This is a genomic window from Marinobacter sp. F4218 (assembly GCF_019443085.1).
In the GTDB taxonomy this organism is placed as follows: domain Bacteria; phylum Pseudomonadota; class Gammaproteobacteria; order Pseudomonadales; family Oleiphilaceae; genus Marinobacter; species Marinobacter albus.
In genome coordinates this window covers 681,416-735,917 of the sequence record NZ_JAHZIL010000003.1, presented here as the reverse complement: position 1 = coordinate 735,917, position 54,502 = coordinate 681,416, and the positions used below count along the sequence as shown (strand labels likewise).

Below are 54,502 nucleotides of genomic sequence, written 5' to 3'. Positions count from 1 at the left end.
GTCTTGGGCTGTTCCAATCACTTACTATTTCGAAGGCCGAACAACGAGGATTTTTTCCAACGTTGGTGATCAGGATCCGCTCGCTCCCCTGGTCAGGGATGACGGAGTCGTGATCACGAATGGCGATGCGACGATGACCGGTCAAATTGTCTTTGATCCGGCGGCAATTCGAAGTGGTGCGGGTGGCACCGGACAAGGAGAGGTGCTGTCCTGGTCATTTTCAACCCTGGGGCTTTCTTATCAGGGCGCTGGTGGCGCCTTCCATTTCCTGACCTTTCTCGACAACGCCTTCCGATATGCCGACGAGGTTCCAACAGGTGGATACGGTCCGGATGTTGTCAGTATGGGGTTTGACTTCAACGGGACCCCCTTCTTATCCGGTCCGGACGATTTTCCGGTCAACCGGTTCACCGGGGGAATGTTCTCGACCGCGATTGATCTGGCCGTGGTGAATGATGTTGTCACCATGTATGGCCTTGGCGGAGAAATCACGACACTTCGAGCCCTGTCAGTTCCCGGGCCCTCGTCGCTAATGACGATGGCTGCCGGGATGTTCCTGATCTGGTGGAGGCGCAGATTCAAGAACAGGACTCGGCTGCGCTGATCAGGGAGTGGTCAGCGCAAAGCTCAGCAGCCAGCGATTCCCGCGTTCAATCCTGGAAACCCGATGCTGATAGAGATCCGGGCGAAAGAGGATCACCCTACCGAAAACGTTGAAAATGTTCTTCTCGCACAGGAACTCGCCTCCGGCCTTGGGCTTGGCAAGCACACAATTGAGCTTGTACAGGCGTCCGTCGCCGATCATGTCCAGGTGAGGGCCTACTTTGTGTCCTTGCGGGTAACGCACCAGATAGATGTTCAGGCGCTTCGACCGAAAGAGAATTCGGGTTTTTACGTTCGCTGGCATGGTGTCGATATCTGAACCTTCCGGATCTTTGAAAGTCTGATTACAAGTTAGCAGGTGGCTCGGATGTCACTCAAGAAAGGGAGGACCGGAGATGACTTTAACACGACATGGCCTGTCCATCGGAATCGACCGGGTCGGAGACGATGTATTCCTGGCCTTGAAGGCGCAGGGCAGGCTGACTCACGAAGATTTCAAGGTCATCAGCCCCATGATTGATGGTGCCTTGGCGGGTATAGAAAAACGAAAGGTGAAAGTGTTGTTTGATGTGAGAGACCTCGAAGGTTGGGAAATCCGCGCGGCCTGGGATGATTTTAACCTGTCACTGAAACACGGTCTGCAGATCGACAAAATTGCGGTGTTCGGTCACAAGGTCTGGCAGGACAACATAGCGAAGGTTGCCAACTGGTTCATGGCGGGTGACCTGAAATTTTTCGAGCATGAGGCCGATGCGCTCAGGTGGCTGAAGGGATGAGCGATCGGGGGCGCTTCCCTGACGCAAATTTTGGCTACATACTCCATGGATGGCGCCGGTGCCATTGTGACTGCAATCACCATTGCTCCCGACGGGGAAATTACCGGTACCGATGGAACTGCGCGCCAGTTCCTCGGGCAACTGACGATTCCTGACGTCGCCTTCAATGTCTACGAGGTAGCTTACACAGCTAGCAACTGCGGAGAGTCCAGCGGTCACTCCCGTGACGGGCAGTTCACCGATCTAGGCACTTACGATCCGGTCGCGGGGGAACTCTTGTTCGCAGCTTCGAATGGTGAAGTTACTGCTTTCTCCCGGGGAGCAAGGTAATGGCTCAACACCTGGCGACGCCAGCACCGCTGTAGCAGCGTCAGAAATAAAACGCCCCATAAAGCCGGGCCCCCCGGTACAGATCATCGAGGCTGCCATTGAAGTCGTCGTCATCCACGTCGACATCAATGGCCAGTCGCGACAGTGAGCCACCTACTGAGAAATTGCGGAACACGCGGTATTCCGCGCCGAACTGAAGCTCCAGCAAAGAGCCCCGGATCTTGTCCTCGAAATCGAAATAGAAGGTGTCGGTCCGGAAGCGGACCGTCAGCCGCGGCGTTGCCGCATAGTCCATTCGAAATCCGAAGACCGGCATGGGGGCTGTCGTTGCTGCAGTTTCTGCGAACCCACCGGCGGAGGATGCCAGCTCCGCCTCGTAGTCCAGGACATTGAGTCCTGCCGAAAACGCCAGTTCGACCTGGTCGATGTGAAAGAAACTGTAGGCATACGCCACCTTGTACACGTCGTTATTGATGGTGCTGTCGACCTGGGTACTTGTGGTAAAGGTACGATCCCTGAAGGTAATGGTCCGTGTTATTGCCCGGCTGCCATCCCGTTCGAGTTGAAACGCCGCCAATTCCAGCCTGTGGCGAGAGTTGAAGCGGTAGTAGAATTCAAAGCTCGGTGTTGTGATTGTCGTGTCGCCGTCCAGATCCCGTTCAAAGTCAATGGTGGTGCCGAGCCCGGTCTGTACACCGCTTGCCGTGAGGCTGGTGTTTGAGTCGAGGACGAAAAGTGCGCCTAGCTGGATCATGGTGCGGTCAGGGAATGCCTCGGACTCAGTCTCAGCAAGGGAAGTTCGTGCCGAAATGATGGCCAGGCAAAAAACGATGGCCAGGATAGAAAAAGAGGGACGGTTCTCGGGTTTCATTTGTCAGGCCCCCGGCAATGTTGATTGCTGACAGAACGGCCTGATCTGTCAATTGAAACTCCTTCAATATTGTTTAGCACAGCCTCGGGAATGCGCAACCAAATGCGGCGAAGAGAAGCCCTTCGCCTCATCTGATTATTTTGAACGGTGTGACTCCAGGTATTTTAATGCATCGCTGCGCAGCGGCAGGTGCATGGCACTGAGTATTTCGCGCCGCTCATAACCAAGATCCAGGAGGATCTCGTCTCTCTCCGCGAGTAGCGTCTTTGCTATACGCCGAAACTGTTGACGACGGGAATAGTGCTCCATCCAGTGCGAAAGAGGCCCTAGCACGGTTGTTTGATGATGGTTTCTCATTTCGGGCATCGCCGTCACCTGTCTGATGGTCGTGTGAATTTAATCGCGGGCAGTTGCTGCTGAAGGCAAACTCAAGTGCTTGCCACGACACAGGATGGGGTTTCATTTGCTTTCAATCAAACGAAAAGATTTTAACTCTGCCTTCAGTTATGCTTATGTCATTAATCATATGTTTCTGGTGGAGGAGGTGGTACCCCGTGAACATGCCGTTGCTTGATAATGACGTGCTTCGAACCTTCGTGGCGATCTCGGAGTGTGGAACCTTTACCGGAGCGGCCAAGGTTGTTCACCGAACGCCATCGGCGTTGAGTATGCAGATCAAACAGCTGGAGCGGAGCCTTGGAAAGAGCCTGTTTGTGCGGGAGCCCCGGCAGGTCAGGCTCACAACGGAAGGCGAAATTCTGCTGGATTACAGCAGACGGTTGTTGCGCCTGAACGAAGAGGCTGTCCAGCATTTCATTGCGCCCACACTGGAAGGCAAGGTGGGCATTGGAACCTCGGACGATGTCGGCACCCGGATACTGCCGGAAGTGCTCGCTCAGTTTGCTCGTTCCTACCCGGCGATACTCGTGGATGTGGTGGTTGGCTCCAGCAAACAGAATCTGGCCCGTGTGGATGCTGGTGAGCTTGATCTCGCGCTGGTTACGGTGGCGGACGAAGCCCGGAGTATCCGCGGCGAGGTTGTGCACGAGGAGCCGTTGGTTTGGGCCGGTCGGGAAGGAGGGGCGGCATTTCAGCGAACGCCATTGCCGATTGCCATGGCCCACGAAGGATGCGCCTGGCGCCGCATGACTTTACGGGCACTGGACCGGGCTGGTATCGCCTATCGAATTGCCTATACCTGTGAGCACTGCTCCGGCCAGGAGGCGGCGATGGTAGCGGATCTTGCTGTGGCGCCTTTTCCCCAGAGCCTGGTTCGTCCGCCGCTGAAGCAGTTTTCCAGCGATGATTTGCCGGAAATCGGCTCCTATCAGCTGGCGCTCGTGCGCGGACGATCCACGCCGGTCAACGACGCCCTGGCGACCCACGTGAAGGAAGCCTTCCAGAGCGTGTTACGAGCCAGCGCGTGACGGTACCGCGTTACATGGGATGGCCGAGCAATCCGAGGACGCCCAGGACAATCAGGTAGCCCGCGACGATGTAATTGAGCAATTTGGGAAACACCAGAATGCCGATACCGGCACCGAGGCTGATCAGAGGGGCGAGTTCCAGGTGAAGGGTCATGAGGGCGGTCTCCTTAAGGGGCTATTTCTTGAACAAGGTGAGGAAAGCGCCGGCTGCCGCGGCCGCGGCACCGCCGATCAGGTACCACATGGTTTCATCGGTGAAGCGCCCGGTGACTGTCTCCGTCAGTTGGTTACCGACGGACTGCGTGGACTGGTAGCCAAAATAGAGCAGAGCAATACCGACCACGAGCAGGACGATACCGACGAGTTTTGAGCTTCCCATTCAAGGTTTCCTTATTGCGTTCAGTGAGTCATCTGGTTGAAAGTACGGCGAAGCTTGACACCACACAGGGTGGTCGGCAAGGGCGTCTTGGGGGATTTGTGAAAACGGGCCGGGTTGGCCTCGTCTCACCCAGCCTATATCATCGCGCATTCACGTCACCAACCCGGATGTCCTGCCATGAAGTTTCCCACCGTTACCGTCGTTCTGGTTTCAGCGGCCCTGATCTTTGTGGTCTGGGACAAGACCCGGGAGCCGCCGGAACCGGTTGAAGCGAGCCGCTTTACCAATCTGGCGGCTAACCCGGTAGAGCGCGGCACCGCAGTGGATTGGGTGACCGGGCAGGTTCCCGGGCTCTGCGAGGAGGCAACCGGGGCTGCGCCCGGGACGGCGGCTCACGCCAATTGTCTCGAAGACAGTGAGGCCCGCGAACCCGCCTGTCGCCGGGCGGCGGCGGACAGGTTTCCGGGCATTGTTGCGTCCGAGGCCGTATTTCGGGACCTCTCCATCACACTCATGAATTGCCTTGTGCCGCAATCGAGGCCGATCGACTGACGCAGGCGAGCCACGGCAAAACACCCTGCGTCTGCGCCTTCCGGTTAGTTGTTCATTACCGGCATTGCCAGCGACTTGCGCAACTGAACCTGTTCGCCGAACTTGCTGGCGAACTCGTTTTTAGCCTGCTGGTAGTTGTCGATCACTTCCACTTTCTCGGTACCGAAGAACGTATCGCGGTGGTAGCGAATGGTGCCGATGTAGATCGCGCGATCGTCCGGCTGCACATCGATGCCAAACATTCCAAGCAGGGGGGCATTGCCGGGAACGTGCACATAGTTGGGTGAAACCACCTTGATTTCGGCGTTCATGACCAACCACGACCTCAGAATGAAAAACGGCTGCGCTTCATGGCTGACAAAGAAATTGTCGCCTAGAGGCGCATTGATTCGACGTGTGAGTGCGCCAATACCCAGTTGATCCGCCGGTTGCCGAAGTTCGGTGTCGGTGATGACCAGGGCGAGGTTGCGATACTCCTCATATGAAGAGCCCAGGACCTGTTCGTCCGGCTCCAGTTCCGGTGTCAGTTCGATCTTGCCGACTACGATGACCTTGCCGTTATCGATCTGGCTCAGGTTGTCGACCGGTTTAATCGCGGACGGAGGCACGCAACCGGCCATAAGGGCGGCTGCCACAATTGCACCCAGGCTGAACAGGCGATTGGTCGAATGCTTCATTACTGCAGCTCCGCCAGTCGATTCTTGATTCGTGATTCCCACTGGGTTCCTTCCACCCAATCCATGGTCAGGAGGGTGTTCAGTAATTCTTTTTCAGAGGGGTTCTCAGTTGGCTCAATGGAAAACTTGTCCGCCTCGAAGAAGCCAGTGTCCACTTCCTGATAGGCATACGCGCCGATGAAATAGATGCCGGGTACTTCGATGGTTACCGCCGTGGCGTTACGTCCGTAGGTGGGAAAGCTGTAACGGTGCTCGCCCATAAGAAACGAGCTGCCGCCAAAATGCGCGACTTTAAAAGAGCCTGGCGGAACGTACTGGTTATACATGATGCCGTCGTCAGTACCCATGTCCCAGTAACCCGCCTCGGATCGGGGAGCCACCTGCTGCAATTTCACGTAATCCATGCTGGTAGGGGCTTCTTCCATGTCCATGTAGCCAAACACCAGTGAGCTGGTCGGGTCATCAATGCTTCTGCCGCCGCCAGAGAACGCGCATCCGGCCAGCAGCGCTACGGCCAGCAGTGTAAGTCCATTAAAACAGTGTGTTTTTTTCACCCAGCCTTTCAAATCGTATCCCTCCAGGATTGTTATGTTCTTATGTGTGAGCCGATTATAGGCAACTCCTTGAGCGATGGCGGTCAGGCTCGAAAAACGTTACAAAACAACATCAAATGGTTACGGCGCCGGTTCGGGCACGGGTAAATTGTACGGGACGCATTCGGTTTTGGTGGCCCAGTCCGCTAGACTTTCACGACTGATCATCGAGTCAAATTCAACATCACGCAGGCGACACCGAATGTCTGAAGATCCCCTGAAAGCCTTGTCCGACATGGCCAGCGAAGCGCATACCCGAATCCAGGCAGCCCATGAACACATCAATCCGGTTGTGGAGGTTCGTCGAGGCATGCGCGACGCTGGCATTCCCGCTGACGTAATGACCATCGACTGCCTGCGCACCCGCCGGCGGGTCAACCTGATCCTTCATGACGAGCAGCCGGGCAACCTGCTTTACCAGTTCGTGACCATGGAAGACGAAGTCGGGGACAACTTCCAGACCGTGGCAATGGCCGATGTCACGGTTCAGACCCTGGTTGACTGGATGCAGGACTACTTTGGCTGACTAGATAAAGCCCGGAGGCTGCTTTGTCATGGTAACCGCGGATGCTTCCCTACTCTGGGGGCTGGGCCTGGGGACGGTTGCCGTAGCGCTGGCAACCTTGCTGCCGTTATTGCCGCACCGGCATTGGACCGTCCGGGGGCTGGATTTTCCGCGTCTGCAGATAGCGGTGGTCGCGTTGGCGCTGGCCGTCTTTGAGTTCGTCCTGCTCGACTCAAACAGTGCCATGACGTGGTTTTTGATTCTGGTGACCGCGCTTTGTCTTGTTGCTCAGCTGTGGTGGATAGTCCCTTACACCCCGCTCTGGCCGAAAGAGGTCAGGAAGGCCCGCCAGGACGACCCCGAACACACCCTCACTATCCTGACGTCCAATGTGCTGACCCCGAACCGGAACGCCGCAGCCCTGATTCGCCTGGTGCGACAGCACCGACCTGATGTGCTGGTTACACTCGAATCGGACCAGTGGTGGCAGAATCAACTGGCCGTGCTTGAAGATGAGATGCCTTTCAGCATCAAGTGCCCGCTGGACAACCTCTATGGCATGCACGTGTTCTCACGATTGCCGCTGATCGAATCGGAGTGTCGGTATCTGATTGAGGACAAGGTGCCTTCCATGCATGCGTTGGTGGAGTTGCGGTCCGGGGATCGGGTACGGATTCATTTTCTCCACCCTGCGCCTCCGAGCCCGACGGAAAATCCCGAATCCGCGGAGCGGGATGCAGAACTGGTGATTGTTGGCCGGAGCGTCGCGGATTGCAATGAGCCGATCATTGTCACAGGAGATCTCAACGATGTGGCCTGGTCGCCAACCACCCGCCTGTTTCGAAAGGTCAGTGGGCTGTTGGATCCGAGGGTGGGGCGTGGCCTGTACAGTACCTTTCACGCCGATCATCCGTTTATGCGTTGGCCCCTGGATCATCTTTTTCACAGTGATCATTTCACGCTGGCCCTGATTGCCCGATTGCCGTCGATCGGTTCCGACCATTTCCCGTTGCTGACGAGCGTTGTCTATGCCCCGGGACAGGGTGGCGATCAGGAGCCGCTGGAAGCAGAAGAGGGGGATCAGGAGTATGCTCGCAGCCTCGCCAGGGAGAAGGGGGCGAGCAAAGACGATGTGCCTGAACCGGGCAGGTAAGACGGTGCGATGTGTTCTATGGTTTGGATGTCCGTGTGGGTTTTCAGTATTTAAAAGATAGGGGCCGGCGAACCCTTCAGGGCACGGAAACGTCGTGTGCTACGCTTAGGAAGAATGCTTCGGTGGGCATCAACTCCCCGGTCCTGGGGGCGCCCTGGTCTTCGGAGAGGGTTTATCAGCGGTAAATCTATCGATTGAGGAGACACGCAGATGGAAGCCAAATCCAGTCAAGACGAATACAACCAGGTCAAACAGGATCTGCAACAGCTCCGTGATGACCTGGCCAAGCTGACCAAGGTTGTTTCAGAAGATCAGAAGGGCAACATAAGCAGCCTGCGGGACGAGATTCGTCGGGAGAGTCGGGAAGTCTTTAATCAAGCGAAGCAAAAGGGCACTGAGACGCTGAACCGCGCGAAAGATGCCGGCGACAAGGCCGTTCAGGACGTTGAGCACAAGATCGAGGAACGTCCGTTTCTGAGTATTATCATCATGTTTCTGGTCGGTGTGCTGGTTGGCAAACTGCTTGATCGCGAGAAATGATTGATTCGGCTCAGATCAGGGGCGTGGTCCGCAAGGCCGTTGCAGCACTTGCAGGCCTTATGCTCGCGGTGGTTCTGCTGACCGCGCTTTTGATTACCGGATTCTACCTCCTGGTTCAGGCCGCCCTTCTGGCTCTGGCGCCTGTGCTCGGACAGCCTGCAGCCATGACGGTGGTCGGGGCCAGTTGTGTGCTCCTGCTGCTCGTATTTTTCTGGCGAATGGCCAGTCCCCCCTCCGCGTCAAAAAGAAAGCGGGGGAGCAGCCGCGGAACGTCATTCTCCCTCGACAGCTTGCGTGAACTGATTCGGGAAAATCCGCTGGAAGCGGCTTTGGCGGCCTTCGCTGCCGGTGTGGCCCAGCAGGGGGATCCTCGGCTCAGATCCCTGCTCATGCAGGGAGGCATGGAGCTGATGAAGCGAGGGGAGCCCGGAGAAGGAAGCGCACCCGGGAATGAGACTCCACAGGACGGCGGGGCGACCCGGCGATAGATGGCTTCCAGCAGGCTGTAAATGCCAAACGCTACGAGGCCAATGGCGACGGAGCCAATGAGCCAGGTGCCGAATTGCTGGCTTCGGAGGGTGTCGAATACCTCGGCTATGTCGCCCGCCTCGTTGGTCAATCTTTCCATTTGCCACTCCGTGGCAGGCTCATTTTCCCAGTAACTCGCCAACAGGGCGCAGGTTCACCACATGGTCGCAGACCGACTTGGTGATCATCAGTATCGGCGTGGCGACAATCAATCCGATGGGTCCCCAGAGCCACCCCCAGAACAGCAGCCCGATAAAGATTGCGACCGCATTGAGACTGGAGATATAGCTGGTTAACCAGGGCGTCAGCAGGTTGCCCTGGATGCTGGTAATGATCAGTGAGACGCCTGCCACAATGATGGCCATTTGCAGCTCACCAAACTGGATGAACGCGGCGACACCGGTGCCAATAAGAACAAGAAAGGGGCCCAGATAGGGGACGCCACTGGCGACCCCGGCCACAACGCCCCACAGGGCTGCCTGTTCCATACCGAGTGCCATAAACGCGAGCCACGTAACCACGCCCACAAACAGGGCGCTGATCACCGTAACGAACAGGAATCGGCGGACCTGCTGGTGCAGCTCGTTCATGATTCTGGCCGCCTTTCGCATGCGGCCGAACGAGGGCCCTGAGATTTTCACCACCTTACGCCTGTAGAGCGAACCGACCGCCAGAAGGAAATACACGAGTAAGAGCACGGAAAAGCACTGGGAGATGAGAACCAGTGCCGCTGGCGAGCCCTTGATCACATATTCCTGAAGGTTCATTGGCTTATCCACCACCTGAACCGGTGTGACCCCCGGCTGGGTGACCGAGGAATCTTCCTGGCCCTCGGTGGCCGTGGCTTCGATCTCCTTGGCTGCCGTTTGCGCCTTTTCCATGATGCTCTCTTCGTCTTTGGACGAGCGGGCTTCCTTGCGCTGAAACTCATTGATGGCCACCGGGATTTTGTCGAGCATGGCCATGGCTTCCTGTTTCAGCGGGACGCTTGCCGCAGCGATAACGCCAATTAGCGCAAGCAGAATGATGGCGGCGCCAAGCGGACGCGGAATCCGCAGTCGGTTGAGCGTCGAAACCAGTGGGTCGAGGGTGTAGCTGATGAGTACCGCCACCACCAGAGGCAACAGGACAGGCTGGGCCCAGTCGATAAAGTAGAGCGTGGCAATGCCCGTCAACACGATCAACGCCATGCTTCGAATGTTGATCGCTTCAATCAGCGCCGTGGTGGAAGGTGTGTCATCTCCCTCCTGTGGGCTCTCCGGATTCTGTCTGGTGGTTGCCATGACTGCGGTTATCCAATCGGTCGGCAGGGTGCGAATATTCAGTTTAGTCCGCAATGCCCAGTCGGACATTCGTCAAAACGGTCGGAATCTCGTTGTCGAACGGGGTTTGGATGCGGATTCGGCTGTTTTAATTTGTAAACCGGGATTCCATCAGGCCCTTGGCCCGAATCCCGACTGACAGTGTCTCTTTATGCTTTTTTCCCTTCAAGACAGTCAGTTACTGCTGAACTTGTCGCTGTTTTTGACGTTACATTCCATGACATCGTGTTTTCGACTGTAAGTGACATTTTTCTGACGAAAATTGCCGTCAAAACAGGAGTCAGATCTCAAAAGAATGCCGAGCGTGCGCTACAATTTGTGTCAGATGTCAATATTCTGGTGCAAAATTATGTCAAAGCTCGGCAAAAAACTGTTTAAGCAAGGTGCGCTGCTGGTACCGATGGCGGCTTTTCTCTCGGGGTGTGGTCTCGATGCTTCGGACAATAACAGTGTCACCGAGGCACAATCTTCGGGCACTAACGAGCCCGCCGCGCAGGTTGCAGGTGCCGCGATAAAGGGGGTCATACAGCAGGGGGTAGTAACGGCGAACCGTTTGCTGGAAGACAAATCGGGCTATTACCTGCCTGACCGTCTGGCAGCCAAACCCGTTCGGACCGCCGACGATGGCAGTTACGAGCTGCACTTGCGAGGCAAGGCGGATGGCTGGGCCCTGGTAGAGCTGCGGGCAGATGGCAATACCCGGATGGTATGCGATGTCGTCCCGGGTTGTGATCGAGTAAGTGGCGGCCAGGTTCCATTCGGCGAGACGCTGGAACTGAACAGTGAGTTTGTTCTGCGCGGCGCGGGGGACCTTGTCACGGAAACAGTACACCTGACCCCGCTGACCCATCTGGCAGTGGCGTTGGCTGAACGCAGTGATCAGGGCTTGTCGCCCGCGGCGCTGGCAGAGGCCTACCAGAACGTGGAGGCCTGGTTCGGGCTGTCGGCGGGTGCGCTGAGTCTGGTACCACCCGATCTGACACGGCTTGATGAGCTGGGTGAGGTATCGGCGGATGCGCTCCAGGTGGCGATCACCAATGCGGCGTTCCTGGCGCTGGTTAACGACAACGCCCAGTGGCAGAGCATCTCCGATGTCCTGAACAACATGTCGTCGCAAATCGTTGCCAGTGGCCGGCTCGATATTACCGGTGATGGCAGCAGCCTGGCGCTGGCGGATATCGTTGCTGCGTCTGCTGCCCAGGCATCGGAGCTTCAGTTGACCACCGAGTCGAGTATTATCAGTCAGAAGCTGGTGATCGTGGAGTACCGCAATGTCCAGCGGTTTAAAACCATAGCGGATGTTTACGAGGGGTCTGATACCAGCGTTGCTGACACAACTGAGCCTCCGACCACCGAGCCCGCGCCGGAGCCGTCCATACCTGCTGACGCTGCTTTGCTCAGCTGGACAGCGCCGTTGATCCGGGAAAACGGAGAGAGCCTCAGCATGGGTGAAATCGCCGGCTTCGAAGTCGTCTACGGTAAGGCGGCCGACGCGCTGGACCACTCGATTGCCATTGGTGATGCCTCAGTCGATCAACTGCTGGTCGACAACCTGACCGAGGGCACCTGGTATTTCGCCATGCGAACCCTCGATACCGACGGCAATCGAAGCACCCTGTCCGAGATGGTCAGCAAACAGATCTGACGACTATTGAACTCGCTCGATCCGCACGCGGGCGATAGGATTGTGCCAGCGCTGAATGCCTTCCAGCGTGGACGTATCGAGCCCATCGTCCAGGGTGACCACGCCAGGGTGAATATAGACGGCATCGCGGATATCGTCCCGGGCCGCGTTGAAGCCTTCGGCTAGCCCGCTGGCGGCCGGGCCGGGCACGGTATCGGCGGATTCGCTGTTGGCCTCGGTACCCGCATCGTAGGTGATGGCAAGGTAGGTTCTGGTGTCCCCGGTCGACAACTCACTGAGGTCGATACCGCGAATCCCCACCAGGCCGTCATTGGTGTTCACAGGCATGGACATCCAGGTCAATAAAAAGCCGCTGTCGGAGCTGCCCGAGGCCGACGCCGGGATTTCAGCCGTAGCGCCGGGAAGAATCAACCCCATACCGGTTTCAGTAGCCAGAACACTGGCATCTGCCCCCGCCTCCGCAAGAAACGCTTCGTTGTCGCCGCTTTCGGCCAGTCGTTCCAGCTCCACCGAGGCGCCGTTGCCCAGGGTAAAGGCCTGCCATTGGGAGCGATGGATAACCACGGCCGCAGGCGAAAACGGTTGTCCCGCGGACAGATTGGTGATGGTCACCTGATAACGAAAACTGCGCGCACCGGTGAGCGGATCATTGTCGTCATTGTCCGAGCCGCACCCGGCCACCAGCGCAGCCAATGGCAGTACCAAAAGCATGTACCTGGGAAATACCATGACGCACCTCCGGGTTATTTTACGGTCACGGTGACGAGAGCCACCGGGTTCAACCACCGGTGCAGCGTACTGACAATATCGCTGGGGCCGCCGCTGAGGTTGGTATCGCCCAGATTGCCACGATGAATGTGGACGTAGCCCTCGACGGTGCTCGCCGCTCCGGTACCGTTGGTTCCCAGTTCGGAATCCAGCTCGGCCGGCACGGGCATACCTGGCTGACCGACGGATTCGCTGCCACGCAGCTCATTGTTGGCCTCGGTTCCGGCATCGTAGGCATCAAGGGTGTAGGTATAGGTGCCCGGTTCCGTTGGAACTGTCAGGCTATTGAGCGCCAGGAAACCATCGTTGGTCGGCAGCAGCATGGCGACCACCGATAGCTGGGTGTTTGCCACTGCGCTTCCGGTATTGATCGTGGTGACGGTACTTTCGCCCGGTGCCAGCAGCCCACTGGCCGGATTCTCGGCAATGTTGGCACCGGCGGCATTGAGGAAGTTGGTCAGTCCGGAGAGATCACCGACTTCGGCCATCGCCCGCAGGTTACTGGACGCGGCCTCACCAGACTCAAACAGGGTAACGGACTCTGCATGGGCGGCCACAAGAAGGGGCGTGAAATACAGACCCCGGGTCGGGTTGTGGATTTCCACATCGAATTCTGCGGCCAGTGCCGGAAAAGGGAACGCAGCGAACGCCAGAGAGAGGATTAAACGTTTCATGGTTTGACTCCTTTCACCATTGATCAACTCATTTCAGTATCGCTTGAAGACGCAAGACAGTCATCACGGAATTGTAACGCTGTCGCCGTTTGTCCGGCTGTCACCGAAGTCGTTTTGACGCCCTCGGGTGGAGTGCTATCGTGATCTATGGGGGACAAACGCATGGAGGGGACTGGCATGAGCAAAGACAGCGAAGACCCGCTGGCCCAGAAACGGCTTTATGTTCTGGTGGCGGATAATGCACAGGCTAGGTTGTTCGAGGCGACGACGCCTGTTAAGGCTCTCGAGGAAGTGATGACCAGAGAGCACCCGGCAGGCCGCCTCAGGGATTCGGAACGCTATTCCGACCGGCCCGGGAGCGACCATGGTGGTGTCGGCGCGTCTCAGAGTTATGATCGTGAAAAGTCGGACGATCCGGAGGAGGAGCGATTTGCCCGCGACCTCAGCGAGCAATTGGAGAAGGCCCGGCAGGAGGGACGTTTCGAGAAGCTGGTACTCATGGCCCCACCCAATTTTCTCGGGGCGTTGCGGCACCATTTAAGCAAGGACTGCCTTGCGGCGGTGGTCAAGTCAGTTGACAAAGACCTGGTGCGCCACGATCCCGAGGCGATTATCCAGCACCTCGGGCTGTAACGGGAACGGATGTTTCGGAGCAATTCGTGCTAGTCTCCTGGCCGAGAGACTTAGACAGTTATGCAGGGGAGTAGTCGAGAGAAATGAGCAGTGATCCGTTAAATGAAGTACTCGAACTGACCGGTGAAGAACGGTATGACTACTTTCTGAGTGAAGTGCTCGAAGAGCGCGAGATCTGGATTCTGGTCAACGCCGAGAACCGTTTTCTGAAGATTGTCTCGGAAGACGAGGGCGTGTCGCACTTGCCGGTCTGGCCGAGCTCCGCCTTTGCGGCCCATTATGCAACCGGCTCGGACGAGCTCTCGCCGAAAAGCATTTCCCTGCCGGATTTCTTCAAGAAGTGGGTGCCAGGCCTGACTCGTGATGGCCTGGACATCGGCGTGTTCCCGGGCGCTGACGGTACCCTTTGGATAACCGAGCCGGAAGAACTGAAGCGCGACCTGCAAGAAGAACTGTCGGGTTTCTGAAGCGGCCTGGTTGTCAGAGGGAGAGTGGGGCTTGGAAGTCGTATTAATCCTGTTAACGGTTGGTGTTCTGATTCTGGTCCCCGTCGGCTCCCTTCTTGGTGTCCTGGCATTTCGTCAGCGCCGTGAACAGGCCTCTCGCCTGGATTCACTGGCAAAAGAGCTGTTTGAGCTTCGTCAGGAGGTCGCCCGCCTCAGGGATCAGGCCGGTGAACAACCCGGGCAGGCGCCGGCGTTGAGCCTGGATGAGCCGGAAACCTCCGAAGCCGCACCACAAGCACCTGCTTTCGAACCTGCTGCCCCCGGACGTGACGCCGAGCAATGGTCGGAACCCCGGACACCCTCACCCCTGGTGCAGGCCCTCAAGGATAACTGGATGGTCTGGCTGGGCGGTCTCAGTGTCGCGCTTGCCGGTATTTTCATGGTCAGCCATTCCATCAATGCCGGCCTGATCGGTCCGCTGCAGCAGCTGGTGCTCGCCCTGATCAGTGGCCTTGCCCTGCACCTTGGCGCGGAAGTCCTCAGGCGTCGGCACATGGGTACGGACCAGGTGTTCGCCGCGCTGGCCGGCGGCGGCAGTATCACCCTCTACGCGGCCTTACTCGCAGGCGTGCATCATTTCGGATTTATCAGTGCCATGACCGGCCTGGTCGGGCTGGCGTTCGTGTCCCTGGTGACCATGGCGCTGGCTCTGGTGCATGGCCCGTTGCTGGCAATTATGGGATTGAGTGGTGCTTATCTGGTGCCGCTGCTGATCGGTGGTGATGAGGGCAGTGTCGCCTTTGTGCTGTCGTACAGTTTCCTGATCACCCTGAGCTCGCTGTTATTGATGCGGTACGTATTTCGCGACTGGCTGTGGTACGCCACCCTGGCCGGGGCGATGTTGTGGTGGTTGCTCGGAGGCTCCGCGGAGCCCGTCGGGGCCTCGATACCCTGGTATCTGGCGGGGTTGGTTGTGGCCTTCGCGAGCTTGCGGGCCAATCATCAGGTCGAGGAACACAGGCTATGGCAGGCCTTCCTGCCGTTGTTGCTTGCCTGGGGATTTTCGATTGCTGTTCAGTCTGAAGCCAGCCCCGTGTTCTGGAGCTGGTTGCTGATCCTGCCGGCAACGGCGTTGATCCCTCAGAGCCGTGGCGCGTTCTGGTATTTGCCCTGGGCCAGTGTGGTGATCAGTGCGGTCGGCTGGCTTGTGTACAGGGGCAGCGCGGGCCCGGACACGGTGTATCTGATGCCGGTGCCAGAGCTTCAACAGGGAGGCTTTCTCGCGTACCTCGTGGCTGCGGCGATACTCACGGTTGGCGCCGGGCTATGGCAGTGGGTGCGCCATAATGACCAGCGGCGCTGGGCCTCGTTGACCCTGTTGTCGCCGCTGGTGTGGCTGGTGCTGGGCTGGCTGTTGCTGCACGGGTACGAGACGTCGGCAGTCTGGGCCGTAATGACGCTGTCGGTTGGCGCCATTTACGGTGTGCTGGCGTGGCAGATGGAAAGCCGCGAATCGTTCCGCAGTGGCGTTGTCTGGGCTGTTCTGGCGGCACACATCAGTTATTCCCTGGCGGCGGTAATGATCGTCCGTGAGGCTTCCTTGACACTGGCACTTTCGGTTCAGTTCGTCAGTCTTACCTGGCTGGCCCGCCGTTTCCAGATGCCCGAACTCTATCTGCTTTTGAAAGTGGCGCTGGCCCTGGTGGTCGCGCGGCTGACGTTCAACCCTTGGCTGCAGAGCTATGCGGCCGATGTCCACTGGTCTCTCTGGACCTACGGTGGTGCAACGTTGATGGCCGGGACCGCCACGCGATTGTCTGTAAAAGGTCACAGCATCCGTCCCTGGCTTGAAGGTGCCACTCTGCATCTGCTGGTGTTATTCCTTGGTACCGAGCTGCGTTACTGGCTCTACGACGGTGATATCTTTGCCCGCGAATACAGCCTGACCGAGGCAGCGATCAACACACTGCTCTGGGGATCTCTCAGTGTCACCTACATGGTTCGCGCCACCGCCAGCCAATCGCTTGCCTGGTTGTACCGCCTGTTCGCCCGGATTCTCCTTGCGCTGGCCGGACTGAGCTATGCCTCCTTGCTTACGGTGCTGAATCCCTGGTGGGGTGGCAGCAATATCGGCGACACACCGGTCTTCAATCTGCTCCTTCCGGCTTACGGCGGGCCGGTTATACTGGCGCTCCTGATCAGCCGTTTCCCCGCCCTGGTTCCCAGGTTCTGGGCTCTGTGCGTGGCGGCAGCCGGCTTTCTGCAGTTCACGGTCCTGGAAATCCGTCAGCTCTGGCAGGGCAGCGAGATGGCCGTGGCGTTCGGGATGTCCGAAGGGGAACTCTACAGCTATTCGGTCATCGGCATGTTGTACGCCATCGCCACTATCATCCATTCAACGAGGCGTGCCAGTCCTTTGCTCTACAAGACCGGTATGGCGCTGCTCGGGATTGTCATTGCCAAGATTTTCCTCATCGACATGGCCGGCTTGCAGGGTCTCTGGCGGGTAGCGGCCTTCATGGGGCTGGGGCTCGCCCTGCTCGGGCTGGCGTGGATGTACCGGAACGTTCAGAGAACACCCGAACACTCGGGACAAGCCGGCAGCCATCCCTGAATAACGACGGTTTCCATTGGACCGACTCGCCTGCGGGCTGTACGGTAAAAGGGTCCGGGGCGAGATATCTGCCCCGGCTCACTTACCGCGCCACTCATCTGGAGTAAGGCAGCATGCTGGTATTCTCAAATCCCGTAGGTTCGGGTTCGCTCTGGTTCGATAACCTTGCCACGGCCGAAGGGACGCCCGTCGGCTATGATCCCCAGGCGCGGGCTTTTCTGCCAATGCGGCCGTTTTGCGCCAACCGGGAGATCATCGGCTGCAACTGGATCGCGCCCAAAGAGGGCGCCTTCTGCGCCTCCTGTGCAATGACAGCACTGGCACCGGATCCGAACATTCCCAATGCTATGCCCAACTGGGCTGAAACCGAGGCCGCAAAGCGTTGGGTGCTGGACAATCTCGGGCGCTGGCACTGGTTTCGGCCCGAGGACCCTGGCACGCGTCCGGTTTTCCACATGCTTGCCGAGGGGCTGACGCCCGTGGCCATGGGCCATGCCAATGGCGTGGTGACCATCAGTGTTGCCGAGGCAGACCCGGTGGTGCGAGTCACCCGTCGGCAGGCACTGCAAGAGCCCTACCGGACCATGGTTGGCCATATGCGTCACGAGATTTCCCATATGCTGTGGTGGCGGCTCAGTCTGCGAGAAGATTTCCTGCAGGCGTTCCGGGATATTTTTGGCGATGAGCGCGCGGACTATCCGGCGGCGCTCCAGCGACACTATTATGAAGGCCCTCCGCCGGACTGGAAGCTGTCGTACCTGACCTCCTATGCGTCCGCCCATCCCCATGAAGACTGGGCAGAGACGGCCGCACACCTGCTTCACCTGACGGACATCACCGACAGCGCGGTTGCGTCCGGGCTGTCCTCACCAGAGCTGCCCAGCGCCCGCTGGGACCCGTACTCTGAACCGGACACCGCCAAGCTGATCAACGTAGCCGCCTCGCTGGCGATCCGGGTCAACCACGTCAACCGGTCAATGGGGCTCGCGGATCTCTATCCGTTTGTGCTGTCGGCAACCGCCCAGAAGAAACTGGCGTTTGTGCACGACTGGCTTCGCCGCGGGGCTCACGGACGTTGAGAAACTCTCCGCAAGTTGCCCACAAAAACTGTGGATAACTTTGTTGGCAACGCAAGGACATGTGGCTTAAGGCCCCTGAAATCAGGTGTTCCGGCAATGTGACCGTTAATTGACCGGGACCGGCCGTGGAGTCACACCGTCCCCTCGGCTATTCGGCTGAACCATTCGACACCAAAGCGTACGCCGAATCCCTGGAGGTCGGTGGGTATGTGTGCCAGCCCACCCTTGCGGCTGCCGGTCGAGGCCATGTCCACGTGCACCCAGTCGATGCCCTTGTCCACGAATTTTCCGAGGAACCGCGCCGCGTAGATGTGGTCACCCGCGCCCTCGGTTCGGCACTGGAGCGTATCGGCGACGTTGGACTTCAGATCTTCGTCGTAATCATCTTCATAGGGGAATGGCCACACCCGCTCACCGCAGTGCTCACCGGTCTGGATGATGGGCTCGATCCAGCTTCGCCGGTTGGTGATGGCGCCAGCCATGCGCTGTCCCAGCGCCGAGACCACGCCGCCGGTCAGGGTGGCGTAATCCAGAATGGTTCGCGGTTTGCGCCGGCAGGCCAGAGCCAGGGTGTCGGCCAGCACCATGCGGCCCTCGGCGTCGGTGTTGATCAGCTCGATGGTCCTGCCGTTGATGGCGGTAATTACGTCGTTGCACTTCACCGCCCGTGAGCCTATGTGGTTCTCGGCCAGTGCAAGCCAGCAGTCCACCGGTTGCGAGAAATTGAGCCTGGTCAGCGCAAGCAGGGTTCCCAGTGCCACGGCGCTGCCCTGCATGTCGCCATGCATGCCCAGCATGCCGCCGCCTACCTTGAGGTTGCTGCCACCAGTATCGAAACAGATGCCCTTGCCGACCAGTGCAAGGGGGTTGTCCCCCGTGCCCTTCAGGCGGTATCGCAACTGCAGGATGCCGGCGTCCCGGGTCGGGCTGGCTTCAACCACCGAGAGAAAGGCACCGGCCTCAAGCCGTTCCAGCTGGTCGAGGTCATAGAACTGGGCTTCCCAGCCTTCCACCTTGGCCAGTGCCTCGGCGTACTCCCGGTAAATTCCGGGTGTCAGGTAATTGCCCGGTAATTCGGTCAGCCAGCGAGCCAGGTTGTTGCCCTCCGCAGTCGCCTTTACGTACCGGAAATCGGCGGCTTCGAACCCGCCGAAAAAGTTCATGATCGACAGGGGCAGTCGGTCGGGAACGTCACCGGAAATTTTCGGCGGCTGGAACAGGGCCGCGTAGGCAGCAGCGACAAGCGCCTCGGCCATGACACAGGCGGCCTGTTCCTGATCAAGCAGGGATATGACATTGATTTTTCGGGAGCGCTCCGCCATCAGCGGTGCGATCAGCTCACGGGCCTGGCTCAGGGCCTTGAACCCGCCGACATCGTCCTTCACGAAGCCAATGGCGGCGCGGGTTCCCCTCGGCCCGGAAATGAGAATCGGGTTGGCACTGTCCGGGAAGTCGGCGAGGCGCAGTTTCAGGTAGTCGGCCCAGGGGGCTTTGGCCAGGGCGTTGTGATTGGAATCCGGCACCAGGAGTATAAGACTCACTCCGGTGTCGAAATCCCAGGAGGCCGGGATGCGGTGGTCCACATCAAGCTTGAGCTCTGGCAATCTCGGGAGTTCAGGTTTCATGGCCGGGTGCTCCAAACGATTTCGAATTTGCCCAACCGTAAGGATAGTTGTATTCCCCAGGAATACCCGGGCCAATGGAAAAGCCGGCTTGTGGGCACCCATAATTCGGCTAGTCTTTCTGAATCCTCTGTGCCCAAGGGAGCCATGCCATGGCCATTACCGAGTCCCTCGACTGCGATCTCGTTTTTTACACCAACCCCATGTCCCGGGGGCGGATTGTGCGCTGGATGCTGGAGGAGGTCGGGTCCGATTACCGTCAGGTCCTGCTCGACTACGACACCCAGATGAAGGCGGACGACTATCTCGCCATCAATCCCATGGGCAAGGTTCCTGCCCTGGTTCACCGGGGCCAGGTGGTGACCGAATGTGCGGCGATCTGCGCGTATCTGGCCGACGCGTTTTCCGACGCCGGGCTGGCGCCGGAGCCGAAGGACCGTGCCGCCTATTATCGCTGGCTCTTCTTCGCGGCCGGTCCCCTGGAGGCGGCGGTTATGGACCGCGTGCTGCAGGCGAACGTGAGCAGGGACCAGGAAAGGATGGTCGGTTACGGCACTTATGAGCAAACCGTCAGCGCCATCGCAGGAGCGGTTTCCGCCAATGACTATGTGGCGGGCGACCGGTTTTCAGCGGCGGATGTTTACGTGGGGTCGCACCTGATGTGGGGCATGGAATTTGGTTCGATTCCCCGCCGGGCAGAGTTTGAATCCTACGTCGCCCGACTGATCGAGCGCCCGGCCCTGGTGGCAGCCAAAGCCATTGACGACGCACTGGCCGCGCAAACGGGCCAGGGGTGAGCGACTGCACGGAGTCCCTCCTTGAGGTCTTCGAACACTTCGGCGCCATCACCCTCCGCCGGATGTTCGGCGGTTTCGGTCAATATCTGGCCTTATCCCTGCAGTGCCCTGTCCAAGGCGCCTGGCGTCACGTTTCCTCGCTCTACTAACAAAGTTATCCACAGATTCTGTGGGCAACCCTTGCTGGGTTTGCTCCCATTCCCGGGAGTGGCCTCCGGCAACAGAAGCTGGCACAGTTCACCACACCAACACGAGAACCACATCAAGAGGATAGGCAGGTGACCGACCTTGTTGAATATCAACTGAACGATGGTGTCGCGACGATTGTGATCGCCAACGGAAAAGCAAATGCCCTGAGCCATGACGTCTTCGAGCAGCTGAACCAGGCTCTGGATCGCGCCGAAAAGGATGGGGCCGTTGTCATCCTGACGGGGCAGCCTGGAATCTTTTCCGGCGGCTATGATCTGAAAGAAATGCAGAAAGGCCCGAGCGAGGCTTCGGCTCTGGTGACCGTCGGATCGAAACTGACCCGGCGCCTGGCGGCATTTCCGCTCCCGGTGATTGGTGCCTGCAGTGGCCATGCCATTGCCAAGGGCGCGTTCATCATGCTCTCGGTGGATCACCGCATTGGCATCGAGGGCAATTTCAAGCTCGGTCTCAATGAGGTGGCCATAGGCATGACCATGCATCACACCGGTATCGAGATTGCCCGGCATCGCCTGGCCCCCGCTCATTTCTACCGTTCGGTGGTCAACGCCGAAATATACGACCCGGAAGGCGCTGTCGCTGCGGGCTTCCTGGATGAGGTTGTTGCCCCTTCAGAACTGATGGTTCGCGCGAACGAACTCGCACAGCAATTCCGCAAACTCAACATGCGGGCCCATCGCGAAACCAAGTGCAAGGCCAAGGCAGACTATCTCAATCTGCTGGACCGCTGCATCGAACAGGACTCTGCCCACCTCGGCCTTTCAGGCTGAACCTGGCCGGTCAATCCGCCACGGCGGGCACGCCGGATGACCACACGCGACTCTGAGCCTACTCTGCTGGCGTATGCCTGGAGCGGGGCTTGGCTCAGTAAGCACCGTCGCTGTAGATCAGTTCATAGCTGTGGCTGTAAATCTCCAGGATGTTCCCGAACGGATCTTCCATGTAGATCATGCGGTAGGGTTTTTCACCCGGGTAATAGTAGCGTGGTTTTTCCATGCGCTTCCTGCCGCCGGCGGCAACAATCCGTTCCGCGAGTTCTTCGACGTTCGGGTCCTGAACGCAGAAGTGAAATACGCCGGTTTTCCAGTATTCGAAATTGTCCTGCGGATTTTCCTGGTTCTTGAACTGGAACAGCTCGACACCGATCCGGTCACCGGTGGACAGGTGGGCGATCCGGAAACGATCCCAGCCTTTGCCGAACACATCCGTGCACATCTCCCCAATGGCGCTGTCATCCTCTTCGATGTCGGTGGGTTTCATAATCAGATACCAACCCATTACCTCGGTGTAGAATTTCACCGCCGCTTCAAGGTCGGGTACCGAGATGCCGATGTGGGAGAAATTTCTCGGGTATACGTTGCTCATGGTGTTGCCTCCTGTATCTGTGATTCCGAAGGCAGGTTACAAAGTTTGATTGATTACTTAAAATTATCATTTTTGATATTTTTAAGTAGGTGGCGTAATGATAAATCCAGTCTGGCTACGCAGCTTCTGCACCCTGGTTGAGGTCGGGCATTTCACTCGCACCGCGGAGCGGCTGCACATGACTCAGTCCGGGGTCAGTCAGCACGTGCGAAAGCTGGAACAGCATCTTGAACGGTCGCTGCTCATTCGACAGGGCAAACGGTTTACCTTGACCGATGCGGGCTCGCGGCTGTATCGCGAGGCGAGTGCGATTGTTGAGTCCCTGTCGGATCTGGAGCGTCGGATCGGCGCAGACCCGTTGCATGATGGCGTGGTCCGGATCATGTCACCGGGCAGTGTGGGGCTGAAACTCTATCCCCATCTTTTGGAACTGCAACGGCGCCATCCGAAGCTGGTCATGGACTACCGGTTTGCGCCCAACGCCGATGTCGAGCGTGCCATCGCCGACTATCGGGTCGATGTGGGTATCATGACCAGCCCGTCAAGTCTCGACGAGGTGGGATTCAAGCCGGTGGGCGAAGAACCGCTGCTGTTGGTGACGCCGAAAAACATGAGTGAGCCGCGCTGGGAGCAGTTGATGGAACTCGGGTTTGTCGACCACCCGGATGGGGCACACCACGCCGGTTTGCTTTTGGGCGCCAACTATCCGGAGTTCCACCACAGCAACCAGTTCCCGCTTGCCGGGTTTTCCAACCAGATCAGCCTGATTCTTCAGCCCGTTAGCATGGGCCTTGGGTTTACGGTGCTGCCAGCCTACGCCGTCGAGGCGTTTCCGGCGCGGGAGTTGGTGCAAACACACCGATTGTCCAAACCGGCAAGTGAGACGCTGTTGCTTTGCTTCCGCCGGAACCAGCCGGTGGCCAACCGGGTGAGGACGGTGATCGAGGCGATGCGGGAAGGATTGGGGCTGGGTGCTGGCGATTCACACTGAATCGTGTAATTTGGGGGCTGTTGAACCTCGTTTCCCATTTCCCCGACAGGAGGCCTGACGTGTCCCAGTATGAGCAGTTCGCCAGTGATAATTACAGCGGAGTTTGTCCGCCCGCCTGGAAGGCCATGGAGGCGGCAAACCGAATGGACGAGGCGGCTTACGGCGAAGACAGCTGGACCCAGCGGGCAGCAGATGGCATCCGCGGAGTGTTCGATACTGATTGCGACGTGTTCTTTGTCTTTAACGGAACCGCCGCCAATTCCCTCGCCCTGGCGTCCATTGGCCAGTCGTTTCACAGCGTCATCTGCCATGAGCTGGCGCACATTGAGACCGATGAATGCGGAGGTCCGGAATATGCCTCCAACGGTGCAAAGCTGTTGCTGGGGCAGGGGACCGACGGCAAGCTGACGCCCCAGAGCATCGAGCACCTGGTTACCAAGCGGACCGATATCCACTACCCCAAGCCCAAGGCGTTGAGCCTGACCCAGGCCACCGAGGTGGGCACGATCTACACTCCGGAGGAGCTGCGCGCCATCCGGGCAACCGCCGATCAATACAACCTGAACATTCATATGGATGGCGCACGGTTTGCCAATGCCGTGGCCGCGCTGGACGTGCACCCCTCGGAGATCACCTGGAAAGCAGGGGTCGATGTCCTGTGTTTTTCCGGCACCAAGAATGGCCTGGCACTGGGCGAAGCCGTGGTGTTTTTCAACAAACACCTGGCGGAGGATTTTGAATGGCGCTGTAAGCAGGCCGGCCAGCTGGCGTCCAAGATGCGGTTTATCTCGGCGCCCTGGTGCGGCCTGCTGGAAGGCGATGTCTGGTTGCAGAATGCCCGCCATGCCAACGCCTGCGCCGAGCGGCTGGCCAATGGTCTGGCAGGATTGCCGGGTATCACGCTCCGCTACCCCAGGCAGGTAAACGGCGTCTTCGTGGAGATGCCGGACCCCGTGCAGGCGGCGCTTCGTGCCAAAGGCTGGCGCTTCTACAATTTCATCGGTGGTTCGGCCCGGCTTATGTGTTCCTGGGCGACAACAACCGAACGGGTGGATCAGTTTCTGTCGGACGTGCGGGAACTGATGGCCTGATCAGAGGCTGAGGCCATCTTCACAAACCCGGTGGGCGTCATCCCCGTCGCCTGCCTGAACGCCCGGGTGAAGTTGGCGGAATCGTCATAGCCAAGGCGGTAGGCCGTTTCCGTGACACTCAAGCGTTCCCGGAGCAGGCAGTGCTTGGCGTCGGTGATCCGGGCATCAAGCAGCAGTGCCCGGTAGCTTACCCCCTCCCGCTGCAGGCGGCGATGCAGTGTCCGGGAAGACATGCCGAGTTGCGCCGCCACGCTCTCCTGATCCCGGGGCAAGCGGGCGGGGGCGGTCAACAAGGCGAGGACCTGCTCCGCCAGACTCCCCCGGTGTTTCAACTGCTTCAGTTCTTCTTCGCATTCCGCTACTGCCTGTGCGTGAGCTGTTCTGTCCGCGAGGGCAAAGGGGATTTCCAGTCGGTCCGGGGGTAGTGAAAGACTGTGTTGGGGCTGATCAAATGCAATGTCTCGTAGGCTCGGGCCGAGTCTTGCGGACAGCTCTTCCTGCCGCGGAAATGCCAGGCTCGCACGCAGCCCCAGTTGTCCCACCAGAAACCTGCCCATCACATCAAAGCTGCCAAGCAGGGTGTGGATCACGAACCGCTCGGTGCGCTCGGAGATTCCGGGGGTGGGGGTTATGACAAGCCGCGCGTGCTTGCCGGTATTGTCGAGGTTCAGCGTCACCAGTTGAGTGATCAGCGGGAAAAAGCGGACCGCGATGTCTATCGCCTGGCGCGCATTGGGTGCGGTCAGGCCGGCGTAGCCGGCGGACCCATGGGCGCTGATGTTCAGGTGATGCCCAAGGCGTACTCCGGGATAGAGTTCGCCCGTGCGCTGCTCAACATTATGCAGGACGCGGTCAAGGCTATAGTGACTGACATAGTGATCGGGAGCGTCCAGCAGTTGCGGCTGCACGTCGGTGCCAGAGAGCAGGTCTTCAATGGGCACGTCGGCCGTAGCCAGCAGCTGACACAGGCTATGGATGTAACGGGCAGCGGTTGGTGCCTGTGGGCCGGTCTCGTGCATCTCGGTTTTTCCTGGTGTCGCGCAGTCTGCAGTGTCTGAAAATGACAGAAAACTGTCAATTAACAACCTGTTTCGCGGTCAGGATGGGCGCACAGTGAAGGCATAAACAACAAAAGGTGTGGCCACAAGGAGACCCCCATGCTGGAGAAAGTGCCGTCCCGGATCATGATCCCGCTCAAGAAAGTGCTGTTCCTGCTGGTATTTGCGGTGGCTATGCTGCCCTACGACGCGTGGCGGACGATGCTCGAAACCGGGCATTGGAATCTGTACGCCTGGTGGCCACTGTTTGTGATTTTCGGGATCATTCCAGTGGTCGACCACCTGGTGGGAACCGACGCGTCCAATCCCACCGATGCCGACGTCGAGAAATTGTCCGGGCAGCGCTGGTATTCCTTTATGACGCTGATGGTGGTGCCTGCGCAGCTGGCGGTGCTGTCTTTCGGGGCCTGGGTGTTCGCGACCAGCGATCAGTTCTCCGTGGTCGGGAAGGTAGGGTGGATAATGTCCTGCGGTATTGTCAGCGCCATTCTTTCAATCAACGTCGGTCATGAGTTGATTCACCGGCGCAACCGGCTGGAGAGCTGGGCCGGTGGGCTACTCTATGCCTCTGTGTGCTATGCCGGGTTCAAGGTGGAACACCTGCGGGGCCACCACGTGACGGTGTCCACTCCGGAAGATGCCTCATCGGCCCGCTACGGGCAGAGCCTGTACCACTTTCTGCCCCGCGCGTACCTGCACAATGTGCGTAACGCCTGGAAGCTCGAAGCGGTCCGGCTGAAGAAGCTCGGGCTACCTGCGCTGCATTGGCGCAACGAACTGCTCTGGTGGAATGCCGTCAGCCTGTGTTTTGTACTGGCGTCGTTGCTGTTGTTTGGCTGGGCCGGGCTGGTGTTCTATCTGGGCGTAAGCTGGATGAGTTTCACCACCCTCGAAATCATCAACTACGTTGAGCACTATGGCCTGCACCGTCGAAAACTCCCGAATGGTCGTTACGAGCGCACCACGCCGGCCCACTCCTGGAACAGCAATTACCTCATCACCAATATGGGGTTGTTTCACCTGCAGCGGCATTCCGACCATCATGCCTTTCCCGCCAGACGCTATCAGGTATTACGCCATTACAATGGCGCGCCCCAATTGCCAACGGGCTATACCGGTATGTACCTCCTCGCACTGATTCCGCCGTTATGGTTTCGGGTGATGAATCCCCGCGTTCGCGCCTATTACCGGGGTGAGGAGTGGCAGCTTTCTGCCCGGGAGTTCGAGCAGTCGGCCCGTCCGCCAGAGCAGACGGCATCCCCTGGCTAGCCAGCCGTGCGCGTTGGCGGGATGCTCATTCCGGCAATGGTGTTCTGGAGGTGTTCCTGGCTTTCTTTTGAGGGGGGGTTGGCTAAACTGTAATCAGGCCCTCTGCCTGGAGTATGTGCCGATGCAACATTCTCCTGATCACATTCTCCGCCACGTCGCGTTTCCCGTTATTCAGCCAACGCAATGCCTGCCTTTACGGTTGGTGCTTGCCCTGATGTTGTCGGTGTCCCCCGTTGGAGTCGCAGACAATCAGATGCCGGTAGCCACGGCGCTGGATGGCAAAATCTTCGAAAGCCAGCTTGGTCTGAAGGGTGAACCACTGGATGTGGAAGACCGGCTCGTATTCGAGGATGGGCAGTTTGTTTCCGAAGAGTGCGAGCGGACCTGTGGCTACGCCAAAGTTGAGTATTGGGTGAGGGCGCAGGACGATGCGATTCAGATGCGTGCCGAGGTGCCCTGCCTGCATTCCGGCGCGGTGATGTACTGGCGGGGCACAGTTCGGGGAGACGAAATAGAAGGCTCATTCACCTGGATCAACAAACGCTGGTACTGGACCTTTGAAAAGGAGTTTTGGTTCAAGGGTAAGCTGGTACAGGCTGGCGAACCATGACCCCGTCGGTTATGCCGGCCAACCGTCGTGTCGCCGGACTGGTGAAGCTGGCTTGTCTGGTTGCGATTGTCGTCGTGGGCAATCTGCTGACGCGCGGCATTGTTGATGGCCTCGATATGACCATCCGGCCAACCACGGAACCGATGTTGCACCGGATTATCATGACCTCCATGGCAGCTTATATTCTGCTGATGGCGATTCCCTTTGTGCCGGGCGTTGAGATCGGTCTGGCGCTGATGATGATACTGGGGCCCAAGATTGTCCCCCTCGTGTACGGCTGCACCCTGATTGCTCTCACTCTCGCCTTTCTGGTCGGACGACTGTTACCGGAAGCCACAATAACGAGATTTCTGCGGGATGTGCGCCTGGTGAAGGCGGCCGGTTTTCTGGAGAGTTTCCAAGGCCTGGATGCAGACCAGCGACTCGCCAGATTGATGGAGAAATCTCCCCGGCGCCTGGTGCCCTGGTTGCTGAGGCACCGCTACCTGACGTTGATGCTTGCCATCAACCTGCCGGGCAACGTGGTGCTGGGCGGCGGTGGTGGCCTGGCATTGATGGCGGGCATGAGCAAACTGTTTTCGTTTCACCGTTACCTGCTCATGCTAGCGGTTGCCATTTCTCCCATTCCCCTCTTGTTGATGGTGTTCGGCGACCGGATTGCCAACTGGCCGATCTGAGCCGGCCGCACCTGCACTTTTTAAGCGCCCCACGAATAATCGCCGGATTTTGTGTCGTTAATAATCTAATGCCCGTTCGGGCCGGGTTTATTATTAGGTTATGAGGCTGCGTTACCAAAGAGGAGTAACGGAGATGGACAGGGTAGATTGGCGAATCAAGGGGTTGGAGTTTGTAAACTGTAACTGTGATCTGGGGTGTCCGTGTCAGTTCATGGGGCGACCGTCCCATGGTGACTGCGAAGCATTTGCGGCGGTGAAAATTGAAGACGGGTACTTCGGCGATACCCGGCTGGATGGTTTGGCCTTTGCCATGACGCTGAAGTGGCCGGGAGCCATTCATGAAGGCAACGGTACAGCACAGGCTTTTGTCGATGAAAAGGCCACCCAGGAACAGCGGGACGCGCTGATGGCCATTATGTCCGGTGAGACTTCCGAGCCGGGCGCCACGTTCTTCAATGTCTTCGCCAGCACCATGACGAAGATGCACGATCCGGTGTTCTGTCCGATCGATATGACCTGTGACGTTGAGGGCAGGAAGGCGTCGATTCGGGTGGCGGATCTGGTAGAGGCCAGTGGCACGCCCATTCTCAGTCCGATCGACGGTTCTGAGCATCAGGCCCGAATCGAGTTGCCCCATGGGTTCGAGTACCACGTGGCCGAAGTGGCAAGCGGTCGTACCAGCGCTCACGCGGACATGCCGATAGAGTTGAACGCGACCCATAGCCATATGTCGCACCTGGATATTGGTCCGACCGGGGTTTACCACTAGACCCCGGAGGTACACATGGGCAACGGACGTTCGGTGTTCTCGCGTTCCATAGTGCGGGGGTCAACGGTAACCCTTGTTGGTTTACTGACGATTGCCGGCCTTTGCTGGCTGTATGTGTTTGGCCTGGCGTCGGAGATGGCATCAATGTCTCCGGGCGACATGATGGCATTCAAGCACTGGACCCCGGCGTACTTCGCCATGATGGTGGTGATGTGGAGCGTGATGATGGTCGCCATGATGACCCCCAGTGCCGCGCCCATGATTCTCTTGTATCGGCAGGTGGCGCGGAAAAACCAGCTGGCGGGGGGAATGCTGGGGACGGCCTTGTTTGCGGGTGGATACCTGCTGGTCTGGGGTCTGTTCAGCCTGACGGCCACGGCCCTGCAGTGGTTACTCGAGGAGTCGGCGTTGCTCAGCCCCCAGATGCGCAGTCAGAACCAGGTGTTCAGCGGTGTGGTTCTGATCGCCGCGGGCATTTATCAGTTCTCCTCTCTGAAACAGGCCTGCCTTCGTCGTTGCCGGGGGCCTTTGCTGTTCATCACCCGGTACTGGCGGTCCGGACTGAAGGGGGCCTTCGAAATGGGTCTCCGCCACGGAACCTATTGCGTTGGCTGTTGTGCCGCGCTTATGGCGCTGCTGTTCGTTGGTGGGGTCATGGACCTGAGCGTGATCGCCGCCATCGCCGTCGTGGTTTTGCTGGAGAAGCTGATACCTGGTGGTGAATGGTTGGCAAGGGCGTTTGGTGCCCTCGCCATCGGTCTGGGCGTGGTTCTGATCGTGTGAGGGCCGATCACCGGTTGCCGGTGAGGAAGTCAAACACCGAGGCAAAGTCCTCTCGGTCATACCCTGCCTGCTTGGCGCTGCCATACACTGTCTTGGCCAGGCTTGCCAGGAACATGGGCTGGTTTTCCTCGTAGGCGGTTTGCTCCAGAAGGTGCAGGTCCTTGTGCATCAGTTCGAGTGGGAACTGAGCTTCGTAATTGCCTTCCCGTATCAACTCGGCTTTGCCCTTCAGGAACGGCGCGGACACCGGCAGGTTGGGCAGGGTGTCCATCAGGAAATCGCGGCTGAATCCAAGCTTTTCTCCCAGCAGGGCCGTCTCGGCATAGGCCAGCATGGATTGCGCGAGCAGGGCGTTCACCAGCATCTTGAAAGCGCTGCCCTGACCGGCTGCCCCCACATGGAGGATTTTTTGTCCCATCAGCTCGAGGAGTGGCCGGGCGCCCTCAACGTCGGTATCTTCGCCCCCCAGCAGGAACGTGAGTTCACCGTCTTCGGCAGGTTGTTTGGTGCCCGCCACCGGCGCGTCCAGAAACCTTATCCCGAGAGCATTCGCCCGGTTTGCGCAGTTTCGTGTACAGGAGGGGTTAACGGTGGAGCTGTTCACCCAGAGTGAGCCCTTGTGCATGGCCGGCACAAAGCCCTCATCGCCGAAGGCGACCTCTTCCAGCACGGTCGGGTCGCTCAGCATGGTAATGACGATGTCGGCGTTCCGGGCCGCTTCCGAAGCGGAGCTGGCTCCGCGGGCACCCTCCGCCTCCAGGGCCTGGACTGCAGTGGGGGACCGATTGGCAACGGTGAGGGAGAGCGAGTTGTCTTTGAGGAGGTTACGGGCCATTCGGCTTCCCATAATGCCCAGGCCAATGAATGCGACGTTCATAAAAGGCTCCCTGTGATCCGGTGGAAACAGCATGAATTGAGCATTTGACTATCGCTTGTCTTTCACCATCGTGGTATATCAACAGCCCTAATTGTCTCATTTTTTTTCTGGAACAGTGCAATGCCAAGAGCAAGTGAAATCAAGAAGAATTCAGCCGTCGAGTACGATGGTCGCGTCTACTTCGTCAAGGATATCGAACGTTCCGTCCCCCAGGGCCGGGCGGGCGGCAGTCTGTATCGCATGCGAATGTACGACGTGGTTACCGGCAACAAGATTGACGAGACGTTCAAGGATTCGGACATGCTGAATCTGGCCGATCTGGTCCGCAGGCCGGCCACCTTCTCCTATTCCGATGGTGATGAGTACGTCTTCATGGATAGCGAAGACTTCACCCAATACAGCCTCAACAAGGAGTCGATCGCCGACGAGCTGCTGTTCATCAGCGAGGACACACAGGGTCTGATGGTGGTGCTGGTCAGTGATGCGCCGGTATCCCTGGCCTTGCCACCGACGGTGGAGCTGGAGATCAGCGAAACCGACCCGTCCGTCAAAGGAGGGTCTGCGACCGCCCGTACCAAACCCGCTACCCTGTCGACAGGTTTGGTGGTGCAGGTGCCAGAGCATATTTCCACCGGTGACCGTATCAAGGTGAACGTGGACGAGCGTAAGTTCCTGAGCCGCGCCTGATCCGCAATACAGCCCTCCCGCCGTGGTGCGGCGGGGGCTGAACCTCCCGGCACCAATCCCCGTTTACTCCCCGCGATTATAGCGCCCCGCCTATGGTGCATTAATGGTCTAAAACCCACGCGATTCCGGGTGGTGGCAGGCCTGGGACGGGTCTAGGCTATAAAAAGGCGGCGATGAGACTATTGGTCCTGCGGTCCTCGGATCGGAGGCAGGAGGGGTGAGAAATGCCAAAATACATGATTGAGAGAGAGTTGCCGGGAGCCGGCAAATTGTCCTCTAGCGAGTTGCAGGAAATTTCCCAGAAATCCTGCACGGTATTGGAGGAATTGGGGCCGCATATCCAGTGGCTAAACAGTTTTGTCACGGATGATAAGGTGTATTGCCTTTACATCGCCCCTGACGAGGCGATGGTGCGTCGACACGCGGAAATGGGGGGCTTCCCTGTTAATGCCATTTCCCAGGTTCGAACCGTGATCGATCCGACCACCGCTGAGCCAGTGGCGAGCTAACGATCAACGTTTGGGAGGATCATGACTTCGTCAGATGGCAAGCTGATAGTGTTTTACGACGGTTCCTGTCCTGCCTGCATCAAGGACCGCCGGTGGTACGAAAAGCTTGCGGGCAAGACCGGTGAATCGGTTGAATGGCTGGATATTACTGGTCGCGACGAAATGTTGCGCCAGGAAGGTATAAACCCGGATTCGGCGCTGAGGGAATTGCATGTCAAGGATCCTCAGGGCCGAATTCACCGGGAGATGGATGCGTATATCCTGTTGATGTCGCGGGTACCGGTATTGAAGCCGTTTGCCTGGTTGATTGGTCTTCCTCTGATCCGTCCGTTCCTGGCCCGGCTTTATCATTCCTGGGTGAGTCGGCGGTTGGATGGCCCGGCTTGATCTATAGTCAATCCAATGGCATGGGCAGGATCTCAACGATTGGATGACGTCGCCGAATGTGTCAGTCAGGACGATAGACCAGGGAGCGGGCGACCATGAATTTCATCAAAACCACAATCATTGGCGGTATCGTGTTCCTGCTGCCTGTCGTCGTTATACTCGTGGTGCTGGGCAAAGCCCATGAGATCATGTTGCGAGTCGCCGAGCCTCTGGGCCGATTGCTGCCGATCGATTACGTGGGCGGTGTTGCCGTTGCGAACCTGCTGGCATTGGTTTCGGTGTTACTGGTCAGCTTTGTTGCCGGGTTTGTTGCCAAGGGCTCTCGGGCCAAACAGTTTTATCGCCAGATCGATAATGGGTTGCTCGCCATACCTGGCTACTCCTTTATCAAGAGCTTTGCCGAAAACCTGAAGATGGATGAAGCTGAGTCCCGGAGCCTGCAATCGGTGATGGTGCATTTTGACGACTATGCCCAGGTCGGCTTTGAGGTGGAGAGGCTCTCGGACGGGCCGGTTGTCATCTACCTGCCCGGTTCTCCCGACCCGTGGTCCGGTTCAGTGGTTTACGTCTCGGCCAGTCGGGTTCATACCCTGGAAATCACCGTACCGCAGGCGGTCGGCCATATCCGGCGGCTTGGCCGGGGCGCCGAAGATCTGCGTGACGCACTAAAAATGAAGCGGCCATAGCATGATCTCCGTGACTGATAGCTGAAACAAATTGAGTTTAGACCAGATTCGGTGAATGTGGGCAAAGCCCGGTGTTCCCCGCTTTCATGAGGTAAGGTACTCGAAACCCCCGAGGAGAAGGAACCGAACAGATGTCTGAAATGCCCGCGAAACCCGTGTCTGCGTCCGTTATTGAGAAGCATGTCTACAAGGTGTTCCCGAACGACATGAACGCCCACAACACGGTCTTTGGCGGCATGATCATGGCCAAATGCGACCGGCTTGCCCTGGTGGTTGCCGAGCGCCACTCCGCGCACGTCTGCGTTACCGCTGCGGTGGACTCCATCCATTTCCGGGCGCCCGCAAAGGGCAATGATACTCTCCTGTTCAACCTGTCACTGAACCGCAGTTGGGGCTCGTCCATGGAGATTGGCGCACGGGTTGAGGCGGAGAACAGTTACACCGGCGACACCCGGCATATCCTGTCGGCGTTCTTCACCTTCGTGGCGCTGGATGAGAACGACAAACCTGTGGATGTGCCTCATGTCATTCCGGAGTCGGACGAGCAGAGGCGCCGTTTCGAGAACGCCGAGATTCGCCGGGAAGGTCGCCTGAAGACCCGGGAAAAGCTGTCCAGCCGTTGACCTGTCCGGGCCTGGCCCTAATAGAAACACGATGGTTTTCGCCAGACCGGATCGGTACTACACTGACATAAGGCTTGTTTAACATGGAGGAACCATCATGCGATATCTAGCCGCTGCGTTACTGTCCCTTTTCCTGGCCGCACCGGTGATTGCGGGCCAGTGCCCAGCCCTGATGAAGCAGGTTGACAGCCAGCTTGTTTCTTCCCAGGTTGGAAGCGATGTCAAGCAAGAAGTGAAGGAGCTGCGCGCCAAGGGCGAAGCATTGCACAATCAAGGCAAACATGGTGAATCGGTCAAGGTACTGAATGAAGCCCTGAACAAACTGAATGCCAGTTACTGATCGGGGTGTTGTCGAAACAATCGGAACGTAGTTTGGACCAGTTAAAACCTGTATCGAAAGGTGCCCAGCACTACATTCTTCTGGTTATTCCCCGCCTGCTGCGGGAGATTGAAGAGCTGGGCTTACCTCATATCATCCGGACCTCCGGCTTTTCCGAGCGGGAGGTTACCAGCCTCTACTTCGAATTTGTCTCCATCAAACGCGTGCTTCCAGCGGAGCCGAAGCGCATAGCGCCGGAGATCTGGGAACATCTGACCTACTGTGTCCAGGTTATGAGCGCCATGGTGAATGCGGCGTCGGTGGAGCAGCTTGCCGAGGCCCGGGAGCAGGCCATCCAAAAGTTCCTTCCCCATGCCCGGCAGGCGGTCGAGAGCGAGTATCGGGAGCAATGCAGCGAGGGGACGGTCGATTTCAGGTTGGCGGGCATTCTGAAACAGGAAACCTCGCCCGAACAGTCCCGGGAACTGTGTATGGAGGCCATCCGCCTGGAGCGGGAGCAACGTCTCGAATCCATCAAGGGGTTGTCTGTGGCCGCGTTGGGCGAACATTCCCGCCAGATTGTCGAGGCCGCCGTTGCTTTCGTTCAGGGTGCTGCCAGCGATCCGCCCGAGGATTTTGGACTGCTGGACCTGGTGATCCGTTTGCTGGACCTGCTCCGGCTGGTGCTAGCGCTTGAGCACGATGAGGCCTCCAAGGCCAATATCCCCCAGGATTTTTCCGTGGACAACATCGTTCTGGGTATCGGTAATGCCCTGTACCGCAACGAGCTTGGCCTGCAGTTTTCCTCGGTTAAAGTCCCGCATCCTTGACGTTCTCCATGACCACAAACGTGCTGGTTTGCAACACGTGGGGCAGAGCGGAGATCTGCTCTCCCAGAACCTGACGGTACTCCGCCATGTTCCGGGTCCGGACTTTCAGCAGGTAGTCGAAGTTACCCGCAATCATGTGGCACTGCTCAACCGCCGAAATCTGTTTGACCGAGGTGTTGAATGCCTCCAGTGCGTTGCTGCTGGTGTCGTCCAGCGTGACCTGGGCAAAGGCAATGTGAGACAGCCCGAGCTTGGTCTGGTTCACCAGGGCGGTGTAGCCGGTAATGTATCCCTGTTCCTCAAGCCGTCGCATGCGTACCTGGCATGGGGTTTTCGACAATCCCACCCGGGACGCAAGCTCGGTCACGGTAATCCGGGCGTTCTTCTGGAGTTCGCGGATAATGGAGTGATCGATTCTATCCAGTTCGACCATAATTTGAGTTCCTGGCTGGCTTAGCGGCTATTTCAGCGGTTGAATATAATCAAAATACCTGTTTTTGGAAACTATATGGTCAAAGTGACTTCATGGTCTTGGCTATACTGAGAGTTCTGGTAAACCATCCTCAGCTGCTATATCCCGGAGTTTTCCGATGTCCCATCCCCGCTCAATACAACAACAAACCCTGCTGGAACAACTTTCTGAGGCGCTGCAGACTCAGAGCAAGGCGCCAGACGATTCCACGGATCTCAAGGAACTGGTTGCCCGGATGATGGAGGAGTCCCGGTCCTGGGACGACGATTTGCATGCCCGGCTCGTGGCGGCGCACGGCGAGGTCGCTGGCGGTCGGCAGGCTCAGATGTTCAGTGGCGGTTTCCCGGCAGCCTACCGGGCGCGTTTCCCGGTATCAGAAGCCATTGGCGACATCGGTCAGATTCAGTCTATTGCGGTGGCATCCGATGTGCCCATGCGATTTTACGAGCGCGAGGAGTCGGACCGCCTGACGATGAGCTTCAAGCTCTACAGCCAGGGCGACCCGGTTGTGCTCTCCGACGTGATTCCCATACTTGAGAATCTGGGAATGCGGGTCCTGGGAGAGCATCCCTACCGCATACAACGCCGGGACGGAGAGCAATTCGGGATCAGCGATTTTACCGTGGAGTGCCACCCGCGCTGCAGGAATGCGGACCTCGACGCGGTCACACCCCTGTTGCAGGAGGCTTTCCGTGAAATCTGGAACGGCTTTGCAGAGAACGACGATTTCAACCAGCTGATCATGGCTGCAGGCCTGGGTTGGCGTGAGGTGGCACTGATTCGGGCCTACTCGCGCTACATCAAGCAGCTCCGGTTCGGCTTCAGCCAACCCTTCATTGCCGATACCCTGGCTCGCCACCTGGACATCACGACCCTGCTGGTGCGGTTCTTCAACGTGCGGTTTGAACCGGGGCCGAACTCGCCAGAGGAGCGGGACGCGGCCGCCGGGCGCATCGAAAGTGACATCCTCAGCGCCCTGGAAGCAGTGGCGAGCCTGGACGACGACCGGATCCTCAGGCGTTTCTATGTGCTTATACGGGCAACACTCAGAACCAACTTCTTCCAGCGTCAGGCAGGCGATCAGTTCAAGAGCTATCTCTCGTTCAAGCTGGATCCATCCTCCATTCCGGACATTCCCAAGCCGCGTCCGAAGTTTGAGATCTTTGTCTACTCGCCGCGGGTGGAAGGGGTTCATCTCAGGGCGGGACCGGTTGCGCGTGGTGGTTTGCGCTGGTCCGATCGGATTGAGGATTATCGTACCGAGATCCTCGGCCTGGTAAAGGCCCAGCAAGTGAAGAATTCGGTGATCGTACCAGTGGGCGCCAAGGGGGGCTTTATCGTCAAGCAGCCTCCTACAGATGGCTCCCGGGAGGCGTTTCGGGAAGAGGGCGTTGCCTGCTACCAGATCTTCATCTGCGGGCTGCTGGATCTGACGGATAACCTCGAAGCAGGGGTGGTGGTTCCTCCGGTTGATGTGGTTCGCCACGACGACGATGACACCTACCTGGTGGTTGCGGCGGACAAAGGCACCGCGACCTTCTCGGATATCGCCAACCGACTGGCCGAAGACTATGGTTTCTGGCTGGGCGATGCCTTCGCCTCCGGCGGCAGCGAAGGCTATGACCACAAGAAGATGGGCATCACGGCGCGGGGCGCCTGGGAGTCCGTCAAGCGTCACTTCCTGGAGCAGGGGCTTGATACCCAGGCCGAGGAATTTACCGTCGTTGGCATTGGCGACATGGCGGGCGATGTGTTCGGCAACGGCATGCTGTTGTCGGAGCAGATCCGGCTCGTGGGCGCGTTCAACCACCAGCACATCTTCATTGACCCAGCGCCGGATGCAGCCGCCTCCTATGCCGAACGCAAGCGTCTGTTCGACTTGCCAGGGTCGACCTGGGCCGATTACAACACCGAGCTGATCAGCGAGGGCGGCGGTGTCTTCCCCCGGTCCATGAAGTCCATCCCGATCTCAGCCGGAATGCGGGCCGCACTCGGAATCGAGGCGGCCCGGCTTGCACCCAGTGAACTGATCAGTGCGTTGCTGGCGGCACCTGTCGATATGCTTTGGAACGGAGGTATTGGCACGTACGTCAAGGCCCGGCACGAATCGAACGAACAGGTGGGCGATAAATCCAACGATGCCGTCCGGATCAACGCCGACCAGTTACGGTGCCGGGTTCTGGGCGAGGGCGGCAATCTTGGCGTCACTCAACTCGGGCGGGTGGCTTTTGCCCGAACCGGCGGTTCTGCCAACAGCGATTTCATTGATAACGCCGGCGGGGTCGACTGCTCGGACCACGAGGTGAATATCAAGATCCTTTTGAACGAATTGGTGCATCAGGAACGCCTGACGTTGGCCGAACGCAACCGGTTGCTCAGGGCGATGACACCGGAGGTTGCCGAGCTTGTTCTTGCCAACAATTACCGGCAGGCCATGGCCCTGAGCCTGGCCCAGAGTGGTCTGGTGTCCTCCATGGAAGAGATCGAACGCCTGATGCGGCGCCTGGAGGCCGAAGGGAAACTCGACAGGGCGCTGGAGTTTCTGCCCGATGACGACGAGCTTCAGGCCCGCCGCGAGCGGGGCGCCGGTCTGACCCGGCCGGAGCTTTCTGTCTTGGTGTCCTATGCCAAGATTGAACTGAAACAGGCCCTGGCCCAGGCGAAGATCGTTCATGACCCTCGGTTTGTCGAGGCCCTGCATTCCGCTTTTCCGGTGTCGCTCCTGAACGCCTTTCCCGAGGCCATCGACGCCCACCCGTTGCGCGCGGAAATTGCTGCCACGCAGATTGCCAACGATATCGTCAATCGCATGGGAGTTACCTGGGTGGACCGGATGCGCCATGCGACCGGTGCGACCGTTGGCGATATCGCGTCAGCCTACCTGATCTCTCTCCGGATCCATGACGTAGACGCCCAGTGGAAGGCAATCGAAAACCTGGACGGGAAGGTCAGCGCCCGGGGGCAGGCGGAGTTGTTTGGCGATGTGATTCGTCTCGTGACCCGCAGTTCCAGCTGGTTGCTGCACAATTACCGGACCGATCTTGATCCCGGAAGTTGCGAGGAGCGTTACAAGGGTCCACTTTGTGAGGTGGTGGCATCGACTCGACGTCTGGCGACGGTGATCCCTGAAAGTCGCTGGCAGGAGCGCTATGATGATTATAAGGGGCAAGGTGTCCCTGAGGCGTTGGCAGCCTGGTGCGCTTCCGCAGAAAGCCGCTACTGGCTGATGGACATGATCGAGATCTCCCGTCGCCTGGGCCAGAAACTCGAGTCGGTGGCCTGGGTTTACTTCCGGTTGGGTGAGAGCCTTAACCTGACCTGGCTGGACCGGCAGATGCGTGCCTTTCGGGCGATTGGTCACTGGCAGGTGTTGGCGACCATTCACTATCGCGACGAGCTTGATCAACAGCTCAGGAACCTGACCTCCAGTGTGTTCGCCGCCCGTCCGGAAAGTGGGGCCGACGACGCGTCCCCGGAGCAATTGCTCGAGACGTGGCGTCATGACAAACAGCCGTTGCTGAGCCGCTGGAAACGAATGCTTGGCGACATGCAGGCAGGCAATGAAGTTGACTGCGCCGTGTTCTCGGTCGCTCATGGCGTACTCAGGGAATTGGCGTTGAAAGCCTGATAATGGATTGTCTAGGTCATATTGACTAAACGATCGTTAATTAAGAGAAAATAATAAAAATTTAATGAATCAAAAAAGACTTATCGGCTTGTCTGTATTGTTTTTATAGACAAATAGTCTTTGTTGATCTGGGTAAAATGCCGGAGAGACAAACAACTAAGAGGGTTCAACTATGAGACCGCAGCAATCAGAGACTCCCGCTCTTGTCGACAGCCGGCAGGCCATTCGTGACTATTACCTCGCTGATGAGCACAAGGTCGTTCATGAGATGATTGCTGGTGCTCAGTTGTCCCAGACCGAGCGTGAGGCCATTTCGGCCCGTGCGGCCGACCTGGTGCGGAGTGTCCGCAAGAATGCCAAGCCGACCATCATGGAGAAGTTCCTGGCCGAGTATGGCCTGACCACAAAGGAAGGCGTGGCCCTCATGTGCCTCGCCGAGGCCCTGCTGCGGGTGCCGGACAGCATGACGATCAACGATCTGATCGAAGACAAGATCACCTCTGGTGCCTGGGGTACCCACCTCGGTAAGGCGTCGTCCCAGTTGATTAACACCGCGACCGTCGCCTTGCTGATGACCAGCAACCTGCTGAAGGAATCCGATCGCAACAGTATTGGCGACACCCTGCGGAAGCTGCTCAAGCGTTTCGGTGAGCCGGTCATCCGGACCGTGGCCGGTCAGGCGATGAAAGAAATGGGGCGTCAGTTCGTGTTGGGTCGCGACATCGACGAAGCCCAGGACGAAGCCAGGGAGTACATGGACAAGGGTTACACCTACTCCTACGACATGCTTGGCGAAGCCGCTCGCACCGACGATGATGCCAAGCGCTATTTTGATGCTTACTCTACCGCCATCGACAGCATTGCCAAGGCGTGCAAGGGCGATGTGCGCAAGAACCCGGGCATCTCCGTAAAACTCTCCGCCCTGTTGGCCCGGTACGAATACGGCAACAAGGAGCGGGTGATGAACGAGCTGCTCCCCCGTGCCCGCAAGCTGGTCAAGAAGGCGGCGGCTGCCAACATGGGCTTCAATATCGACGCCGAGGAACAGGACCGGCTGGACCTGTCACTGGATGTGATTGAAGAACTGGTTGCCGATCCTGAGCTGGCCGGCTGGGATGGTTTCGGGGTGGTGGTCCAGGCCTATGGCAAACGCTCGTCCTATGCCCTGGACTGGCTCTACGGCCTGGCCAAGAAACACGACCGTCGTTTCATGGTGCGTCTGGTGAAGGGCGCCTACTGGGACGCGGAAATCAAACGCGCCCAGGTGATGGGCCTCAATGGCTTTCCTGTCTTTACCCGCAAGGCGTGCAGTGATGTGTCCTTTGTTTCCTGCGCGACCAAACTGATCAATATGACGGACCGGATCTACCCGCAGTTCGCCACCCACAACGCCCACTCGGTCTCCAGTATCCTCGAGCTGGCGAAATCCAAGGGCGTGGACAACTACGAGTTCCAGCGTCTGCACGGCATGGGTGAATCCCTGCACAGCGAGGTTCTGAAGGCCAGTGGCGTGCCCTGCCGGATCTACGCTCCGGTCGGTCCGCACAAGGACCTGTTGGCCTATCTGGTTCGCCGTCTGCTTGAGAATGGGGCGAACAGTTCATTCGTGAACCAGATTGTGGACAAGAGCATCACACCGGAGGAGATCGCCAAGGATCCAATCGATTCGGTCAAGGAAATGGGCGACAACATCTCCAGCAAGGCCATTGTGCATCCGTACAAGTTGTTCGGTGACCAGCGCCGTAACTCCAAGGGCTGGGACATCACCGACCCGGTGACCGTGGCAGAAATCGATGCCGGCCGTAACGCCTTCCGCGACCATCGCTGGAAGGGCGGCCCGCTGATCGCCGGCGACGTCGCCGGTACGGAAGTCCAGGTCGTGCGCAACCCGGCTGATCCCGAGGATCTGGTGGGGCACGTGACCCAGGCTTCGGACTCGGATGTGGATACGGCGATCGCGGCTGCACGGGAAGGCTTCAAGAGCTGGTCCACGAAATCAGCGGAGGAGCGTGCAGCGTGCGTTCGCAAGGTAGGCGACCTGTACGAAGAACACGCCTACGAGCTGTTTGCCCTGACCACCCGCGAGGCCGGCAAGTCCCTGTTGGACGCCATCGCCGAGATTCGCGAGGCGGTGGACTTCTCCCAGTACTACGCCAACGAGAGCCTGCGCTACAAGGATGCCGGCGACGCCCGGGGCGTGATGTGTTGTATCTCGCCCTGGAACTTCCCGCTGGCCATCTTTACCGGCCAGATTCTGGCGAATCTGGCAGCGGGCAACACTGTATTGGCCAAGCCGGCCGAACAGACGTCTCTCCTGGCCATTCGGGCCGTCGAGCTGATGTACGAGGCCGGCATTCCGAAAGATGCCATCCAGTTGCTGCCCGGAACGGGTGCGACGGTTGGCGCGGCACTGACCTCCGATTCGCGGGTAACCGGCGTCTGCTTCACCGGCTCCACGGCCACGGCCCAGCGGATCAACAAGGTGATGAGCGAGAACATGGCGCCGGATGCGCCGCTGGTGGCGGAAACGGGCGGCCTGAACGCGATGATTGTGGACTCCACGGCCCTGCCCGAGCAGGTGGTCCGTGATGTGCTGGCGTCGTCTTTCCAGAGTGCGGGCCAGCGCTGTTCGGCCTTGCGCATGCTTTACGTGCAGAAGGACATTGCCGACAACCTGCTGGAGATGCTCTACGGAGCCATGGAAGAGTTGGGTATCGGTGACCCCTGGTTGCTCTCGACCGATGTGGGACCGGTCATCGACGAAACCGCTCGCAAGAAGATTGTCGACCATTGCGATAAGTTTGAGCGCGATGGCAAGCTGCTGAAAAAGCTTCCGATTCCTGACAAGGGCCTGTTTGTTTCGCCGGCTGTTCTGAAGGTGTCCGGCATCGAAGAGATGGAGGAAGAAATTTTCGGGCCGGTGCTGCACGTCGCGACGTTCGAGGCCAAGGACCTCGACAAGGTGGTGGATCAGGTCAATGCCAAAGGCTACGGCCTGACCTTCGGCGTCCACAGCCGGGTTGACCGTCGGGTAGAACGGATCTCGCGTCGGATCAAGGTTGGTAACACCTACGTTAACCGGAACCAGATCGGCGCTATTGTCGGTTCACAACCGTTCGGTGGCGAAGGCCTCTCCGGTACCGGACCGAAAGCGGGCGGTCCGCAGTATGTTCGCCGCTTCATGAAGGGCGAAACCGTTGAGGTCCCGGCCCCTTCCGGTGGCAAGAGGATTGACGCCAGGAAGCTGCAGAGCCTGATTGGCAAACTGGATTCGCTCACGTCACCGAAACCGGACCAGCGCATGTCGGCCCTGACGCCGATCTTTGGTGACGTCCCGGCGCCCCTGGACGCCCACTCCGAGGAGCTGCCAGGGCCGACCGGCGAGCTGAACCGCCTTTCCAACCACGCCCGCGGTGTGGTGCTGTGCCTCGGCCCTGACCGGGTGACAGCGCTGGAACAGGCTGGTACCGCTCTATCACAGGGTAACAAGGTGGTTGTGATTGCGCCGGATGTTGAAGGCAAAGTCGGTGAAGCGGCCAAGGCCGGGCTTCCGATTGTCGGCATCAACGGCCAGCTGGAGCCCGAGGCCCTGGCGACCGCCAACGGTTTCGAAGCCGTGGTCAGTTGTGCCGAGCCGGAGCTGCTGCGTAGCTACCGTCTGGCCCTGGCCAAGCGTGATGGTGCACTGCTGCCGCTGATCACCGAGCACAAGCTCGACCAGCGCTTCGTGATTGAGCGTCACCTGTGTGTCGACACTACCGCGGCGGGCGGCAACGCGAGCCTGATCGCAGCCTCCGAGTAACGGTCAGCCCGGCATCATTTCCCGATGCCGGGTGCTCCGTCTCGGAGCCGGCGGTTGAAGATCATGCGCCGGGCTTCTGCGTCTGCCACATCCACCGGATAAAAGCTGACGGAGGCGCCCGGTCCCCTCTGGGCCAGTTGGCCCGCGCCCAACGCACTCAGTGAGCCGATCTTCGGATAGCCACCAATGGTCTGGCGGTCTTTCATCAATACGATGGGCTGGCCATCCGCGGGAATCTGGATGGCGCCGTAGGCGATGCCTTCGGAAATGATGCCGTCCAGATCGCATTGAATCGCCGCGCCTGCGAGGCGATACCCCATCCGGTCGATATTCTGGCTAACCTCATACTCCCCGGAGAAAAAACGGGTTCGCTCCGAACGCGGGAAGTGCGGGTACTGATAGCCCGGGATTACACCCAGCCGAAGCGGCTTTCGGTAGTCCGGAATTTCACTGTAGGGCACACTGGCCCTGGGTGTTTTCTGCGGGGTTCCCAGCGGAATACGGTCGCCAGTCTGAAGTTTGGAACCCTGCCCATCCAGTCCCCCGAGTTTTTCACGGCTCACCGTGGCGCAGCTGCCCAGTTTGAGTGGCGGTCTTAAACCACCGCTGACGGCCAGGTAGGCGCGCAGTCCGGACACTGGCATGCTGAAGTCTATCCGGTCCCCCTGTTTGATTTCGTAGGTTTGCCAGGGCTGAACGCCCTGGTTGTTGATGCGTGCGCCCAGATCGGCCCCGGTAATCGCGATGCTGGTATCTGAATGGGCGAGCAGGCTCAATCGGCCGAAGGTGATTTCCAGCTGGGCGGCGCTGAGCGGGTTGTTCAGCAGCCGGTTGGCCCAGAGAAACGCGTGTTCGTCCATGGGGCCACCGGTGGTGACGCCAATGTGTTGGTAGCCGAGCCGGCCAATGTCCTGAATCAGCGTCAGCATGCCTGGATTGAGGACTTCAAAGCTCATCAAGCTGGCCTCCGAGGCTAACGAATTCGTCTCGGGCAATGGACCGGAATTTTACCCGGTCACCGATCTGGGCCAGGGCCAGTGACTCGCTGTCCCAATCGATCATCTTGCTGGGGGTGCGCCCGACGATCTGCCAGCCGCCCGGCGTGGCGCTCGGGTAGATGGCGGTTTGGGTCCCGGCGATACCCACGCTGCCGACCGGCACTTTGAGCCGGGGGGTGGATTTGCGCGGTATGGCGATACGCGGGTCGGTGCTGCCGAGAAAGGCAAAACCGGGACTGAAGCCGATGGCGTACACCCGATAGGTCTGCTCACTGTGAATGCGAATGACCTCCTCGACGGACAAGCCAGAGAACTCGCAGACGTCCTCCATATCGAGCGCGACTTCCGGGCCGTAGTACACCGGCAGTTCCAGGGTCTGGGACGAGAGCTCGTCCTTCGCCGCAACCGGTGTTTGCTTCAGGGCCTTTCGCAGGCGGGAGCGAATATCAAATCGATCAATACGCTCAAGGTCGTAACAGACCAGGACCGAGGTGTAGGAGGGCACCAGATCGGTGATGACGTCGGACAGGGTTGCGCGGATGATATCGGTAGCCTGCTTGACCAGTCCTGCCGTTTCATCGCAGATCCGGTCGCCAAAATAGACGATGCAGGTGCTTTCGTTGACCGGCTCGATTCTCATAGCGACTCAACAAGCTGTCGCATATGGCGGGCTGCATCCACCGCATGGTAACTGTCGCCATGAATGCAGATGGTGTCGGCCTGGATCAGGATACGCTTGCCGGACATGGAGGTAACGCAGCCCTCGGTGATGATCTGGGTGACCTGCTGTTCGATGGCTTCGGTGGTGTCATGGACCGCCCCGCGAACCGATCGCTTCACCAGTCGGCCTTCGTCGTTGTAGGCCCGATCGGAGAACGCCTCAAACCACACCTCAATGCCGTATTCCCGGGCGCGATCCCGCACCTGGTCCGCCTCCGGCGTTGCCATCACCACCAGCGGGCAGTGGGGCGCATAGTCCCGGACGGCCGCCATCACCACCGACAGAGTGGTGTGATCCACCATCATCTTGTTGTAGAGCGCGCCATGGGGTTTGACGTATTGGATGGCCGTGCCGCGGGTGCGGCAGATGCCGTCCAGCGCCGCCATCTGGTAGACCAGAATGGCTTTGAGTTCGTCCGGCCGGCACTCCAGTTCGCGCCGGCCAAACCCCAGCAGATCCGGGTAACCCGGATGCGCGCCGATGGTTACGTTTTCGGCGATGGCCATTTTTACCGTATGGTCCATGGTCAGAGGATCCGACGCGTGGAAGCCACAGGCAATGTTGGCCATGTCGATGAAGGGCATAACTTCGGCGTCCATGCCCTTGGTCCAGCTGCCGAAGCTTTCGCCCATGTCACAGTTGAGTTTCATTGGATACCTCCAAATACTTACTGGCCGCGGCCTAGCCCTGACTCATGGTCCTGGGCAGGTAGGTGACGATTTCCGGAAACCAGCCAATCAGGCACAGTGCCGCTATGATTAGCAGGAAGAACGGCAGTGCCGCGCGGGCCACATACAGAATGTCCTTGCCGGTCAGGGCCTGGATTACGAACAGGTTGAAGCCGACCGGTGGGGTGATCTGGGCCATTTCCACAACCAGAACGATAAAGATGCCGAACCAGAGCAGATCGATACCGGCCTGTTGCACCATGGGCATAACCACCGCCACCGTGAGAACAACCACGGAGATGCCATCCAGGAAGCAGCCCAGAAGCACGAACAGGGCGGTCAGGCACACCAGCAGTTCAAAGGAGGACAGCGACATGCTGCCGATCCATTCCGCCAGTTCGCGCGGGATGCCGAGAAAGCCCATGGACAGGGTCAGGAAGTGCGCGCCAACCAGAATCAGACCAATCATGCACGAACTCTTGACCGCACCCAGCAGACTCTCCTTGAAGCTCGAGAGGTTAAGCGAACCGGTGACTGCGGCCAGCAGCAAGGCACCAAAGACGCCCAGTGCGGCGGCCTCGGTTGGGGTGGCATACCCGGTGTAGATGGAACCGAGCACAAACACGATCAGGCCCACAATCGGTAGCAGCATCCGCAAGGCTTTGAGTTTCGCCGTCAGCGAAATGTGCTCCTTCTTGTGCTTCGGCATCTCATTCCTGTTGAGGGTTGCCCAGATCATGGTGTAGCCCATGAACATGGCAACCAGCATAAGACCGGGCAGGGCACCGGCGATGAACAGGCGGCCAATGGAGACTTCGGCCGCCACGCCGTACACAATCAGAATAATCGAAGGTGGAATCAGCAGGCCGAGGGTGCCGGAACCGGCGAGGGTGCCCACGGCCATGCGGTCGCTGTAACCCTGGGCCTTCAGCTCCGGCAGGGTCATCCGGCCGATGGTGGCTGCCGTGGCCGCAGATGAGCCGGATACGGCGGCAAAGATCCCGCAGCTGAGAATGTTTACGTGCAGCAGTTTGCCGGGCAGGCCGCCCATCCAGGGCGACAGACCCTTGAACAAATCTTCGGAGAGCCGGGTCCGGAACAGAATCTCACCCATCCAGATAAACATGGGCAGTGCGGTGAGTGACCAGCCGGTACTGGCACCCCAGCTTGAGGTCGCAAACAGCAGACCGATCTGGTCGTTGCCGGAAAGCAGCAAGCCGAGAACGCCAATGCCAACCAGGGTCAGGGATACCCAGACTCCAAGCGTGAGCATCAGGAGCATGGAGACTGCCAGAACGATGGAAAGAAACGTCGTATCCATCAGATCTCCTCCAGGTTGATGTCGTTCTCATGCTGCTGATAGGACGGCGTCTGCTTTCTCAGAACCGCAATCAGGTCGTCCAGCATCGCAACGGCCAGGGCCGTCATGCCCAGCCCCACGGGAATCTGCGGAATCCAGATCGGGATGGGGATGTAGCCGTGGGAGACTTCCTCAAAAATGTAGGACTCATACACCATATGCCAGCAGTAGAACGTCATGTAGCAGGCAAGCCCGAAGCCGAAGATAAGAACGACCAGTTCCTGGATATACCGCGCCCGAGGAGGCCACTTCTGAATGACCAGCGAGACCCGAATATGCCCGCCCTCGTGAAAGGTGTAGGCGAGTCCGAAAAAGGTGGAGGCGGCGAGTGCATACCCTGACACGTTTTCCGCAGACGGAATGATAAAGCCGAAAATTCTGCCAACGATCTGCATCAGGATGACCACCATGATCAGGGCAATGCAGAAGCCAGCCGCGTAGCCGGATGCCAGATAAAACTTGTCGCGAAGAGAACTCATTAAGAATGCCTCCCAAGGCTGAACTGCCCCCCGGGGTTTCCGGGGGGAGAACGTCTTGTGAATGGAGCGTTAACGGTAGGCCTTAAGAATGGTGCCAACTTCTTGAGGAGCCTCTGCTTCCCACTCCTGGATCATGATGTCGCCGATCTTCTGGAGTTCGCTCATCAGTTCCTCGGACGGCTCGGACACGGTGATGCCGTGTTCCGCCAGGGTGGCCGTGTCCTCGGCAGCGGTTACACGAACCCCTTCCCAGCCCTTGGCCTCGGCAGCTGCGGCGGCGTCAAGGATGACCTGGCGCTGTTCGTCGCTCAGTCGGCGAAACGCGCGCTTGTTAGCTACCACGACGTTTTTCGGAATCCAGGCCTTGATGTCGGTGTAATGGGACAGATAGTCCCAGGCCTGGCCATTCGCGCCAGTGGAGGGCGACGTGATCATGGCGTCGATGATGCCGGTGCTGAAAGCCTGCGGGATTTCCGGCACCTGCACGGTAGTCGGCGTGGTGTTCATCAGGTCGGCAAGGCGTGAGGTCGATGGGCTGTAGGCACGCATCTTCAGGCCTTCGAGATCGCTGAGGGAGTTGACCGGAGCCTTGGTATACAGGCTCTGGGCCGGCCAGGGCACGGAATACAGCAACACCATCCCTTCCTTGTCGAGTTGCTTCTCGACTTCCGGTCTGGCGGCTTCCCAGAGTCTCTTGGCATCGTCGAAGTTGGTCGCCAGGAACGGGATATTGTCGTGCTTGAAGACCGGATGGGTGTTGCCCATGATGCCGATGAAGATCTCACCCAGCTGGACCTGACCGGTTCGGACGGCGCGCGGGATTTCCGGATGCTTGACCAGTGACGCCCCGGAATGGACCGTCACGTCGATGTCACCATCGGTGCCGGTCTTTATGTCTTCGGCAAACTGGTAGGCAATCTTGGTGGGCAGGTTGGCATCGCCATAGGGTGTTGGCATATGCCATTGATCAGCGTTGACCGCTGAGGTGAAGAGTGCCCCTGTCAGTAGGGCACCGGTGGCAATTTGCTTGAACATTGTGTTTCTCCCGTGCTTTCGTTTTTGTTGCTTAGGTTGTCAACAGGCGGCTGTCAGAGCACCGCCAACTCTTCGTTCAGCCGCTCGGTGAGCAGCATTTTCCCCGGAACGTGAGTAATCGCGATTGGGGGGCGAGCATTCTCCAGGGCAATTTGTGGGGTGACTCCGCACGCCCAGAACAGTGGCAGTTCGTCGCTTCTGATGGTGACCGGATCGCCAAAATCCGGCGCGTTGAGGTCACCAATTCCGATCAATGACGGATCGCCTATGTGAACGGGGGCGCCGTGGGCCTTGGGCAGCCGCGTGGTGACCTGAATCGCCCGGATGGCGTCGGCACCACTGAACGGTCGCATCGAGACCACCATGTTGCCGCGGAATCGACCCGCTGGTCGGGTCGCAATGTTCGAGCGGTACATGGACACGTTGCTGCGCTGTTCGACATTTCGGATCGACAGGCCGGCGCGGATCAGCGCGTCCTCGAAGGAAAACGAGCAACCCAGTACAAACGTGACAAAGTCGCCCTGCCACAGATCCCGGATGTCGCTGGCGGTTTCGGTCCGCTCACCACTGCGAAAGACCTGGTATTCCGGGATGTCCGTGCGGATATCCAGGTCATGACCGAGTTCCGGCAAAGCCGGATTGCCCGGTTCGGATACGCCAATCAGGGGCAGGGCAACCGGGTTGTTCTGGCAATACATGAGGAAATCCGCCGCCCAGTCGGCCGGCAGAATGACAACATTGCCCTGGACCAGGCTGTGCGCCATACCGCTGGTTGTGCCGGTGTGCTCTCCGGAACGGATGCGTGCTCGCAGCGGGGCGGCCTGATCAAGCAGGCCATTCTTGAATTCCGAATATTCACCAGTGTGCATGACGGGAACCCCTGATTGTGTTTGTTTTGCACTTGTATTAGAGAGTATTCCGTCCACTGAAAATGTCTAATTATGGTTTTTTACGTCCTGCGATAAGTTTTCGTGATCACCTTGTTGGGCGTAGTCCCGTGAAATACCCACCGCCAGGTTGGCGGCCAGTTCCGCTACCGGGTTGAAGGGCACCGCCGGATAGGAGGCGGTAAACTCCAGTTGGGACGGGGTCCAGGCTGCCTCCAGTTGCACCAGTCGACCACTTTTCAGGCCATCGGAAATCACGCTCATCGGGAGGGCGGATACACCAATTCCGTCCAACGCCAGTCGACGGCAGGCCGCCAGTGAACTGGAAGAATAGAAGCGGGCCGGAAGATCGTCGAGTTCGCTGAACTTCTGGCTAATTTCTGCGAAAGGCTTGGTGTTCCTGGCGTAGGTGATGATTGGCCACTGGGCAAGCTCTTCCAGTTTTAGCACCCGATCAGGCAGGTCCAGCTCCGGGCTGGCCACCCAGATCAGGGGGAAACTGCACAAATCCCGGTTTTCCACCCTGGGCTCGGATACCGGGCCCATCAGAAAGGCCAGGTCGAGGCTTCGGTCCATCAGACCGGTCCGAAGGTTGCCGGTAACGTCGACCGTGATTTCCACATCCAGGTTGGGCACGGTTTCATGCAGGACCCGGAAAAAATGCGGCAGCCATGAGTGCACTATGGTCTCGGACACGCCCAGGCGCAGAATGCCCGACAACAAGGCGACCCGGTCTGCGCGCTTGCGCAACTGCTCGGACATGAAAACGATCTTTTCGGCGTAGGGCAGGAGCTCCTGACCCTTGGTGGTGAGCATGGTCCGGCCGGATTCCCGTTCAAACAGTTTGACCCCCAGCTCTTCTTCCAGGGCGGCAATTCGGGTGGAAATTGCTGGCTGTGTGGTGCACTGGCGCTCGGCAGCCTTTCGGAAGCTGCCCAGTGTGGCGACCCAGATAAAGGTTTCCAGTCGTTTAAAATTCATCGGTTCTCTGTGTGCTGTGAAGGGATGACAAAGGTTTGACCCTCCAGTCAGCTGGACCGGGTCTGACTAAAGCATAGCGCAGTAAGTGACGGGGGGAATCATGGCGGCCGCACAGGGGCGGCCGCGGGGGGAAAGGCCGGCCATGGGCCGGCCCGCGAAATCAGACGGCGTCTTTGTACAGGGAACGCACCGGCTTGGCGAACACCTGTCGAACCATGGGTTCAAAGTAGGATAGCGGCAGGGTTTCGCCCTCCGGATCAAACGCGGGCGAGTCGTATTTGCTGACAAACTCGATGGTGCGCATGAAGTGTGGGTGGTCCTTGTAGTTGTTCCGCAAGTTGCGGTCCATGCCCAGGTAATGGAAGAAGTAGTAGCCCTGGAAGATCGCGTGGTGCTTGATCATCCAGTGGTTTGCCTCGCTGACGAACGGCTCCAGGAGCACGGCAGCGACGTCGGCATGGTTGTAGGAGCCAAGCGTGTCTCCGATGTCGTGCAGGAGCGCGCAGACCACGTACTCGTCGTCCTTGCCGTCACGGTGGGCCAGTGTCGCTGTTTGCAGGCAGTGCGTCAGCCGGTCCACCGGAAAGCCGCCAAAGTCACCTTCCAGCAACATCAGGTGATCCATTATCCGGTCCGGCAGCCCCTTGGCGAAGTTGCCAAAGGAGCGGGCGATGGTCTGCCAGTCTTCGGCGGTGCCGTCTTTCATGTGGGTAAAGCTGGCCTTGGGCACAGTCACATCGTTCATCGGTCAGGCTCCTTCAGTCACGGAATCCGGGGTCAACACGGTCGAGCTTTCGCAGCAGGCCCGGCCACGCGAGTTTGCCGCCCATGCCCCGGGTCACCTGTTCAGCCTGCTGCCGGATGGTATCCACAATGCCGCCGGGAATCGGCGTCGTTTCGCGGTTACCGGACAGGGCCTGGATCTGGACTTCGCAGGCGCGCTGGAGGATGTACATGCCCAGGAAAGCATCGGCGATGCTGCCGCCGGTGGTGAGCAGGCCGTGGTTGCGCAGGATCATGAAGTTGTTGCTGCCCAGGTCATTCTGCAGCCTGGCTTTTTCGTCCTCCCGCAGGGCCACGCCTTCGTAATCGTGGTAGGCCAGGTTGGACAGCGGGAACAGACTCTGTTGGGACAGAGGCAGCAACCCGTCTTTCTGGGCCGAGACCGCGACGCCGGCGGTGGTGTGTGTATGCATCACGCAGGCTGCGTCCTCGCGTACCGCGTGAATGGCGCTGTGAATCGTGAAGCCGGCCGGGTTGATGTCGAAATCCTCGGGGTTGATCTTGTTGCCCTCCTGGTCAATCCGCACCAGACTTGAGGCCGTGATTTCCTCGAACATCATGCCGTACGGATTGATCAGGAAGTGGTGTTCATCCCCGGGTATGCGGGCGGAGATGTGGGTGAAAATCAGGTCATCCCAGCCATAGAGCGCAATCAGCCGGTAGGCCGCGGCCAGATCGACACGGAGTTGCCACTCCTCGGCACTGACTTCGTCCTTTTTGGACGGAATTGCAATACGTTCAGACATCGTGATTCTCGCTCATCTTGTTGGCTTGTTGTTGGTGCGTTCCTGACTTCAGTGTAGGCAGTTGAGCGAGCACAAGACTGTCAAATCATTTACATTTGGGGTTTGTTGTTACAGGTAACCGGGTATGTCTGATCTGAAAACGGTACTGCAGGCCTGCCCCTTGCTGGCGGGATTGCCTGACGCCGGGTTTGCGGAAGCGGAAGCCCTGGCGCGCTGGCGTCACTTCCGGGCGGGGGAGCCGATCTACGACAAGGGTTCGATGCAGTCGTCCCTGTGTGTGATTGCTGACGGAACCGTGCGCATCAGTTCGGTCAACTCGGAGGGTCGGGAAGCCACCCTGATCATCTTCGGCACGGCCGCCTGGTTTGGCGACACGGTGTTTTCCCCGGGCACACCACGGGTCTACGGTGCTACCGCGCACGACGACACAACCATCGTGGAAATGCCGGGTGAGGGCTTCCGCCAGTTGTTGGCGCGTTACCCCGAAGCCTATCCGGTAGCCCTGGATCTGGTCAGCCGTCGCCTGTGGTCGGCCATGTCGATTATCGCCGATGATGCATTGCGTGGCATTGAAGCCCGTATCGGCCGACGGTTGCTGTTCCTGGCGCAGATCCAGGGCCACGGCGAGACCCACGCCCGGCCGGTGACTTTCCGGCTTACCCGGGAACACATCGCCAACATGATGGGGATGACGCGGCAGGGTGTGCATCGGGTGATCAAGGCGTTCGAAAAGGAAGGCTTGCTGAAACTGGATTACGGCCGTATCACGGTGACTGACCCTGCGACCTTGCAGGCGTACCTCGACCACTTGCCTGACTGACGCCAGCGACGGGGTGGGGCTCACTTTCGTCGTTCCGGGCGAGCGAGCCCCTGCCTTGCCCAGTTCCGGCAGTTACTCGGCTCTCGCCGGAATCATGATGTGGGCATAGTCGGTTCCCTTCCACATGACGTAAGGCCCGCCGTTATGTGGATCGGTTGACATGGAATCCAGGGTTTTCGGGTCGGGGACAATCACCATGAGATGTGGACCTTCCTTGACCCACTGGTTGTCCTCGGTTTCGCCCTCGGCATAGGGATCAATGTTGCTTGCCCCTTCATCACCGGCCAGCATGTATGCGATGCCGAGCGAGGAGGTGGTGAAAGGCTGCTTGTTCATCCAGGCGCCTGCCCACTCTTGCCAGGGACCGTCAAGACACATTGGAGCGGTGCCTTGCAGGGTTGGCGGAGTCGGGAAACAGACGTAATTACTGCTGCCTTCCTGAAGCACATTGTTTTCCCAGTCCATGACAGTGACCTTGTCCCGAAGCCCGGGAGGGGCTGCACTCAGGGCGTCATCGAGCAGTTGGCTGCTCTCCTCTGATAAAGTCTGGCCCGCTGGGATTGTCAGAACCAGAGCGGCCAACAGGGTCGTAGCTGTTTTCATGTGTCTGATCCTCAGTGTGTATTGAAACCGGATACTGCTTTAAGCAATTATGGGTGGTTATTGCTGGCGCATTGGACCAATGCATTCTTAACCGGGAAGTCAGAGCGCAGAACGATATAAGTGCGTTCTCTACAGGGCCGATTTCGGAGTGTGCTGCTGGTTCTGCTATTGTTGCTCGCGCCATCGCATCCTGAAAAAATTATCGACTGTGTGAGTACGCCGCCTTGTTGTCATTGAACTGGTCCCTGTTGTCGGTCTTCATCCCCACCTTTTTCGTGGTGTCCATTACCCCCGGTATGTGCATGACACTGGCGCTCTCCATGGGTATCACCATTGGTGTGCGCCGGGCGCTCTGGATGATGGCTGGCGAGCTGGTGGGCGTTGCGGTTGTGGCGTCGGCCGCTGCTGTCGGTGTCGCAACCTTCATGCTCAAGTACCCGACGGCGTTTGCGGTCTTCAAGTACGCCGGCGGCGCCTATCTGGTGTGGCTGGGCATTCAGATGTGGTTGTCCCGGGGGAAAATGGCCATGCCGGAGAGCGAGGACTTGGAAACCGTGCAGGCCTCCCGTGGCCAGCTCGCCATGCAGGGATTCGTTACCGCGATTGCCAATCCCAAGGGCTGGGCATTTTTTGTTGCCCTGTTACCCCCGTTTATCGACAGCCAGTTGCCGATGGCTCCCCAGTTGTCGGCGCTCATCCTGATTATCCTGTCGCTGGAGTTTTTGTGCCTGCAGCTGTACGCCCATGGTGGCCGCGGTTTGCGCAAGCTGCTGCGTCAGGGCGGTGGCGTGCGCACCGTTAACCGTGTCGCGGGCAGCCTGATGATGCTGGTGGGCGCCTGGCTGGCCCTCGGCTGAGGCCGTCGCCCCTCCCAACCCTTGATGGCTATACCAGGTTGCGTCGGATAACACGGTTCCAGTTCCTGGAGTAGATCCGGCGTTCGCCTTCGTAGGCATCCAGTTCCGCATCCAGATAAAAGTTTCTCTGGTCGCAGGTCAGCAACGTCCGGGTGACCGTTTTGATGCGCCAGTCGCCGCGCCGGTAGCTCCTCGTCGTCAGGGTTTCCCCTCTGGCCGAGCCAAAATCGTCGGCTTGATAGCTGTACCACTCGCTTACGCAGTGCTCGATCGTCAGATCGACATCCTCCAGGTAGTACCGACCGTTGTCATTGATGACTTCCAGTGTCGAGTTATCCCGGTCGAGTTCCCGGATGACCCGCCAGTCGTGATGCCCCTTCCTGAGTTGACGTTTTTTTCCGCTGGCGGTCATTTCGGCGTCCGGAAAGCAAATGCTCTCGCGCCTTGGGGGCCTGGCGGGCAAAGTCAGGCGGCAGCCCGCGGTATGTATTTTCAGCCGGGTTGATTCCGGAGGTGGCCAGGCGAGAGGGAAGTAGGAGGTTGAAATGGCGACACGAATCCGGTTCCCGCGCGGGAATTTCTGGGCGATGCCGTTCAATTGCACGCGGACGGTGTAGTGTTCATCGGACTTCAGGGCGGACGGCTTGGCATGGCTGTTCCGATGCGTCAGGTTCAACAGGCCATAGCTTACCCTGGTCGACTTGTTGTCAGGGCGCACATCGGATAGACGCACAGCAACCATGGCGACAGGCTGTGATGACGAGAGTTCCAGATCCACCACTGGAGCGCCAAGGATTTCCAGCGGGTCTTCAAGCGGTTCGGTAGTGAAGATCAAGGCTCCCCCATCTTCTTCCCTCTGGTCATGGGGCAGGTCGGGCGTATTGCTGTAAGAGCACCATTTGCCGGCGAACAACCCGTTGCTCAGGGGCGATTGCAACGCCAGTTCGGCGTTGGGTGCTGTTGCGGTGGCTTCGATCAGCCGGTAGGGCGCAAATTTGTAGGTGCGTTCCCGCGGGTCGGAGGGAGGCCAGGCGTCTTCGCTGATCCACCGCCCGTAGCGCTGATGGTAGGACGTTGAGGGGGACATGCTGTCCAGCATCCAGGCTCGCAGCATCGGTTCGTCCATGATGCCGGTTTCTTTGCCTTTCAGCCACGTGTCCCACCAGCGCAGGGATTCCTGCAGAAACCCGATCGCCGGTCCCGGTACCCCGATGTGCGGGTATTTGTGGCTCCAGGGGCCGATCAAGCCCATGCGCTTCCCGGGCAGGTTTTCCAACAGCCGGAACACAGCATTGGAGTACCCATCCGCCCAGCCACTGACCGCCATCACAGGTACTTCAATCCGCGAGAAATCCTCGCAAATGGACCCGTGGCGCCAGTAGTCGTCCCG

The 54,502-nt window shown here is 58.8% G+C and carries 60 protein-coding genes and 1 pseudogene (2 of these 61 cut by a window edge); 34 read left to right on the top strand and 27 right to left on the bottom strand.

Annotation, left to right across the window (positions count from 1 at the left end; genetic code table 11):
• Positions 1 to 604, top strand: the 3' portion of a protein-coding gene (locus K0B93_RS07350; protein ID WP_219866588.1) for a hypothetical protein. 44 nt of this gene lie to the left of the window's left edge; 604 of the gene's 648 nt are visible here — the last part of the coding sequence; the start codon falls outside the window, past its left edge; its stop codon occupies positions 602 to 604.
• Here K0B93_RS07350 and K0B93_RS07345 read toward each other — a convergent pair whose 3' ends face one another.
• Positions 605 to 907, bottom strand: coding sequence for a 2OG-Fe(II) oxygenase (locus tag K0B93_RS07345; protein WP_219866587.1), 303 nt, complete (start codon positions 905 to 907; stop codon positions 605 to 607).
• Positions 908 to 998: 91 nt separating this feature from the next.
• On the opposite strand from K0B93_RS07345, the gene K0B93_RS07340 reads away from it, so the two are divergent.
• The gene (locus K0B93_RS07340; RefSeq protein ID WP_219866586.1) at positions 999 to 1,379 is read left to right on the top strand and encodes an STAS/SEC14 domain-containing protein; all 381 of its coding nucleotides are present in this window, start codon (positions 999 to 1,001) and stop codon (positions 1,377 to 1,379) included.
• A 30-nt stretch (positions 1,380 to 1,409) separates the two neighbouring features.
• Positions 1,410 to 1,709: a hypothetical protein gene (locus K0B93_RS07335; RefSeq protein ID WP_219866585.1), complete on the top strand. Its 300-nt coding sequence runs from the start codon at positions 1,410 to 1,412 to the stop codon at positions 1,707 to 1,709.
• Positions 1,710 to 1,749: 40 nt separating this feature from the next.
• Here the strand turns inward: K0B93_RS07335 and K0B93_RS07330 are convergent, their stop codons facing one another.
• Complete coding sequence (locus tag K0B93_RS07330; protein ID WP_219866584.1) at positions 1,750 to 2,580, bottom strand: hypothetical protein; 831 nt, start codon at positions 2,578 to 2,580, stop codon at positions 1,750 to 1,752.
• Positions 2,581 to 3,140: 560 nt separating this feature from the next.
• On the opposite strand from K0B93_RS07330, the gene K0B93_RS07325 reads away from it, so the two are divergent.
• Positions 3,141 to 4,007, top strand: a complete 867-nt coding sequence (locus tag K0B93_RS07325; protein ID WP_219868055.1) for a LysR substrate-binding domain-containing protein — start codon at positions 3,141 to 3,143, stop codon at positions 4,005 to 4,007.
• A 10-nt stretch (positions 4,008 to 4,017) separates the two neighbouring features.
• Here the strand turns inward: K0B93_RS07325 and K0B93_RS07320 are convergent, their stop codons facing one another.
• Together K0B93_RS07320 and K0B93_RS07315 are read right to left on the bottom strand one after the other, a co-directional pair.
• Complete coding sequence (locus K0B93_RS07320) at positions 4,018 to 4,161, bottom strand: DUF3096 domain-containing protein (protein ID WP_218635239.1); 144 nt, start codon at positions 4,159 to 4,161, stop codon at positions 4,018 to 4,020.
• Between the two features lie 21 nt (positions 4,162 to 4,182).
• Positions 4,183 to 4,386, bottom strand: a complete 204-nt coding sequence (locus tag K0B93_RS07315; protein WP_219866583.1) for a DUF3185 family protein — start codon at positions 4,384 to 4,386, stop codon at positions 4,183 to 4,185.
• Positions 4,387 to 4,563: 177 nt separating this feature from the next.
• Here K0B93_RS07315 and K0B93_RS07310 point away from each other — a divergent pair, with 177 nt between their 5' ends.
• Positions 4,564 to 4,938 (top strand): hypothetical protein, encoded by a 375-nt coding sequence (locus K0B93_RS07310; RefSeq protein ID WP_219866582.1) that lies wholly within the window; start codon positions 4,564 to 4,566, stop codon positions 4,936 to 4,938.
• 44 nt (positions 4,939 to 4,982) lie between these two features.
• On the opposite strand, the gene K0B93_RS07305 is transcribed toward K0B93_RS07310, so the two are convergent.
• Together K0B93_RS07305 and K0B93_RS07300 are read right to left on the bottom strand one after the other, a co-directional pair.
• Complete coding sequence (locus K0B93_RS07305) at positions 4,983 to 5,615, bottom strand: hypothetical protein (protein ID WP_219866581.1); 633 nt, start codon at positions 5,613 to 5,615, stop codon at positions 4,983 to 4,985.
• Positions 5,615 to 6,169: a hypothetical protein gene (locus K0B93_RS07300; RefSeq protein ID WP_219866580.1), complete on the bottom strand. Its 555-nt coding sequence runs from the start codon at positions 6,167 to 6,169 to the stop codon at positions 5,615 to 5,617. The genes K0B93_RS07305 and K0B93_RS07300 overlap by 1 nt, the downstream gene beginning before the upstream one ends.
• Positions 6,170 to 6,410: 241 nt before the next feature.
• Between K0B93_RS07300 and K0B93_RS07295 the strand changes: the two genes are divergently transcribed.
• The 4 genes from K0B93_RS07295 to K0B93_RS19235 all read left to right on the top strand — a co-directional run bounded on the left by K0B93_RS07295 (position 6,411) and on the right by K0B93_RS19235 (position 8,894).
• A complete protein-coding gene (locus K0B93_RS07295) occupies positions 6,411 to 6,734 on the top strand; it encodes a hypothetical protein (protein WP_219866579.1) in 324 nt (107 codons plus the stop codon).
• Positions 6,735 to 6,762: 28 nt separating this feature from the next.
• Complete coding sequence (locus K0B93_RS07290) at positions 6,763 to 7,866, top strand: endonuclease/exonuclease/phosphatase family protein (RefSeq protein WP_219866578.1); 1,104 nt, start codon at positions 6,763 to 6,765, stop codon at positions 7,864 to 7,866.
• Positions 7,867 to 8,076: 210 nt separating this feature from the next.
• A complete protein-coding gene (locus tag K0B93_RS07285) occupies positions 8,077 to 8,406 on the top strand; it encodes a DUF883 family protein (RefSeq protein ID WP_219866577.1) in 330 nt (109 codons plus the stop codon).
• Positions 8,403 to 8,894 carry a hypothetical protein gene (locus K0B93_RS19235; protein ID WP_228743326.1) on the top strand — a complete coding sequence of 164 codons (492 nt, stop codon included), beginning with the start codon at positions 8,403 to 8,405 and terminating at the stop codon, positions 8,892 to 8,894. Before K0B93_RS07285 ends, K0B93_RS19235 begins: the two co-directional genes overlap by 4 nt.
• A 53-nt stretch (positions 8,895 to 8,947) precedes the next feature.
• On the opposite strand, the pseudogene K0B93_RS19460 reads toward K0B93_RS19235, so the two are convergent.
• Positions 8,948 to 9,034 (bottom strand): annotated as a pseudogene (locus tag K0B93_RS19460) (hypothetical protein); the annotation flags it as partial.
• A gap of 19 nt (positions 9,035 to 9,053) precedes the next feature.
• Positions 9,054 to 10,217: an AI-2E family transporter gene (locus K0B93_RS07275; RefSeq protein ID WP_219866575.1), complete on the bottom strand. Its 1,164-nt coding sequence runs from the start codon at positions 10,215 to 10,217 to the stop codon at positions 9,054 to 9,056.
• Between the two features lie 388 nt (positions 10,218 to 10,605).
• Here K0B93_RS07275 and K0B93_RS07270 point away from each other — a divergent pair, with 388 nt between their 5' ends.
• Positions 10,606 to 11,901 carry a fibronectin type III domain-containing protein gene (locus K0B93_RS07270; RefSeq protein WP_219866574.1) on the top strand — a complete coding sequence of 432 codons (1,296 nt, stop codon included), beginning with the start codon at positions 10,606 to 10,608 and terminating at the stop codon, positions 11,899 to 11,901.
• Between the two features lie 3 nt (positions 11,902 to 11,904).
• Here the strand turns inward: K0B93_RS07270 and K0B93_RS07265 are convergent, their stop codons facing one another.
• Positions 11,905 to 12,630 (bottom strand): spondin domain-containing protein, encoded by a 726-nt coding sequence (locus K0B93_RS07265; RefSeq protein ID WP_219866573.1) that lies wholly within the window; start codon positions 12,628 to 12,630, stop codon positions 11,905 to 11,907.
• A 14-nt stretch (positions 12,631 to 12,644) separates the two neighbouring features.
• Positions 12,645 to 13,343, bottom strand: coding sequence for a spondin domain-containing protein (locus K0B93_RS07260; protein WP_219866572.1), 699 nt, complete (start codon positions 13,341 to 13,343; stop codon positions 12,645 to 12,647).
• A gap of 177 nt (positions 13,344 to 13,520) precedes the next feature.
• Between K0B93_RS07260 and K0B93_RS07255 the strand changes: the two genes are divergently transcribed.
• From K0B93_RS07255 to K0B93_RS07240, 4 genes are all read left to right on the top strand, one after another.
• Positions 13,521 to 13,976 carry a host attachment protein gene (locus tag K0B93_RS07255; protein WP_219866571.1) on the top strand — a complete coding sequence of 152 codons (456 nt, stop codon included), beginning with the start codon at positions 13,521 to 13,523 and terminating at the stop codon, positions 13,974 to 13,976.
• 83 nt (positions 13,977 to 14,059) lie between these two features.
• Positions 14,060 to 14,443 carry a DUF2750 domain-containing protein gene (locus K0B93_RS07250; RefSeq protein WP_219866570.1) on the top strand — a complete coding sequence of 128 codons (384 nt, stop codon included), beginning with the start codon at positions 14,060 to 14,062 and terminating at the stop codon, positions 14,441 to 14,443.
• A 31-nt stretch (positions 14,444 to 14,474) separates the two neighbouring features.
• Positions 14,475 to 17,036, top strand: a complete 2,562-nt coding sequence (locus tag K0B93_RS07245) for a DUF2339 domain-containing protein (protein WP_219866569.1) — start codon at positions 14,475 to 14,477, stop codon at positions 17,034 to 17,036.
• A gap of 113 nt (positions 17,037 to 17,149) precedes the next feature.
• On the top strand, positions 17,150 to 18,115 hold the full coding sequence (locus K0B93_RS07240) for a zinc-binding metallopeptidase family protein (RefSeq protein WP_219866568.1): 966 nt from the start codon (positions 17,150 to 17,152) through the stop codon (positions 18,113 to 18,115).
• A gap of 131 nt (positions 18,116 to 18,246) precedes the next feature.
• On the opposite strand, the gene K0B93_RS07235 is transcribed toward K0B93_RS07240, so the two are convergent.
• Complete coding sequence (locus K0B93_RS07235; RefSeq protein ID WP_219866567.1) at positions 18,247 to 19,740, bottom strand: M17 family metallopeptidase; 1,494 nt, start codon at positions 19,738 to 19,740, stop codon at positions 18,247 to 18,249.
• A 149-nt stretch (positions 19,741 to 19,889) separates the two neighbouring features.
• Here K0B93_RS07235 and K0B93_RS07230 point away from each other — a divergent pair, with 149 nt between their 5' ends.
• Positions 19,890 to 20,534, top strand: a complete 645-nt coding sequence (locus K0B93_RS07230) for a glutathione S-transferase family protein (protein WP_219866566.1) — start codon at positions 19,890 to 19,892, stop codon at positions 20,532 to 20,534.
• A 278-nt stretch (positions 20,535 to 20,812) separates the two neighbouring features.
• Complete coding sequence (locus K0B93_RS07225) at positions 20,813 to 21,511, top strand: crotonase/enoyl-CoA hydratase family protein (protein WP_219866565.1); 699 nt, start codon at positions 20,813 to 20,815, stop codon at positions 21,509 to 21,511.
• A 94-nt stretch (positions 21,512 to 21,605) separates the two neighbouring features.
• On the opposite strand, the gene K0B93_RS07220 is transcribed toward K0B93_RS07225, so the two are convergent.
• Entirely contained in the window at positions 21,606 to 22,106 is a 501-nt protein-coding gene (locus K0B93_RS07220) for a lactoylglutathione lyase family protein (protein WP_219866564.1), read from the bottom strand.
• Positions 22,107 to 22,203: 97 nt separating this feature from the next.
• On the opposite strand from K0B93_RS07220, the gene K0B93_RS07215 reads away from it, so the two are divergent.
• A complete protein-coding gene (locus tag K0B93_RS07215; RefSeq protein ID WP_219866563.1) occupies positions 22,204 to 23,097 on the top strand; it encodes a LysR family transcriptional regulator in 894 nt (297 codons plus the stop codon).
• A gap of 59 nt (positions 23,098 to 23,156) precedes the next feature.
• Entirely contained in the window at positions 23,157 to 24,188 is a 1,032-nt protein-coding gene (locus tag K0B93_RS07210; RefSeq protein WP_219866562.1) for a threonine aldolase family protein, read from the top strand.
• Here K0B93_RS07210 and K0B93_RS07205 read toward each other — a convergent pair.
• Positions 24,152 to 25,207: a helix-turn-helix transcriptional regulator gene (locus tag K0B93_RS07205; RefSeq protein WP_219866561.1), complete on the bottom strand. Its 1,056-nt coding sequence runs from the start codon at positions 25,205 to 25,207 to the stop codon at positions 24,152 to 24,154. The genes K0B93_RS07210 and K0B93_RS07205 overlap by 37 nt on opposite strands.
• A 138-nt stretch (positions 25,208 to 25,345) precedes the next feature.
• Between K0B93_RS07205 and K0B93_RS07200 the strand changes: the two genes are divergently transcribed.
• The 5 genes from K0B93_RS07200 (at position 25,346) to K0B93_RS07180 (ending at position 29,354) form a co-directional block, all read left to right on the top strand.
• Positions 25,346 to 26,515 (top strand): alkane 1-monooxygenase, encoded by a 1,170-nt coding sequence (locus tag K0B93_RS07200; protein WP_228743324.1) that lies wholly within the window; start codon positions 25,346 to 25,348, stop codon positions 26,513 to 26,515.
• A gap of 121 nt (positions 26,516 to 26,636) precedes the next feature.
• Positions 26,637 to 27,125: a hypothetical protein gene (locus tag K0B93_RS07195; protein ID WP_219866560.1), complete on the top strand. Its 489-nt coding sequence runs from the start codon at positions 26,637 to 26,639 to the stop codon at positions 27,123 to 27,125.
• A complete protein-coding gene (locus K0B93_RS07190) occupies positions 27,122 to 27,802 on the top strand; it encodes a hypothetical protein (RefSeq protein WP_219866559.1) in 681 nt (226 codons plus the stop codon). Before K0B93_RS07195 ends, K0B93_RS07190 begins: the two co-directional genes overlap by 4 nt.
• A 133-nt stretch (positions 27,803 to 27,935) precedes the next feature.
• A complete protein-coding gene (locus K0B93_RS07185) occupies positions 27,936 to 28,571 on the top strand; it encodes a DUF1326 domain-containing protein (RefSeq protein ID WP_219866558.1) in 636 nt (211 codons plus the stop codon).
• A 15-nt stretch (positions 28,572 to 28,586) separates the two neighbouring features.
• Positions 28,587 to 29,354, top strand: a complete 768-nt coding sequence (locus K0B93_RS07180; RefSeq protein WP_219866557.1) for a DUF2182 domain-containing protein — start codon at positions 28,587 to 28,589, stop codon at positions 29,352 to 29,354.
• 7 nt (positions 29,355 to 29,361) lie between these two features.
• Here the strand turns inward: K0B93_RS07180 and K0B93_RS07175 are convergent, their stop codons facing one another.
• The gene (locus tag K0B93_RS07175) at positions 29,362 to 30,231 is read right to left on the bottom strand and encodes an NAD(P)-dependent oxidoreductase (RefSeq protein ID WP_219866556.1); all 870 of its coding nucleotides are present in this window, start codon (positions 30,229 to 30,231) and stop codon (positions 29,362 to 29,364) included.
• A 120-nt stretch (positions 30,232 to 30,351) separates the two neighbouring features.
• On the opposite strand from K0B93_RS07175, the gene yeiP reads away from it, so the two are divergent.
• From yeiP to K0B93_RS07140, 7 genes are all read left to right on the top strand, one after another.
• Complete coding sequence (gene yeiP / locus K0B93_RS07170; protein ID WP_219866555.1) at positions 30,352 to 30,918, top strand: elongation factor P-like protein YeiP; 567 nt, start codon at positions 30,352 to 30,354, stop codon at positions 30,916 to 30,918.
• 224 nt (positions 30,919 to 31,142) lie between these two features.
• Positions 31,143 to 31,427, top strand: coding sequence for a DUF4242 domain-containing protein (locus K0B93_RS07165; RefSeq protein WP_219866554.1), 285 nt, complete (start codon positions 31,143 to 31,145; stop codon positions 31,425 to 31,427).
• 21 nt (positions 31,428 to 31,448) lie between these two features.
• On the top strand, positions 31,449 to 31,814 hold the full coding sequence (locus K0B93_RS07160; RefSeq protein ID WP_219866553.1) for a thiol-disulfide oxidoreductase DCC family protein: 366 nt from the start codon (positions 31,449 to 31,451) through the stop codon (positions 31,812 to 31,814).
• Positions 31,815 to 31,909: 95 nt separating this feature from the next.
• Positions 31,910 to 32,500 carry a DUF502 domain-containing protein gene (locus K0B93_RS07155; protein WP_219866552.1) on the top strand — a complete coding sequence of 197 codons (591 nt, stop codon included), beginning with the start codon at positions 31,910 to 31,912 and terminating at the stop codon, positions 32,498 to 32,500.
• 131 nt (positions 32,501 to 32,631) lie between these two features.
• The gene (locus K0B93_RS07150) at positions 32,632 to 33,123 is read left to right on the top strand and encodes an acyl-CoA thioesterase (RefSeq protein ID WP_219866551.1); all 492 of its coding nucleotides are present in this window, start codon (positions 32,632 to 32,634) and stop codon (positions 33,121 to 33,123) included.
• A 97-nt stretch (positions 33,124 to 33,220) separates the two neighbouring features.
• Complete coding sequence (locus tag K0B93_RS07145) at positions 33,221 to 33,463, top strand: hypothetical protein (protein ID WP_219866550.1); 243 nt, start codon at positions 33,221 to 33,223, stop codon at positions 33,461 to 33,463.
• A 32-nt stretch (positions 33,464 to 33,495) separates the two neighbouring features.
• Positions 33,496 to 34,272 (top strand): hypothetical protein, encoded by a 777-nt coding sequence (locus K0B93_RS07140; RefSeq protein ID WP_219866549.1) that lies wholly within the window; start codon positions 33,496 to 33,498, stop codon positions 34,270 to 34,272.
• On the opposite strand, the gene K0B93_RS07135 is transcribed toward K0B93_RS07140, so the two are convergent.
• Positions 34,253 to 34,705: an Lrp/AsnC ligand binding domain-containing protein gene (locus K0B93_RS07135; protein ID WP_219866548.1), complete on the bottom strand. Its 453-nt coding sequence runs from the start codon at positions 34,703 to 34,705 to the stop codon at positions 34,253 to 34,255. The genes K0B93_RS07140 and K0B93_RS07135 overlap by 20 nt on opposite strands.
• Positions 34,706 to 34,862: 157 nt before the next feature.
• On the opposite strand from K0B93_RS07135, the gene K0B93_RS07130 reads away from it, so the two are divergent.
• Both K0B93_RS07130 and putA read left to right on the top strand, forming a co-directional pair.
• A complete protein-coding gene (locus tag K0B93_RS07130; RefSeq protein WP_219866547.1) occupies positions 34,863 to 38,372 on the top strand; it encodes an NAD-glutamate dehydrogenase in 3,510 nt (1,169 codons plus the stop codon).
• Between the two features lie 172 nt (positions 38,373 to 38,544).
• Entirely contained in the window at positions 38,545 to 42,174 is a 3,630-nt protein-coding gene (gene putA, locus K0B93_RS07125) for a bifunctional proline dehydrogenase/L-glutamate gamma-semialdehyde dehydrogenase PutA (RefSeq protein WP_219866546.1), read from the top strand.
• 14 nt (positions 42,175 to 42,188) lie between these two features.
• On the opposite strand, the gene K0B93_RS07120 is transcribed toward putA, so the two are convergent.
• The 10 genes from K0B93_RS07120 to K0B93_RS07075 all read right to left on the bottom strand — a co-directional run bounded on the left by K0B93_RS07120 (position 42,189) and on the right by K0B93_RS07075 (position 50,832).
• On the bottom strand, positions 42,189 to 43,130 hold the full coding sequence (locus K0B93_RS07120) for a biotin-dependent carboxyltransferase family protein (protein ID WP_219866545.1): 942 nt from the start codon (positions 43,128 to 43,130) through the stop codon (positions 42,189 to 42,191).
• A complete protein-coding gene (gene pxpB / locus K0B93_RS07115; protein WP_219866544.1) occupies positions 43,120 to 43,812 on the bottom strand; it encodes a 5-oxoprolinase subunit PxpB in 693 nt (230 codons plus the stop codon). The genes K0B93_RS07120 and pxpB overlap by 11 nt, the downstream gene beginning before the upstream one ends.
• The gene (locus K0B93_RS07110) at positions 43,809 to 44,543 is read right to left on the bottom strand and encodes a 5-oxoprolinase subunit PxpA (RefSeq protein WP_219866543.1); all 735 of its coding nucleotides are present in this window, start codon (positions 44,541 to 44,543) and stop codon (positions 43,809 to 43,811) included. Before K0B93_RS07110 ends, pxpB begins: the two co-directional genes overlap by 4 nt.
• A 31-nt stretch (positions 44,544 to 44,574) precedes the next feature.
• Positions 44,575 to 45,882, bottom strand: a complete 1,308-nt coding sequence (locus tag K0B93_RS07105; RefSeq protein WP_219866542.1) for a TRAP transporter large permease — start codon at positions 45,880 to 45,882, stop codon at positions 44,575 to 44,577.
• A complete protein-coding gene (locus K0B93_RS07100) occupies positions 45,882 to 46,400 on the bottom strand; it encodes a TRAP transporter small permease (protein ID WP_219866541.1) in 519 nt (172 codons plus the stop codon). The genes K0B93_RS07105 and K0B93_RS07100 overlap by 1 nt, the downstream gene beginning before the upstream one ends.
• A gap of 69 nt (positions 46,401 to 46,469) precedes the next feature.
• Positions 46,470 to 47,435, bottom strand: coding sequence for a TRAP transporter substrate-binding protein (locus tag K0B93_RS07095; RefSeq protein WP_219866540.1), 966 nt, complete (start codon positions 47,433 to 47,435; stop codon positions 46,470 to 46,472).
• A 53-nt stretch (positions 47,436 to 47,488) separates the two neighbouring features.
• Positions 47,489 to 48,304, bottom strand: a complete 816-nt coding sequence (locus K0B93_RS07090) for a putative hydro-lyase (protein WP_219866539.1) — start codon at positions 48,302 to 48,304, stop codon at positions 47,489 to 47,491.
• A 66-nt stretch (positions 48,305 to 48,370) separates the two neighbouring features.
• The gene (locus K0B93_RS07085) at positions 48,371 to 49,303 is read right to left on the bottom strand and encodes a LysR family transcriptional regulator (RefSeq protein ID WP_219866538.1); all 933 of its coding nucleotides are present in this window, start codon (positions 49,301 to 49,303) and stop codon (positions 48,371 to 48,373) included.
• Between the two features lie 160 nt (positions 49,304 to 49,463).
• On the bottom strand, positions 49,464 to 50,048 hold the full coding sequence (locus K0B93_RS07080; protein WP_219866537.1) for an HD domain-containing protein: 585 nt from the start codon (positions 50,046 to 50,048) through the stop codon (positions 49,464 to 49,466).
• A 13-nt stretch (positions 50,049 to 50,061) separates the two neighbouring features.
• Complete coding sequence (locus tag K0B93_RS07075) at positions 50,062 to 50,832, bottom strand: class II aldolase/adducin family protein (RefSeq protein ID WP_219866536.1); 771 nt, start codon at positions 50,830 to 50,832, stop codon at positions 50,062 to 50,064.
• A 124-nt stretch (positions 50,833 to 50,956) separates the two neighbouring features.
• Here K0B93_RS07075 and K0B93_RS07070 point away from each other — a divergent pair, with 124 nt between their 5' ends.
• Positions 50,957 to 51,652 (top strand): Crp/Fnr family transcriptional regulator, encoded by a 696-nt coding sequence (locus tag K0B93_RS07070; protein WP_219866535.1) that lies wholly within the window; start codon positions 50,957 to 50,959, stop codon positions 51,650 to 51,652.
• A gap of 72 nt (positions 51,653 to 51,724) precedes the next feature.
• Here the strand turns inward: K0B93_RS07070 and K0B93_RS07065 are convergent, their stop codons facing one another.
• A complete protein-coding gene (locus K0B93_RS07065; protein WP_219866534.1) occupies positions 51,725 to 52,255 on the bottom strand; it encodes a hypothetical protein in 531 nt (176 codons plus the stop codon).
• Positions 52,256 to 52,479: 224 nt separating this feature from the next.
• Between K0B93_RS07065 and K0B93_RS07060 the strand changes: the two genes are divergently transcribed.
• The gene (locus K0B93_RS07060) at positions 52,480 to 53,112 is read left to right on the top strand and encodes a LysE family translocator (protein ID WP_219866533.1); all 633 of its coding nucleotides are present in this window, start codon (positions 52,480 to 52,482) and stop codon (positions 53,110 to 53,112) included.
• 28 nt (positions 53,113 to 53,140) lie between these two features.
• On the opposite strand, the gene K0B93_RS07055 is transcribed toward K0B93_RS07060, so the two are convergent.
• Positions 53,141 to 54,502, bottom strand: the 3' portion of a protein-coding gene (locus K0B93_RS07055; RefSeq protein ID WP_219866532.1) for a CocE/NonD family hydrolase. It continues 651 nt past the right edge of the window; the window shows 1,362 of its 2,013 coding nt (coding positions 652–2,013); its start codon lies beyond the right edge, outside the window — the gene reads right to left on this strand; it ends in the stop codon at positions 53,141 to 53,143.

Coding starts and splice junctions, on each gene's coding strand:
- K0B93_RS07320 (WP_218635239.1), bottom strand. CDS start 4,161: ATGACCCTTCACCTGGAACTCGCCCCTCTGATCAGCCTCGGTGCCGGT.
- K0B93_RS07340 (WP_219866586.1), top strand. CDS start 999: ATGACTTTAACACGACATGGCCTGTCCATCGGAATCGACCGGGTCGGA.
- K0B93_RS07330 (WP_219866584.1), bottom strand. CDS start 2,580: ATGAAACCCGAGAACCGTCCCTCTTTTTCTATCCTGGCCATCGTTTTT.
- K0B93_RS07105 (WP_219866542.1), bottom strand. CDS start 45,882: ATGGATACGACGTTTCTTTCCATCGTTCTGGCAGTCTCCATGCTCCTG.
- K0B93_RS07185 (WP_219866558.1), top strand. CDS start 27,936: ATGGACAGGGTAGATTGGCGAATCAAGGGGTTGGAGTTTGTAAACTGT.
- K0B93_RS07265 (WP_219866573.1), bottom strand. CDS start 12,630: ATGGTATTTCCCAGGTACATGCTTTTGGTACTGCCATTGGCTGCGCTG.
- K0B93_RS19235 (WP_228743326.1), top strand. CDS start 8,403: ATGATTGATTCGGCTCAGATCAGGGGCGTGGTCCGCAAGGCCGTTGCA.
- K0B93_RS07080 (WP_219866537.1), bottom strand. CDS start 50,048: ATGAACGATGTGACTGTGCCCAAGGCCAGCTTTACCCACATGAAAGAC.
- K0B93_RS07070 (WP_219866535.1), top strand. CDS start 50,957: ATGTCTGATCTGAAAACGGTACTGCAGGCCTGCCCCTTGCTGGCGGGA.
- K0B93_RS07295 (WP_219866579.1), top strand. CDS start 6,411: ATGTCTGAAGATCCCCTGAAAGCCTTGTCCGACATGGCCAGCGAAGCG.
- K0B93_RS07155 (WP_219866552.1), top strand. CDS start 31,910: ATGAATTTCATCAAAACCACAATCATTGGCGGTATCGTGTTCCTGCTG.
- K0B93_RS07305 (WP_219866581.1), bottom strand. CDS start 5,615: ATGAAGCATTCGACCAATCGCCTGTTCAGCCTGGGTGCAATTGTGGCA.
- K0B93_RS07285 (WP_219866577.1), top strand. CDS start 8,077: ATGGAAGCCAAATCCAGTCAAGACGAATACAACCAGGTCAAACAGGAT.
- K0B93_RS07180 (WP_219866557.1), top strand. CDS start 28,587: ATGGGCAACGGACGTTCGGTGTTCTCGCGTTCCATAGTGCGGGGGTCA.
- K0B93_RS07195 (WP_219866560.1), top strand. CDS start 26,637: ATGCAACATTCTCCTGATCACATTCTCCGCCACGTCGCGTTTCCCGTT.
- K0B93_RS07150 (WP_219866551.1), top strand. CDS start 32,632: ATGTCTGAAATGCCCGCGAAACCCGTGTCTGCGTCCGTTATTGAGAAG.
- K0B93_RS07190 (WP_219866559.1), top strand. CDS start 27,122: ATGACCCCGTCGGTTATGCCGGCCAACCGTCGTGTCGCCGGACTGGTG.
- K0B93_RS07075 (WP_219866536.1), bottom strand. CDS start 50,832: ATGTCTGAACGTATTGCAATTCCGTCCAAAAAGGACGAAGTCAGTGCC.
- K0B93_RS07230 (WP_219866566.1), top strand. CDS start 19,890: ATGGCCATTACCGAGTCCCTCGACTGCGATCTCGTTTTTTACACCAAC.
- K0B93_RS07250 (WP_219866570.1), top strand. CDS start 14,060: ATGAGCAGTGATCCGTTAAATGAAGTACTCGAACTGACCGGTGAAGAA.
- K0B93_RS07085 (WP_219866538.1), bottom strand. CDS start 49,303: ATGAATTTTAAACGACTGGAAACCTTTATCTGGGTCGCCACACTGGGC.
- K0B93_RS07200 (WP_228743324.1), top strand. CDS start 25,346: ATGCTGGAGAAAGTGCCGTCCCGGATCATGATCCCGCTCAAGAAAGTG.
- K0B93_RS07100 (WP_219866541.1), bottom strand. CDS start 46,400: ATGAGTTCTCTTCGCGACAAGTTTTATCTGGCATCCGGCTACGCGGCT.
- K0B93_RS07310 (WP_219866582.1), top strand. CDS start 4,564: ATGAAGTTTCCCACCGTTACCGTCGTTCTGGTTTCAGCGGCCCTGATC.
- K0B93_RS07135 (WP_219866548.1), bottom strand. CDS start 34,705: ATGGTCGAACTGGATAGAATCGATCACTCCATTATCCGCGAACTCCAG.
- putA (WP_219866546.1), top strand. CDS start 38,545: ATGAGACCGCAGCAATCAGAGACTCCCGCTCTTGTCGACAGCCGGCAG.
- K0B93_RS07065 (WP_219866534.1), bottom strand. CDS start 52,255: ATGAAAACAGCTACGACCCTGTTGGCCGCTCTGGTTCTGACAATCCCA.
- K0B93_RS07120 (WP_219866545.1), bottom strand. CDS start 43,130: ATGAGCTTTGAAGTCCTCAATCCAGGCATGCTGACGCTGATTCAGGAC.
- yeiP (WP_219866555.1), top strand. CDS start 30,352: ATGCCAAGAGCAAGTGAAATCAAGAAGAATTCAGCCGTCGAGTACGAT.
- K0B93_RS07325 (WP_219868055.1), top strand. CDS start 3,141: ATGCCGTTGCTTGATAATGACGTGCTTCGAACCTTCGTGGCGATCTCG.
- K0B93_RS07220 (WP_219866564.1), bottom strand. CDS start 22,106: ATGAGCAACGTATACCCGAGAAATTTCTCCCACATCGGCATCTCGGTA.
- K0B93_RS07270 (WP_219866574.1), top strand. CDS start 10,606: ATGTCAAAGCTCGGCAAAAAACTGTTTAAGCAAGGTGCGCTGCTGGTA.
- K0B93_RS07160 (WP_219866553.1), top strand. CDS start 31,449: ATGACTTCGTCAGATGGCAAGCTGATAGTGTTTTACGACGGTTCCTGT.
- K0B93_RS07095 (WP_219866540.1), bottom strand. CDS start 47,435: ATGTTCAAGCAAATTGCCACCGGTGCCCTACTGACAGGGGCACTCTTC.
- K0B93_RS07290 (WP_219866578.1), top strand. CDS start 6,763: ATGGTAACCGCGGATGCTTCCCTACTCTGGGGGCTGGGCCTGGGGACG.
- K0B93_RS07145 (WP_219866550.1), top strand. CDS start 33,221: ATGCGATATCTAGCCGCTGCGTTACTGTCCCTTTTCCTGGCCGCACCG.
- K0B93_RS07165 (WP_219866554.1), top strand. CDS start 31,143: ATGCCAAAATACATGATTGAGAGAGAGTTGCCGGGAGCCGGCAAATTG.
- K0B93_RS07130 (WP_219866547.1), top strand. CDS start 34,863: ATGTCCCATCCCCGCTCAATACAACAACAAACCCTGCTGGAACAACTT.
- K0B93_RS07235 (WP_219866567.1), bottom strand. CDS start 19,740: ATGAAACCTGAACTCCCGAGATTGCCAGAGCTCAAGCTTGATGTGGAC.
- K0B93_RS07345 (WP_219866587.1), bottom strand. CDS start 907: ATGCCAGCGAACGTAAAAACCCGAATTCTCTTTCGGTCGAAGCGCCTG.
- K0B93_RS07175 (WP_219866556.1), bottom strand. CDS start 30,231: ATGAACGTCGCATTCATTGGCCTGGGCATTATGGGAAGCCGAATGGCC.
- K0B93_RS07255 (WP_219866571.1), top strand. CDS start 13,521: ATGAGCAAAGACAGCGAAGACCCGCTGGCCCAGAAACGGCTTTATGTT.
- K0B93_RS07275 (WP_219866575.1), bottom strand. CDS start 10,217: ATGGCAACCACCAGACAGAATCCGGAGAGCCCACAGGAGGGAGATGAC.
- K0B93_RS07260 (WP_219866572.1), bottom strand. CDS start 13,343: ATGAAACGTTTAATCCTCTCTCTGGCGTTCGCTGCGTTCCCTTTTCCG.
- pxpB (WP_219866544.1), bottom strand. CDS start 43,812: ATGAGAATCGAGCCGGTCAACGAAAGCACCTGCATCGTCTATTTTGGC.
- K0B93_RS07215 (WP_219866563.1), top strand. CDS start 22,204: ATGATAAATCCAGTCTGGCTACGCAGCTTCTGCACCCTGGTTGAGGTC.
- K0B93_RS07110 (WP_219866543.1), bottom strand. CDS start 44,543: ATGAAACTCAACTGTGACATGGGCGAAAGCTTCGGCAGCTGGACCAAG.
- K0B93_RS07090 (WP_219866539.1), bottom strand. CDS start 48,304: ATGCACACTGGTGAATATTCGGAATTCAAGAATGGCCTGCTTGATCAG.
- K0B93_RS07315 (WP_219866583.1), bottom strand. CDS start 4,386: ATGGGAAGCTCAAAACTCGTCGGTATCGTCCTGCTCGTGGTCGGTATT.
- K0B93_RS07240 (WP_219866568.1), top strand. CDS start 17,150: ATGCTGGTATTCTCAAATCCCGTAGGTTCGGGTTCGCTCTGGTTCGAT.
- K0B93_RS07205 (WP_219866561.1), bottom strand. CDS start 25,207: ATGCACGAGACCGGCCCACAGGCACCAACCGCTGCCCGTTACATCCAT.